The organism is Paenibacillus nanchangensis (assembly GCF_046543445.1).
GTDB lineage: Bacteria > Bacillota > Bacilli > Paenibacillales > Paenibacillaceae > Paenibacillus_AQ > Paenibacillus_AQ nanchangensis.
This window is the reverse complement of the sequence record NZ_JBHOFD010000009.1, coordinates 1-57,671: the sequence shown is the minus strand read 5'-3', so window position 1 is coordinate 57,671 and position 57,671 is coordinate 1. Positions and strand designations below refer to the sequence as shown.

Here is a 57,671-nt window from a genome sequence, read left to right as displayed (position 1 = left end):
ACTCCAGCTTCTTGAAGCTTTCCTCTGCACCGGTATCCTCCTTGTTCCCGCTGAATTTCACCTTATCGCCCAGCTTGTATTCGCCGGACAGCACATCATCGAGTACAATCTCCCCGGATTGTTCCGGCAGACGCCCGTCCAACAAGCGGTACTGATTAAGCGGCTTCTCCGTATTGTAAGAAAAAACCTTAAGAATATCTCCGTTATCCCCGGCAAACACATCCGCGCTGTACCCCGGCTGGACAACATCGGTCTCCGGCACCGTCTTCAGCAGTGCAATATCTTCTTCGGTTAGACCATAGGTACTCTGCACCTTTAGGTCCATCAGCCGGGTATCCTGGTAAAAGCTGCTGGCAGTGTCCAGCATATCCGGTCCGGCCGCCTTGATGCCGGAGAAAAAGCAGACGCCCAGCATAATGATCGCAAATATAGAGATAAAACGGGCTTTGGTATGCCCGATCTCCCGGAAAATATCCTTCCATAATGCCCGTTTATTCATCTCGGCCGCTCCTTACCATTCGATATCGTCAACAGATAGCGGCGAAGGATTGACAACCATCTTCCGTACCTTGCCGTTGTTTATTTCGATCACCCGGTCGGCCATTGGCGCAATCGCCAGATTGTGAGTGATGACGATTACCGTCGTCCCTGTGTTGCGGCACGTATCCTGCAGCAGCTTCAGGACCTGCTTACCGGTATTGTAGTCCAGCGCTCCTGTCGGCTCGTCGCAGAGCAGCAGCTTCGGTTGTTTGGCCAGTGCCCGGGCTATGGCCACCCGCTGCTGTTCCCCGCCTGACAGCTGGGCCGGGAAATTATTCAGCCGTTCCCCCAGGCCCACATCCTCCAGCACTTTGCGCGCATCCAGCGCGCGCGGGGAAATCTGCGAAGCCAGTTCGACATTTTCCAGTGTGGTCAGATTGGGCACCAGGTTGTAGAACTGAAATACGAAACCCACGTCATTACGCCGGTAGCCGGTCAGCTCCTTGCTGTTATATTTGGCGATATCGGTACCATCCACAATCACCTGGCCTTCGTCGGCCGAATCCATGCCGCCCAATATATTCAGCACCGTCGATTTGCCGGCGCCGCTGGGACCCACAATCACCGCAAACTCGCCTTGGTTAATCTCAAAATCAATTCCGTCATTGGCGACGATCACATTGTCGCCCATTTTGTAGCGCTTGTATTCGTTTTTCACCGCAACAAAACTCATTCCTCATCCTCCTGATCCGGTCTGCGCCATGTCCGTCCTGGTGTTGTTGTCCAGTTGGCGCCTGGTTAGTCAGCTGCATATTACAGTCCAGTTTATCACAAAAAAAAGGCTCAAGCCCGCATGGGACTTGAACCTGATGTTTGTTCCGGCGTCATGCCCTCTTTTTTTTGAGCATCCAGCTATTCCAGTATTTCAATATACCCTTCCGTTCCATTCACCCGAATCCGCTGGCCGTCGGTAATCCGTTTAGTGGCGTCATCTACCCCGACAACAGCCGGCAGGCCATATTCGCGCGCAATTACAGCGCCATGGGTCATCAGTCCGCCCACCTCGGTGATCAGGCCGGCTATCGATACGAACAATGGCGTCCAGCTGGGATCGGTAAAAGCCGTGACCAATATATCCCCGCTTTCCAGATCAGCGTCCTCCATATTCAAAATCACACGCGCCCGCCCTTCGATCACTCCGGAAGAAACAGCCAGTCCTGCGATGGCACCCGCGGGAAGACCGTCCCGGTTGTACCGGCCTGTGAGGATTTCGCCATCTGATGTGATGACACGCGGCGGCGTAAGCTTTTCGTATAATTTGTACGCCTCCTGACGTTCGCGGATGATCCGGTGATCCAGCTCATTTGTGCGCACTACTGCTTGCAATTCGTCAAACGTGAGATAATAAATATCTTCTTTATCATGGATCACGCCCGCTTGTACCAGCTGCTCTGCCTCTTTCAATAGTGCCTGCTTGTAGACAAAATAGCGGCTGATCATGCCGTATTTGGGATACTCCCGGTACCCGCTGAAATTCCGGATGATGCTGATCATCCGTTTCGTCTCTTCAGCTTTTTGTGCGCCGTCCGGCAGCTGTTTCAACCTTTCCAACAGTTCCTGTTTCTTGTCTAACGCTTCCTGGCGTCCCTGCTCGAATTTCCGGCTGCTGGCGTGCGGCTCAAAGTTTTTGATATTGCTGAGGATTACAGGGAGCAAAGCGGCCGGCTTTTCACTCCACCGCGGTTTGGTAATATCGATTTCTCCGGCACAGCGCATGCCGTATTTATGGAGATAGCCGCTAATCGCATTATAAGCTTCCTGCCCTCCACTTAACCGGACCAAACCATCCAAAAAATGATCGTCTTTCACATGCTGCAAATAATGAATGACTTCGGGATAGGGGCGGATTACATCCGCAACATCCAGCAGCGCCAGCCCCATTTCCGACGTGATATTGTCCGGCACAGATTGGGCAAGTGTATCTGCGGCGTTTTTTTCGCCAAGCCAAGCATTCATGTTTTCATTAATCCAGGCGGACGCCTGCATGGTGGCCATGATGACTTTCGAACTTTCCGGGGCAAACAAGATTTTCTTTAGCTGCTGCTGGATATCCTCCCGGATAAAATCAAACAATGCCGTTCCCGACACGGACTGGATATCCTGCTTCAGTTGCTCAAGCGATTCTTGACTGCGCTTAATCAGAGCCGGCACAATGGCCGGATCGCTGTTGAACTGTGCCAGGATATCCAGGTTACTGCCTGCGGGTTTGGGAGCAGCATCGCTATCTGGCAGCGATTTTATAAAATTGCCGCGTTCGATGACCGTTGTAAGCGCGTCTTTGATCAGCGGATCGGATTGGCCCAACGTGTTTAACATTCCATGTCTGCCTGCAGGTGTGGCCAATATGGGAGCTACATCGACAAACAACCTTCCGGCTGCTGTCCGCATAGAGGCAGGGGTCGTTAACATATAAAAGGACAACCCTAACGGCTTAATCGGATCGGTCATCATCTGTTGGTGGCCAACGGAGACATAGACGTGATTTTCTTGGTCATTGGCTTCAGGAATGGGGTACAGCGTAGTGATGGGACGGCTCTGGACAATATGGAAGATGCTGCCGGCCAAACACCATTCAATATCCTGGGGCTGCCCGAAATAAGCTTCGATTTGTCTCCCAAGCCGGGCCAACTGCAGAATTTGCTGCTCCGTAAGCGTTTGGTTTTTTTGCTGATCCGCGCCGATCTGCTGCGTTACGGTCCCGCCTTCCTTGCGTCCATAAACTGCCAGTGTTTTTGCCGCTATCCTGGTATCGACGACGGCATCTTCCTGGACTTTATAACAGTCGGCCGAAACCAGGCCGGAAACCAGCGCTTCCCCAAGGCCAAAGCTTGCATCGATCGATAGCAGCTTACGGTTGGAGGTGATGGGATCAGCCGTAAACATAATGCCCGAAGCCTCCGGAAAAACCATTTTTTGTACGACCACAGCTAAACGAACTAGTTTATGATCGAATCCGTTTTGCATCCGGTAAATCACCGCACGGTCTGTAAACAGGGACGCCCAGCATTTGCTGATATGTTTCAGGATGGCTTCTTGGCCAATGATATTTAAAAAGGTGTCTTGTTGACCGGCAAAAGACGCATACGGCAGATCCTCGGCCGTTGCGCTGGAGCGTACGGCGTAGGCCTGTTCCTCGCCATACCGGGAGAGGTAGCGGGTAACGGCTTCCGCCACTTCGGAGGGAATCTTTGCCTTCATAATGAGCTGCCGAATTTTTTGCGACGTCTCGCTAATTTGGTCTCGGTCTTCTACGCTTAGTGCAGTCAAATGGTCCAATAACGCATGATAACTTTCGTTATGTTCGATGGCCTGCTGATAACCCGCAGTGGTCACGCAAAAACCTTCGGGTACATTCAATCCCTTGATTTTTGATAAATCGCCTAAATTGAAACCCTTGCCGCCAACGAGGTAAAACTGCGTTTTTTCGATCTCCTGGAAGCCGAGAACCAAAGCGCTCATTCCAATCTCCCCTAACTCATAAATTTGAAAAAAACATTTGACAACAGATTACGGGCATGATAGTATTAAAGTATAAGATAAGGTAATTCTGTCTTCACCATATGCACAATCATATTTCATTGTATCATTACTTCTTCCTTGTTGCAATCATAAAGAACTTGAATACATATCCCTTGCTCCTCTTCTAAGGTGCAAACCTCAAGAAATATCGACCCTTATAAATGTGGCAGTTGGCTGATTGCAGTCAATTGCCTTTTTTATTATCACAAATTTCTGAAAGATTTTATGGATTGAATGTTCCGCATGCATGCTTTATAATAGCCAAACAAGGAACATATGTTTGTGTATGTGAAAAGTTTATCAAGACGGGCGGGTTACATTTATGGTTGATGTTTATGAAGAATGTCCCTCATACCAAAAAACACGGGTTTCCTTCAAACAAACCCATGAAGAGGATGCGGCTGATTTACTGCTTTGTTATTCGGATTTGAAAGCCGTTCCATTGTTTAACTCCGATAATTGCAACGGGGACAATTTTCATTATGATACGATCGAGAAGATGAAAAAGACGATAAGCTTTTGGAATGACTCCTACATCCTTAAATGCTTTGTAAGATGGACCCTTACTACAAATGAAACGGACGAAAAAATGGGAACTGTTGAAATGTTCCACAGGACAGCAGATGATGAATTTGACCATTATGGGCTTTTAAGAATAGATCTTAGGAGTAAATATGAAGCTCAACCTGTAATAAATGAAATTTTAGATATTGTCGAAGAGAACTTTTTTGAATTGTTTAATGTGGACGCCATTCTTACAAAGTCAATCGCCCACGCTTCCGAACGCATAACTTCATTGCTGCAAAAGGGGTATAGACCGCTAAATCAAAAATTTGTGGTTTACGATGATTATTATGTGAAATATAAATTGTCCTGAACGAAAAAAGTAAGAGAACAAACGTCTAAAACGTCTGTTCTCCCCTCTCCTGCAAGCTATCATAACAGAGGCTGCCGCCCATTCAGATACTAACAATAAAACCAGGTAAATCGCTTAATAAGTCCACCAATTTCCCGACATCACGATCATGGAGAAAAGCTTGATGCTGTCCTCATAATAATCTTCTTTGGGGCTGCCTGCCGTTTTGGTCCAAATATCATTCAGCCAGGTCTGATTGGATGAGCTGGTCATCGCGCTGACCCCAAAAGGAGCGTAAAACGCGCCGCTGTTATAGCTGCCTTTTGTTGTACCTGTTAAGGTATAGCCGTCTTTAATGGAGGAAGGATTGTTGGAGGTTTTGGATTTGATCCAGCTGTTCATTTTGTTTAGCTGGCTCAATGCCCGGTTGTCGCCGCTGATCAAGTAGTCGGTTGTGATCCGCCAAGGCGTCCGGCAGGAGTTGTAGTAGTAGCCCCCATCCAGTTCATTTTCCAGGAATTCAGGATAAGCAGGGACGTAATTCCCGCCGGAATAGAGGACAAAATCGGGCATTAAGCCGGTATTGCTGCTATTGTTGTTAAAGATGGTCTGGATAATCGAATAAGATTGGTTAATCACCTTGTCCCAGCGGGCATCCCCTGTTGCCGACCGGAAGGCCTTCATATGGTTGAGCATAAAATCGGAAGGCCGCGTGGCGGTATCATCTTCACCGCTTGTTGCCCAATCGCCCAGCCTTAATGTCCACTGCGATTGGTTGACATCGCTCTGCATAATGGCGTTAATCATGGATTTTGCTTCACTTAGATAATTGATGCTGCCGCTGCTCCCCCACTGCTTGTCAGCCAAAAGCATAGCATAAGCGATATCCATATCACCGTCTGTAGCAGAGTTCTCGCCTTCAATATTCTGGAAGCTGCTGTTTTGTTTCCATGCCATCAGATACGGGTTGTTTGTGCTTGGATGCGCTTTGTAGTACCGGTACAGGCTGTCAAAATAGGTTTTTGCATTGGAATCCGCACCGGCCATAAGAACCGTCAGAAGCATGCCGTAACCATGGGCTTCGGAGACCGTCTGCCCCTGGTCGTTATATTTCACGTAATATTTTCCGGTCCCCGCGGGCTTAAGATAATTGTTTTTCCAGGTGTTCCATTTGCTCTTTACCGCATTGTCCATCGCGCTTTGGGTAACGTGGTTCGGTTTAATGGTTCCGGATGTGTACGTGGTATGCTGCGGGAAGGGACGATTTTCGCCGGCGCCGAAGGCGGTGCCTACAGGAAGCATAACCAGACAGAGTGTCGCTGCAACGAGCACCTTTGCTTTCTTAAACCATGTCATTTTTTCTCCTCCATTCTTAGCTCTAAAATGACTTGCGCTAAATCCAGAGTTCCTCAAGACAAGGTTAAAAAAAATCTGCAGGTTAAGCCGTCTCACCACCTCCCTTCCTGTCCGGCGTGCCGGGGCAGGAAGTCGACTCACGGATAACCAGCTCCGGAGTCAAAACAAGATCTGCAGGTTCCTCCCCCTCCTTACCGTCAGGCTTCTCAATCCGTTCAAGCAGCAGTTCGACGGCTTTTCTGCCGATCCGCTCAGCCGGCTGGCGAACCGTCGTCAGCTTAGGCCGGAACTGCGATCCAAACAGCTGATCGTCAAAGCCAACAATCGATAAATCCTGAGGGATGCGAATACCTGCAGATTTACAGACATCCATCACGCCCAAAGCCATGTGGTCATCGGCGGCAAACACGCCGGTTGGGATTTTGCCGGCTGCGATCCAGCGGTCCGCCGCGGCTTGTCCCGAAGCAATTTGAAAGTCACCCGGCTCGATCGAGAAAGGGGTTAGGCCTGCCTGCTCCATTGCATCACGGAACCCCCGCTCCCGTTCCCGGCTGCTGAGGAATATTTCAGGACCGCCAATCAAAGAAATCGCTTGATGCCCAAGCTCAATTAAATGGTTTACGGCCATGATGGCGCCTGCATAGTTATCTACCGATATGGTTGGTACGGAAGGTGCGGGAAATTGGTGATCGATCAGCACGTAGGGGATGTTTCGTTCGTTCAGCTGGAGCGTGGTGCTGATTTCATTCATTGGGGATAACAATATGACGCCGTCAACATGGTCTTCATGAAAAAACATGGAGGACCGGTCTTCTTCTTCACCGGAAACAATGGACAACGTCAAATAGTAGCCTCGTTCCGCTAATTGGTGACTGATTTCTTTGGTGACTTCATCGAAAAAGGAATCGTCCAGCGTGGAAATCATCATCCCGACTAATCCGGTTCGGCCTTTGGCAAGACTGCGGGCGGCCGCCTTGGGATGATAAGCGAGCTCTTTCATCGCCTGCAGCACTTTTTGCCTGTTTTTTTCGCGTACAGACGGATCTTTGTTGAGCACCCGGGACACTGTCACGACCGACAAACCCGAACGTTTCGCCACGTCATAAATACTCACTTTCATAAGGTTGGTCCTTTCTTATGAAGGAATAAGGAGAGTACGAAAGTTAAAGCGCTATAACTTTTGGAGCATGTCTAGGAGGGAATTTATGTAAGAGTAGCTTCAGTATAACGGAATCCTATTTTTTGTCAATCCTAGATTGTTCCGGTAAACCGGATTTTGGCAAATTTCTTGCCATTAGTCGCCGCTTAGATATACACGAATCATAATATCCTGGTCGTGATTGCCGAATCCGGCTCCGTAAAGCGTGAGCCCTCCAATGTTAAGGGCCTGCTCGTCTACTGCAAAACGCAGCGTCCAAAACGGTTCATCCAATTGGATATCCGCCAGGCTAACCTCCGACATCCGCTCTCCATCCATAAAAGTGCCCGCCGCTTCAATGCGAATAGTTTTGAGCAATCCATATTGATTGACATTGCGGTGCCACCACTTAGGCGTATATTTGCCGCGTGCTGCCCGGCCGAAATCGGCCGGGCTGGTCCACGTTCCCAGGGAGACGCCGTTCAGCACAAACCGGATATCGGACGGCCAATGGTCTCGTAATCCCGGCGCTTCCGACGCCAGCTCCATCGAGATTTCAACCGCCTCCGCAGTTTGGCCAACATGCATGAAATTAGGAATTTTGTATTCCACATACCCTTTTCCGAACCAGAGGATGGCCGCGTGAACCCGCTCCGGATCCAGAAAGTAACGCGGGTCGTCCCAGACGCCGATTTCTTTTTCACGTGTGCCGAGTCCGCAGGTTGGATACACTTCAAAGGCGGTATAATGACCAACTGAAATGGCCTGCTCTATGACTTTCGCGGGACGGCTGGCAGAAGGCAGTTCAATTTCAATCGTATTTTCTTTGAGAAAACACATTTTGTGTGTCCCTCCGTTCTGCCGGACCCTGCGGCTGCCGACCAGCCCTGCAGTTTCAAGTTTGCGGATATGCATGGTAACGATGGAGGGGCTTAGCTCCAGCTCAGCCGCAATTTCCTTTACGTTTTTTTCGGCGCCTGCGAGAAAACGCATGATTTTCCAGCGGATGTCACTGGCCAGCGCTTCGTACAGCGCCATAAATTGGGCTTCCCCGTTTGCTTTGATCATGCCCTAACCTCCTTGCTCAAGTTGAATTCACATATTTATTAATTTAAAGGATATTTTCTGCAGCCTCAATCCTATTATATTGAAAGCCTCGCAGCACTATAGTTTAATTTTAATAACAGCTGCGCTTGTTGAATTCTTGATTATGTTAATTTAAAGAAGAGGTGGACCAAATGAAATACAACAATCCCGTTATCAAAGGCTTTTACCCTGACCCCAGCGTCTGCAAAGTGAACGAAAGGTATTACCTCGTCTGCAGCTCCTTTCAGTATTTCCCCGGTGTTCCGATTTTCGAGAGCAAAGATCTGATCAATTGGACACAAATCGGCCATTGTCTAACCCGGAAAAGCCAGGTTCAACTGGAGTCCGTAAACAGCTCCGGCGGTGTATTTGCCCCTACGCTGCGTTATGCGAACGGCCGTTTTTATATGACAACGACCAATGATACTTTACGCCAAAATTTTTATGTCTGGACCGACAACATTTACGGGGAGTGGTCTGATCCAATTTTCGTCGACCAAGGGGGAATCGATCCGGACTTGTTTTTTGAAGACGGGAAAACGTATTTTATGAGCAATGGAACTGATGATAACGGCGTTGGCGGCATTGTCCAGTGTGAAATAGACATTGAGACCGGGCGTAAGCTGACGCCCAGTACACCCATCTGGCAAGGAACAGGCGGACGGTACCTGGAAAGCCCTCACCTCTACAAAATAAACGGACGGTATTACCTGCTTGCGGCAGAAGGCGGCACCGAATATGGCCACATGGTTATCTATGCGCGGGGGGACTCCCCTTCCGGCCCGTTTGAAGCTTATCCGCACAACCCTGTACTGACCAATCGCAATTTGGGCGGATATGAGCTGCAGGGAGTTGGGCACAGTGATCTGGTGCAGGATGATGCAGGAAACTGGTGGCTGCTGCATTTAGGGTTCCGGCAGATCGGCCAGTATCTCACCTTTCACCATCTGGGCCGTGAAGTGTTTTTGACTCCGGTTACTTTTGGTGAAGACGGCTGGTTTACGGCTGGACATCGAGGCACCACACTAATGAGCTTCGAAACCGGCCGGATCGCGGAGACGGTGATCCAGCAGGAACAAAAGCTAGTTACGTTTGAGAATACGAACTGGAATTTGGATTGGTGTTACCTCCGTCATCCTGATGAAAAGAACTATCAATTTGATTTTGAATCAATCAAGCTTACAGGGACCGGGGTCACGCTGGATGATCCGGCTTCGCCCACTTTTATCGGCATCCGACAAAGAGATTTTCATGCGGTGATTTCCTGCGAAGTGAGCCTTACCGGAGGGGAAGCAGGGATTACGCTGTATATGGATGAGAACCACCACTATGATTTGGCGATCCGGGCACATGGAGACGGGTACGAGGTCATTGAAAGGCTGAATATCGGCGATATTAAATCCGTCGAAAAAACACTCGGCCTGGGCTCCAGCAATCATGCCGCTTTGGTGATTAAGTCCAGCCCTACGCATTATCATTTTTATGTGCAGACGGAAGGCACCGAGACTATGCTGGGGTCTGCACAAACGCGCTACCTCTCTTCGGAAGTGGCGGGAGGTTTTACTGGTGTAATGATCGGACTGTATGCTACCGGCGACGGTTTGGGCCCCAATGCGGAGTTTACTCGTTTTAGCTGTGAGTATGCTTAAACCAAAACTCATTAGATAGCAACAAATGTGGTGAAAATCAACAGCCTTGGCCCTAAACCGGCCAAGGCTGTTGACGTGTGAACACTGGAGCAGTATTTTTCAGAGAAGCAGCTCAGCCGGCTTGTATTTCTTCAGCTCAGTCTACATAAAATCTGTTTATTTACCGCTAACTTCCCTGACCGCATGCACTTGAAGTGTATGTTTGCTGTCAATAGTCGCTAGAATAACAATGTTTAAAGTATAAGGCTGAATCTGCTCTTTTAGCCATGCCGTGTCCCTGCCGATTTCGTGCAGCATCTTATGATGGATGTGGCCGTCTGTAATGATTGGTCTAGTCAGATTAAACGGAGTGACTGGCACGTCCAGATCTTTACGGGTTGCAGGCCCTTCCGCTGGATGGATGAACACGGACAAATTCCCGCCCGGCTCCCATGCGGAATACGCCACCTTCGTGATATCTTCTACGTTCTGCTTTCGCAGCTCGGAATACAAAAATTCAATGGACAGCTTCGCCTGTTTCAGGTTGCGGTAATTCAGCTTCCCCTCTTTAATAAGGGGGATGGCGTGCGGATCAAATAGCTGTTTAAACAGCGGAATTTTCAAACTAAGCCAGACGGCAGCAGTGTAAAGAAACACAAGGGATGCGGTCGTTATCATGGAGCCTTTCAAACCAAGATGTTCATCCGACAGCGGGTGTGCGATAATGTTGCCGAGCGTCAGCGCGATAATGAAATCAAGAAAGCGCAGCTGAGAGATCGAACGTTGGCCCATCATTTTCGCCGCAATGAGCAAAAACACGAACCCCACGACACTCCTTAAAACCCACTGAAGTACGGTTAACGATTCTTGGCTGTGGAAAAAATCGAATACCTTCATATACTCCCTCCGGTGCCTGCAGTTTCCAGGGACTAGTGTTTCCGAAGGCGGATGAAAGCATTCTTATTCCGCTAATTAACGAAACGCCGAGAATTAGACTGATGTCCTCCAGCAGCTAAATAAAAGAGGAGTGCCAAGCCGATAACGAAAATAAATTTGCAAAACGCCGTAGAATAAACCAGGCATCTGCGCAGCGCCACAGACTAAACAAGCCGACATTCAGGCGGCTTGTTGGAGGTCCAATTTAGAACCCGGCCGTCCAGCCCGCATCAGCGGCAATCACCGCCCCGTTAATAAAGCTTGACTCGTCCGAAGCCAGAAACAACGCTACGTTTGCGATCTCTTCCGCTTGGCCCAGACGCGGGATAACGCTTTGCGTCACCTGCGTCCGGGAAGCGCCAAATTCATTTACATTTTTAATGGTGGATGCTATGTTGGTCGCGGTGGCTCCCGGCGCGATGGCATTGCAGCGGATGCCTTTTTGGGCATACATAAATCCCGTGTTTTTTGTCAGGCCGATCACGGCATGTTTGGAAGCCGTATAAGCCGCACCGGCATGTGCCCCGCTGAAGCCCCCGGTGGACGCGATATTGAGGATCACGCCGCTGCCTTTTTCCAGGAAAATAGGAATTGCTTTGCGGGTTGCGCGCATCACGCCTTTTGTATTGATGTCGAACACTAAGTCCCATCTGTCGTCTTCCACATCGCCTACCGGCGCCATGTTGTCCATAATTCCGGCATTGTTTACGAGAATATCCAGTGTGCCAAAGGTATCGAGGGTTGTCTCAATCATCCGGTGGATGTCGGCAAGTTCTGCGATATTGGCTTTAATAGCCAGTGCAGTGCCCCCGCTGGCGTTAATTTTATCGGCAACCGCCTGCGCCCCCTCCATGTTCACATCCGACACGGTGACTCGGGCGCCTTCTCTGGCAAACGTTTCCGCAATTGCTTTTCCCATTCCCGAAGCAGAGCCGGTGACAATCGCAACTTTGTTCTGCAAACGCATTTTAATTCCTCCTACACCATTATTTCTGATTGACTGCTTATGATTACTCACTTATTGCTCCACTAGTTGTTCCACTAATTGCCCATTAGGCATTCTTCGCTGATCACACGGATTGCTCACCAAAATCATAAGCTACTCAATAATCTCACAACGACGGCAAGTTAACTTGTTGCATATTACGTAAACTAAACAGGAAGCTGAATCGTTCTCTTTCTCTATATGTTTTCCCAAACAGAATCAGGATAATCGTCTGCGCGGCTAGCTGAAAAATTGCAAAAAAAGACCATCCCTGCAGTTCAGGAATGGCCTTTTTTATAGTCTCATTACATATTATTTTACACGTGTTATGCGGTTTGACCTCCGTCAATTGTGTACACCGAACCGTTAATGATCGGAGCGCGGTCGCTAAGCAGGAACAATACGAGTTCGCTGACTTCTTCCGGTTTCGAATACCGGCCCATCGGCACTGCCTGGGAGATCAGCTTTTCGGTCAAGCTCGGATCCTCCGGTGTAAATTCAGCTGCATAACGATCCATCATGGGGGTGTAGACGCAGCCTGGACAAACCACATTGGCCCGAATGCCCTGAGCCGCATATTCGCCAACAACCGACTTTGTTAATCCGATGATCGCATGCTTCGACGCGGAGTAAGGCGATACGCCGGGGTTCCCTTTCAGACCCACTACGGATGAGGTGCACACGATATTCCCCCCGCCGACTTTCAGCATTTCCGGAATGACGTATTTAAGTCCCAGGAAGGTTCCCTTTACGTTTGTATCCATCGTCAAATCATATAATTCTTCGGGGAAATCGACAATTGGAGTCGGTGACGTCATTACACCTGCATTATTAAACAGCAGGTCGATCCGGCCGAAGGTTTCAATTGTTTTTTTGACATAACCTTGCACTTCTTCGCTGTTACGGACATCCGCCTGGATGTAAATGGCTTTGCCGCCGGCTTGTTCGATCATTTGAACCGTTTCAACCCCGCTAGCTTCCGTCCGGCTGACAACGGCTACAACGGCTCCGGCTTTTGCCAGATCTAACGCTACCTGACGGCCAATCCCGCTGCCTCCGCCTGTCACGATGGCAACTTTCCCTTCAAACTGATACACGTACACGAACCCCTCTCCAAATTCAGATGACCAGATAAAGTCTGTTGTGCCTTCTTGAACAGCAAAACAGACCAGTAAGCACGGTGGTAAGTCTGGCATTTAGCCTCGCGCCATAGTTAAAGCGCAACTTACCTGATATACATTTTAACAATGCATATTTTATATCGGCTTCTCTATCTTGATCTTTTACAGATTCGAGATACGTAAAAACATCATTACGACTTAGTATCATCAGGGAAGCCAGGATACTTCACAACAGGCCATTTTTGTTTTCTTAAGGCACCCATCAGTTCGGGACCGGCATGAACATTGGATTCAACCAGCTGCTTAGGCGTCAATGCCATCCACTGATTGAGTGAGACATCCTCAAACCGGTCGCTTTTGAACATTTCAAGGAACCACAAAGAGGTTGTTCCGGTGTTCTGAATGTAATGGCCATAGGCAAAAGGAACATACCCCACGTCCCCGGCGCGGTAATCAAAGGTTCGGGCAACGCCGTTCCCTGCAAACACCGTCATCCGCCCTTGACCGGACAGATAATACTGCCATTCATCATTGTTAGGATGCCAGTGCAGCTCCCGCATCGCTCCGGGTTCAATTTCCACAAGCGCGGCCGCGATGGTTTTTGAGACCGGGAAATTTGTGGAGTCCACAATCCGTACACTTCCGCCAGGTGTTTTTAGAGGAGGCTGAGCTAACAGCCGGTGTTTGAAGCTGAGCGGGACTGTGCCGTAGGGGGAGTCAACCTGCTGGGATGTGATCGGACCGGGAACGGAATCCTGATAAATATAAACTTGCTCGGATGGAATCTGATCAAATGCATCCATAGGCACCCCGAAATTGGCGGAGAGTACGTCTTTGGGCGTATGAGCAAACCAGTCGGAAATAGACAAGGTATTCAAGTCTGAGAAATGACCGTCGTCAAAAACAAGCAAAAACTCGCATCCCTCCTCCAGTCCTTGAATGGAGTGAGGAATGCCCGGCGGGAAATACCATAAATCGCCCGGTCCGACGTCGGCGATAAAGTTACGTCCACTCTGATCCACTGCCGTGATCCGGGCCTGCCCAAGCAGCATGTAAGACCATTCGGCCTGCTGATGCCAATGCAGTTCACGCACTCCCCCGGGCACCAGGCTCATATTGACGCCGGCTAACGTCGTTGCGACCGGCAGATCGCGGACGGTAATTTCCCGGGACCACCCGCCAAAGTTCAGCTGCATATGCGCATCCGAAAAAGAAAAGCGCAGGTTTGGCAGGAGCCCCGCATCCGTCACCGGAGGGACCAGCATGTTAGGGTTTTCTTTGTCTCTCATAATGTCTCTTGGCCCTCTGTCCACACCCCCGGCACCGTCGTAACGGATCGGCTGCGGAATTGAATCCGAAGCTGCCGCAGGCTGTTTTCGGTTATCCATGATCATCCACCTCGCGAAAAAAATATCCATTATATAATGCTTATGTTCTTCATGGGTGGAAAAGACGCTTGTAAGGTTACCTTGCGTCATAATGCTTTTACGGGCGTTTGATACCCTTTTCTTCGCTGGTTATTTAAAGGAAGCACAAAATAAATATTGAAACAAAGTATGACGTTCGTATATAATGCAACAATATAGATGTTCGATAATTATAGAACAATAAATAGGAGGCGGATTTGTATGGACACTACCTGCAAAGTAGAAGTTGATTTTGCGCCAATCTATGAATGTGTTACAAGTTTTACGGCATTTTTGAACACGCAAAATCATAATACGCTGGATATCGGGAAACAGTGGATACGTGAAGTGAAGGATCGGTTCACACCGTCCAAACTTCAACAAATGCGGGATACGATGAAGGCGACAGACGGTTTTGGCCTGTCTCCTTTGATATGGAGTTGTCCCGGTGAACGCTCGGTAAGCGTTTTTTTAGATTGGCTTGATCATCTATCTGCAGGTGACTTATATAAAGTCGCAGCCCGATTTCAGCTGTCTGTCCCCTCCAATCTTCCGGAACTGCGCAGCCGAACCTCCGAGACGTTACGGGAGTGGGACACCAAGTATTTTAGTCAGATTGATCCCGCGATTATAGAAGGTCTGACCCGGGAAGCAGATGCCAGACGTTCCAGTCTTAATGAAACCAACGGCAGCGAGGTGTATGAACAGGCAACAAAAGGCATGCGTCTTTACCCTGCGCCACTTTTAAAACAGGTGATTTTGATCCCTCAATATCATGCGCGCCCTTTGGTTAATCAGGTAATCTTGGATGAAATAGTCTTTGCTCATTACTCTTGTGACATTTTTCCGCCCGAGCAGGGGCGGCCCCCATACGAGCTGCTTCGCATAACGCGTGCTCTGTCGGATGAAACCAGGCTGTATATCCTTCGGCTGCTGTCGAGGAGACAGCTGACCTTTACTGAAATAGCCCGCGAGGTTGGACTGTCAAAAAGTACGGTTCATTACCATTTGATTGCACTTCGTTCAGCCGGTTTGGTCATCGTCCATACAAATCTTAAAAATACGTCGTATAGCTTACGCCAGGACGCTTTAAATGAACTTCCGCTGCAGATTGGATCATACTTGGAAGAATAAGGCCCTTCTTGCCGTCAATTTACTTCCATCAGGAGGGGACACATGTACAAACGCAGTTATTACGGTTTAACAGCAACCATCACGCTGAGTTCATTAGGCGACGTATTTGGCCTTTTAGCATTGGAATGGCTGGTGTATGAATTGACAGCATCTAAGATAACCATGGGGGCTATGGCATTATGTTTCAGTATTCCAGAAATCACACTGCGGCTGCTTGGTTCGCCGCTATCCGATAAACTGAATCGCGGAAGGTTTATGGCGGGCTTGTCTATAGTGAGGTTAACCGCTCTTTTAGTACCGCTGGGTTTTGGCCTGGCCGGCCGGCTGCAGCTTTGGCATCTCTTTGTTGCTGCCGGAATCAGCGGAGCCTGTTCCGCTTTGTTTATGCCGACGGCAATGGCTGTTGTCCCGGCTGTGGCGGACAAACACAAATGGGTACGGGCATTCGCTGTAATTGATGGCTTCCGCAATGGCGCTGCGCTGATTGGACCTGCCTTGGCAGGCGCTCTGACGGCTAATGCCGGAGCTTTGTCCACACTGGGGATTAACGTACTTTGTTATATAATGGCTATTATGCCTTTACGCCTTCTTGTCCCCTCAATGCCGAAACCCGCAAAAATAAACGGTGTCTTTTCTATCAGAAGTTATATGAAAGAAATTGGGGACGGCTTTAGCTTTTACCGGAGGTTCCCTTCCATGTTCTGGATCATGGCGTTAGCTGCGGTCGGCAACATGTCTTCCATAGCCATCTGGACCATGATGGTCCCTTTCGTCCGTGAAGTCCTGCACCGGAATGCAGCGGCAGTTGGCGTTTTGACGACCGCCTCCGCATTGGGCACGTTGGCAGGATTGGCGTGTATCACTTGGATCGGCAATTTTAAAAAAAGCCGAGTGGTAATGCTCTGCAGTTTGGCCGCAACGGGATTGTTCAGCGCCTTGCCAGGACTATATCCGAGCTACCCGTTTGCTATCGCAGCACTGTTTGCCGCTGGCGCGGCAGCACCTTTTTTTAGTTCACTCAGTTCTTCGCTCCATGCCAGGCTTGTGTCCGAACCGCTTCAAGGCCGTGTCAACGCCATAAGGTTTTTAATAGGCGGCGGTCTGCAGCCAATAGGAATTTTTGCCGGCACTGTGGTTGCCGAGCTGTTTGGCTTGCCCTTTTTATTCTTGTCGTTTGGTCTTCTGCCCTTCATCTGTTCCATAATTGCAGCATGTCTTCCAAGCTTAAGCAATCTAGATAGAATTGTACTTGGAGGAAGCAAACAAATCCAATAAATTATTCGTATAACAACCTAATTTGTTCATCTAAATATATTTGAACTCAACTTTCGCAGCTGGAAAAATGGCTTAGACCTTTGAGTGATTAAGAAAAATTCAATAGATTCACTTGTATTAACAAAAAATACCTCACTTGTTTGGTATCATGGTAGTGCGACCAACTACTTTTAGTGGAGCATTTTGAAGTAGCTCTGCCTTGTCCTCACCTATGACTTTCTTGCCGGACTCAGGGGACCCTATTTGCTGATTATTCAGCGTTTTGGCAAAGAGACGGACTCAGATTCCCTTATTTACGAGGAAAATTCATCGTTTGGATGTTTTCGGTACGAATAACGGATCTGGAGTCCGCACGGCAACCGAAAAGCCCAAGAATTTTAGAAATAACGTCCGCTGGGTCCGGAAAAACCTCGGTTTCGCGTTCGGTGGTAATCCGCTGCGGGTGTGTCACAGGAGAGGATTCGTTCCAGTTCGTTCAACGACAACAGCGGCAGTCGAAGACATGGTTTATCAAGTCTTGGTCCGCCGCTGCTTTTATTCACTCAACTTTCGCAGCCTGAGCTCGGCAGATACGCCTTGAATAACAGGGCAAACCGGAGATCCAGTGCTGGAGTTGACTTTGAATTAGGGTGGTGCATTTTTCCCAACCTGAGTCGCAATTTCGTTCAGCCGTTCTATGCGTTGCGTCAAGGCAACTGTCCAATCTAGGGTGCTACCTTCATCGCACAGTAAATAAGATAGTACGCCGAGCGTGCGTTCGCCGCGGGCGAAGCGGCGTTTTTCTATCTTTTCAAGACGATTACTTTATTGCGGTTAAATCCGCGCCTGGACTGGAGCTTAGCTGATTTTTGCTCTGCGAAAGTTGAGTTATTAACTAAAAACTCAGCCGTCCGCCAAACTCCCCGCAGCGGACATGGTATCCCATATCCGCTGGAATTCTTCCAGCAGCCTTTTCCTGTCGATCTGTCCGCCGATATAAGCCTGCATCTGGACGGCCATCTGGGAGGTGGTCGCCTCATAACCGGGATACCGCTGCCAGAGCCAAGGCAGCGTTTTGTCTTCCTGAATATACCGCATGATGTCCGCTGCGAGCGGACCCAAGCGTTGTTCTGTGACCGGAATGCTTTTGAACGCAGGAATCAGTTTGGCTTCATCCACAATAAAACGCCGGCCGTCTTCCGAGCTCACCAGCCAGCGCAAAAAAGCCTTCGCCTCCTCCTCCATCTCCGAATGCTTCAGCACCACCCAGTAATTGGCCACACCAATCTGGAGTTTGTCCATTTGGGCAGCCTCGTCGCTGACCGGCATCGGCAAAAAGCCGATGTCGAGACCCGGAGCCAGCTTGTCCAACTGCAGCTGTGTCCAGCTCCCCTGCTGCATCATCGCCGCCTGGCCGTTCGCGAAATGCATGACCTGGTTGTAGTAATCGGTTTGCAGCGGCGACGGTTGGCCGTACTCCAGCGTCAGGTCGATCAGGTTGATCCAGGAATGGAAAATCCCGTTGTCCGCCAGTTTCACATCTCCGCGGCTGAGCTGTTCAATGTACCCGGCCGGATCGGGCTGCAGGGCAAAAGCAGTGTTCAGCAGATGGTTGCCGAGCACCCACCACTCCGCGTACCCGTTCTCAAACGGCTGGATTCCGGCAGCCTTCAGCCGCTCCGCCGTTTCCCGCAGCCCGCTCAGCGTCGTCGGCAGCGTATCGATGCCCGCCGTTCGGAACAGCTGTTTATTATAAATAAATCCCCAGCCCTCCATGGCCAGCGGCATGCCGTAAATTTTGCCGTCTTTCGTGATGGCGGGTTTGGCCAGCTCCTGCATATCGTCCGCCCACGGTTCGTCCGTCAAGTCCTCCAGATATTCCTGCCACAGGTCCAGATCGGTATAACCGGCCACAAAAAAGAGATCGGGTTTGTCGCCGGAGTTAAACCTCGTCTTCAGCTCCGCACTGTAATCACAGCCGCCGCCGCATGTGTCGAGTTCGATCCGTATCCCCTTCTCCTTCTGGTACCGCTTAGTCAGCGCGTTGAGCTCTTCCGCCATTTCCACTTTGAAATTAAAAATCTTCAGCGCCCTTGCAGAATTTCCGCCAGCAACCCGTTCAGTATTTCCGCCGTCCGATTCATAGACCGTTCCGTTTGTTCCCCCGCAGGCCGCCAGCGCCGAAGCAGTGAGTAGAAGCATAAGTATTGTCCGTATGATCCGCTTGGGCATGATCGCATCGCCTGTCCTTTCGTTATCCAGATGGCTTTACGTTCAGTATAAACGGCTTTCCCTGCGGGAAGGAACGAAGAAAATATTGCCAGCAGGCAGGTCTTCCTGCACTGCTGGTATATATGGCGGCGGTGCGATCGGCTTTTGCTTTTTTGCCCTCTGAATGAACCGCGCAGCATCTGCAAATAGCCCCTGGGTAAAAGCGTGCCGCACAGCGCGTCAGCCTTGGCCGGCCGCTTCAACTCGCTCGACCGTGGTTCACCGCGGCCAGCGTTCCTCCTTCGGCAGCAGCGGGCCAAACGGCTGATGCGGCTCCGTCTGGTACCAATAAGCAACGGTGGCCACGTCGTCCTGACGCTCGAACAGACCTTTTTTATAGACACCGATCTGCTGGATCGTCACCTTGAGGTCCTCATGAAAGCGGATGGGATCAAGGATATGCCAGCGGTAAAACCCTCTCATCGGCGGCGCATCGTCGTTATGGTACAAGTTATGGACAGCTTCATCATGGTTGGAGTAATACGGATACCCCATGTAAGGCGTGCAGTAAGTGTTCTCCACCGTCCTGCCGTCCTTTTGCGTGGCAAAACTCCAGGCGCCGCCAAAATAATCTTCCGTTCCCGTCCCGCAAATCGTCGGATATTCCTTGTCGCCGTCGATGTACATTTTGATTTCGCCTTCCCCCCACCAGTACCTTTCCAGCGTGGTAAGCGCCATGTACGTTCCGACATAATGACCCCGGCCGCGAACGTTGTCCAGAATGACATAATCCTCGGCTTTGCCGGTGATCCGCTGCCGTCTCCACTGCGCGTGAAAATAAGCGGTCTGCTCAGGAAGCTCGTCCTGCAGGCTGTAGTCGATTTGATAAAATAAAGCCGGAATCGCCGCCTCATGCTGGTTTTCGATTTCGATTCGGGCTTTGCGCCGGAATGGCATCGGGAAATAACAGTTAAAGCCCCGCGTCGGATTTACGACGATGGCTTGCGAATTCACGGTGCAGCCCCGCCCGAAACCGCTGCAGAAAAAATCGCCAAGCGGGCTTTCGACCGACGGCGCGGTCTCATCGTCCCAGTACATGCGCAGCACGAGGTCTCTTAACACAAACGTGTCCGCTTCGGTCTGATCGGTTACCGTGATCCAGATGTGTTCGATAATGCCCGGCCCGTCGATGTCCGCCAGCAGAGCAACAGCGCCTGGGGCCACATCCCGGATGCAGGGTGAGCCTTTACGGGAAGGGCCAAGCGGGCTCGCCGCCATGCCGCCTCTGCCTTTTTCCCCTCTTGGATTTTCCGCGTTGACGGCCCGGCTCCGGCCCGGTTTGATCAGGGGGAGAGCAGACAGCCCTCCCAAAAATGGATGTTCTACCATAGTATATTGCTCCTCTCTTTAATCAGCCTTTGACCCCGCCGGCCATGATTCCTTCCATGATCTGTCTCTGGAAGATGGCGACGAAGACAATGATCGGCAAAATAATAATCCAGCCCATGGCGCTTACGAGATCCCACGGTACGGCATACATGTTGTCTCTAAGAGGCAGCTGCGTAATAGCCGTGGACAGCACCGATATTCCGTTAGAGTAAAACAGCGGTGTAAAAAAGTTGTTCAAGCAGGTAATAAAATTGACGATACAGACGGTCGCCAGCGCCGGCCGGAGCAGCGGAATGGTGACATAAACAAGCGACTGGAAAAACCCGCAACCGTCGATAGCTGCTGATTCCTCGATCGATACCGGAATATCGTTTAGATAGTTTTGCAGAATTAGGATGGTAAACGGGAGAATGCCGCTGATATACAAAAGAATCAATCCCGTATGCGTATCGTACAGATGTACGCTGCGCAGAAAATCATACAGCGGCCGCGCGGTCACGACGTCAGGAATCAGCATCGACGCCAGCAGAAAGCCGACGGCGACGGCCAGCCCCCGCGAGCGGAACCGGGCAAAGCTGAAGGCAGCCATAACGGACACGATCATACCGATCAGGATCGACAGTCCGACGATAATCGCCGTATCCCAGATCTTCGGCAGCAGCCCGACATTGTTAATCAGATAACGGTAGCTTTCCAGCGTGGGATGCTCCGGCCAGTAGTTGATCGGTTTTGAGAACAGCTCTCCCGCCGGCGTGATAGAGGAAATAAAAATCCACCAAAGCGGAAACAGGATCAGGAAGGCGACGATTAAGGCCAGCCCCCATCTGAACAGGATGAGCGGCAGCCGTCTGGGATTTTGAGTCGTCATCGTACATCGCTCCTTAGTAGTCTACGCGCTTCGCGGCGGACATGCTGAGCCCGCTGAGCAGCGCCATCACCAGAAACAGCACAACCGCAATCGCGGCGGCATAGCCGGTATTGAGATTGGTAAACGCTTCGGTTGTCACCCGGTAAGCGATCAAGGCGGTACTTTCGCCGGGTCCCCCGCTGGTCATTGCGTACACAACGTCAAAAGACGTAATCCGCCACATCGTGAAGAAAATGCTAAGCACCAATATGTTGCGCGACAGCATCGGCAGTGTAATGCTGAAAAACGAGCGGATAGGTCCGGCGCCGTCGATGGTGGCTGCTTCGTACATTTCCGATGAAATGAACTGGAGTCCCGCCAGCACCAGAATGGCGAAAAACGGCAGGTCCTTCCACAGGTCAACGGCAATGACCGCAAGCCGCGCCGTGTTCGTATGAATCAGCCAGTCGAGCGAAAACGAAGGATTAAACCAGCGCACAAAATCGTTGATCAACCCGTATTCGTTGTTAAACGCCCATTTGGAGGCCATCGCAATCACGACCATAGGCATCGCCCAGGGGAGCAGCACGATCGTCCGGAGCACCTTTTGTCCGCCAAACTTCATGTTCAGAATCAGCGCCAGCACAATGCCCAGCACAATGTGGCCGATCATGGAGCCGACGACAAAAATCAAGGTAAATTCAATGGATTCGATCACTTTGGAGTCCCGGAACAGCGCCGCATAGTTATCCAGGCCCACAAACTCGCGGATTCCCTGCAGCAGCTTGATCTCGTAAAAACTGACGCGGAACGTTTCAATGATCGGATAGATGGTGGTGAATATTCGGATGAGCAGCGCCGGCAGGACAAGCATCCAGGCGACCGCCCAATATTTTCGGCTGGCATACATGAGCAACGCTCCTTTCTTGCGGTTTTGCCGCAGGCCGGCAAGGGACGGGGCTGTTAGCTCCGCCCGCTTTCCGCAGGCGGACAAGATACAGGGCTGTTAGCATCCGTCCGCTTTGCCGCAGGCGGGTAAGGGGCGGGGCTGCCGCTCCCGCCCGTTGTTGCCGCCGCGCCCGGCAATGCCGGTGGATTCAAGGGCAGACGTTACTGGTAACGTTCCACCGCTTCCTGCGCTTTTTCACAGAATTCGTCCAGCGTGATTTTGTCCTGAATATAGTTCTGGAACAGCGTGCCCATCTCGGAGATAAACTCCATCGTCTGCGGCAGCATCGGCCGGCCGTGCACGTTGTTGGTGGACTGGATTTCGGTATAGATTTCCTTAATATCGCCGGACACCGCATCATTTGCCGCGACATCCGCTCTTGCCGGATAACGGTCGAAGTTTTTCCAGCCGTTCAGTTCGCCGTCTTCGCTGGCCGCATACTGCAGGAATTTAATCGCCGCTTCTTTGTTTTTGGAAGCCGAGTTCAACACGTAGCTCCAGGAGTCGGTAAAAATGCTGCGCTGCTCGAACTCCGGCATATTCACCATATGGATTTGATCAGGGCCGTAGCGGTTCGCCTGCTTGTAGTCTGTTCCGGTGCCCCACATGAAGACTGAAGCGTATTTGCCGTCGATAAACTTCTGGTTCATCTGCTCGTATTTGTCGGCAATCTGGTCAACCGGTGTTACCTTCCACGTATTGGCCATGTCGTACATGAACTTGACCGCCTCGCGGCTTTTTTCGTTGTTCCAGTCAAAGTAATCGCCCCCAAACAGGTTGACGAAGGTTGCGATCTCATTAAAAACATAGGTTTTTTCCCAGGATCCACCGTACCCGTATTGTCCGTCCTTCGTTGTTGCCTTCAGGAATTTTACGAAATCCTCTTTATTTTCAATGGAGGTCATTCCGGCCGCATCCAGCTTCTTCTGATCGACCCAAAGCGCAAGATAACCGGTGTAGCTTGGCACCCCGATCACATCGCCTTTGGAGGAGGTCAGCATATCTTTCATATAGCCCTGCGGCAGCTGCTTCATGACGTCTTCGGTCAGCACCTTGTCCTGCAGCGGCTCCAGCCAGCCCGCATTTTTGAATGAAGTCGCCATCTCATCGTTGATTTCGAGAATGTCCACCGAGCTGTCTCCCGACGAAAGAATCGTCGACACTTTCTGCTGCCGGGTATCGGAGTCGGTTGGAGCGGCGACCCAGTTGATTTTGACCCCGCTTTTCTCCTGCGCTTCATCCAGCCAGGCCTGGAAATTGGGATTTGTGGATTGAATGGTATAGAGCGTAATTTCGTCTGCACCGCCTCCGGCTTGCGCCTTGTCCCCGCTGTTAGCCGTATTGCCGGTATTCGGGTCCCCACCTCCGCATCCGGACAACAGCACCGCAAGCGACAGTGAACCTGCCATTAAGTAGGACGACCATTTTTTCATACCCTAACCTCCCTGTGTGTTGTTCTTGTAAGCGCTTCACATGCTCAGTATACTAACTGTACCGGATGCGGGAATACAGCCGGCGTTGACCAAAAATGTGGAACATTGTGACCTTGGGTGCTTTTTTGTGGTTGGAACCGGAATCCTATTGACCCTCTTATAGAGGCGATGCTAGACTGTTAACCAATTCAACCAAGGGAACGGGGGTCCGCCCATGCGATACCGGAGTTTCCGCAGCAGCATACGTTATAAGTTAAGTGTATTTTTGATGGCCGCCATCCTGCTGCCGATCGCAGCCTCTATCCTGATCTCCTACTTTTATACCAAACATTCGTTAAAAGATGACGCCATCCGCGAGAATTCCAACACGGTCCGCCAAGGGACCACCAGCCTCATCAGCCAGCTTAACGGCATAAACAATGTCTCGCTCCATGCCTACAGCAACATCCGGATGACAAGCAGTTTGTACAACATACTGATCCAGGGCCGCAGCGATTTTATGGTTGAAAATAATATTTATTCCGGCCTGCATGCCATCGAGCAATCCGCCAAGGATATTCAGCAGGTCTACCTGTATTCCGACCGGGCGGACCAATCCTGGCTGCTGATTGACGGTTATTTGAAGCGAGAACCGGGCGGCGAAGGCTTGTCCGGCCATTTCGTTCAGCCTGTCGACAAAAACGATCCGTTCCTGGAGCCGCCGCATGCCTCGCATAATTACGGAATGGAGGAATTTCCGTACAGCCCCTCCAATACGGTGCTGACCATCCACCGCCCGGTTTACCGGGCTCCGCTGAAGGAACGGATCGGAGTATTGTCCATCGACTTCAAGCTGGACGGCTTCCGCAACATCATGAGCATGCTGTATGACAAAGGCCAGGAACAAATCTACCTGCTGGACGATACCGGAACCGCCATCTACACCTCCAAGGAAGAGGAAATCGGCGGCAAACCCCACTATGCCTGGCTGCAGCACGCACGCTACAGCTTTGCGCAAGCCGGTCATTTTGAGTGGAACGAGGATGACGGTTTTAGCGGCATCGTTGTTTTTGAGAAATTTGAGCTTATGGGGCGGATCTGGCTTGTCGCAAAGCAGATTCCCTACAGCTACCTGTACAGCAATGCTTCCAGCGTGCTGCGGATCAATCTCGTGGTGCTGCTGACCTTTTTGCTGGTTGCAATCGCGGCTGCGCTCTCCGTCTCGATCTGGGTGACATCCCCAATTAAGCGGCTGACCGAATCCATCCGCCGGATCAAGCTCGGCAAACTTCAGTTCGGCGGCGATCTGGAGCGCAGCGACGAAGTGGGCGTGCTGGGAAGCGCGATCAAAAACATGGTAGAAACGATCGACAACCTCATTATGCGGGAGCTGCGGCTGGAACTGGCGAACAAGGACAATCAATTAAAAGCGCTGCAGGCGCAGATTAATCCGCATTTTATTTTTAATACACTGCAGTCCATCGGAGCTGTCGCGCTGCATAACAAAGTTCCGAAAATTTACGAGCTGACCTCCTCTCTCGGACTAATGATGCGCTACAATATGAACACCGAAGAGTCGGTTGTTCCGCTCTCCAAGGAAATTGCGCATGTGGAAGCCTACCTGGAGCTGCAGAAGCAGCGGTTTAAAGACAAGCTGCATGCAGTTGTGGATCTTGACGGAGACACCGGTCTGGACACCCAGGTACCCAAAATGATTCTCCAGCCGATTGTCGAGAACTGCTTTAAGCACGGGTTCGATTCGGCGCAGCAGGCTGAAATCTCCATACGTGCGGAACGGAGGGATGGCATGCTTTATGTTACGGTTGCAGACAACGGTCCCGGCATGCCGCCGGAACGCCTGCACGAGCTGCAGCGGCGTATTGCCCGCGATGCGCCGGAGGGTACGCAGGGAAACAGCATCGGTTTGATGAATGTCGTCTCCAGGCTGCGTCTCTTTTTTAATGAAGAAGCCGTTGTAACGGTCGGCAATGCCAAGCCGCGGGGCTTCTCTGTGCAAATCGGCATTCCCCTACAGGAAGGAGCTGCAAGTGATGAAAGTGCTGATTGTGGATGATGAGGCCGACGTAAGGGATTCGATCCGGCTGCTTGTGGATTGGGACGATTACGGGGTAACGGAGATTTTTGAGGCGCCGGATGGCGAATCGGCTATGGCGCTGATTCAGCAGGAGCATCCGGAGCTTATTTTTACCGATATGAAAATGCCTAATGTGGACGGCATCGCCTTGCTCCAGTGGATTGAAGACAATGCTCCCGAGGCCAAACGGATCGTCATCAGCGGCTACGACGACTATGCCTATATCCGAAAGACGATCAAACATGGCGGGATGGATTATCTGCTGAAGCCGATTAACCGGAATGAACTGCTGGAGGCGCTCGGCCAGGCTGTTGCCGCTTGGCGTAAGGATGAGGAAACCCGGACGCTGCACATCCGCAAGGATGTCGAAATCAATAAAACGCTGCCCATGTACTGGGACAAAACCTTGTCCGGCGTGGTGATGCAGTCCGGCCTGCCGCCTGGAGCGGCGGATGAGCTGATTGCTGCGTTTGGATGGTCCGGCGTGCGGCAGTGCCGGGTCGTCATGCTTCTGGCAGATCCTCTCCCCCGCTTTGTACTAAACAAGTTTGGGCGCAACCTGGATCTGCTTTATTTTCTGATGTGCAATATCTGCAATGAGGTCATCGGGTCCGTTCAGCGCGGCTACGCCTTTAAACATGCCGATCCCAATTACGGGGTGATCCTGCTGCTGACCGGAGAACCGGAGCACCCGGATACCATGCTGAGAACCCTTAACGACGCCCTGTATAAAGTGCTTGGGGCACGGTTTCATTTTGCCTGCGGCGGGCTGGTTCCTTTTCCCGGGCAGATTCACGCCGGCTTTCAGCAGTCGCTGCAAGCGGCGCGTGGGGTCTCTTTTTTGCAGACAGGGGAGTTCATTCATCATTACGGCGCCCCTCCCTCCTCCGCTGTCCCCCAGCGGATTGTGCTTGCCGATTTTGTCAGCCAGATTACGACCGCCGTTCACCGGGGAGAAGCCGTACAGATCGAGCGCACGGTTTCCAAATGGATCGAGTCGGCTGTACAGCAATCCGCCGCAACCTGGGAGGATTTAAAATATTGGCGTTACGAGTTTGAACTGCTGTACAGCCGCCTGCTCCAGGATAAGGTTCAAGCTGAAGGCTCCGCTTCCCCAGTCGTTCCTCAGGGGCTTGGGATGTTTCCCATCGATCCAAACGGCCGGCTTTCCCTGGAGGAATGGCAGCGGGAATGGACAAAGGCGTTTCTGGAGATTGCGGACATTTTAAAGGAAGCGCGGCTGCAGGAGCACAATGCGATTTATGCGATCAAGCAGTATATTGATTTGCATTATATGGATAATTTGACGCTGCAAAAAATTGCGGACGAGTTTTTCCTGAGCCGCGAGTACGTTTCCCGGCGGTTTAAGCAGGTGTTCGGTGAAAATCTCTCCGAGTACCTCGAACGGGTGCGGATTGAACACGCGAAGCTGCTGCTGGCAAGCGGACAGCATCGGATCGCCTCCGTTGCCGAGATGGTAGGATATCAGGACGGCCGGTATTTTAGCAAAATTTTTGGCAAGCTGACCGGGATGTCGCCGCGGGAATGGCGTAAAGAGGAAAACGGTGCTTGACTCCGCGGCCAGGAGAGCAGACTGATGAGCGGAAGTGGTAAATAAGCTAAGAAAGTGTGTGAAAAAAGACAAGTTGTTCTGCGCGTTCTTGTGATATAATCACGTTGCTTTGTTAAACGGGGTACTATGTCCCGGTCTAGCGCAAAAGACAGAACAAGCAGAAACAGGTGATGAGATGTTTGAATTAAAATGGCTGTGGCAGAACCTGCAGGGCGACAGGACAAGATACATTATTGCGCTCTGCATGTCGGTGGTGGGCTCCTCGCTCACAATCGTGAACCCGTACCTCAGCCAGCGGATTGTCGATACGTTCATAGCCGGGGATCACGCGGTGCAGAACCTCTCCGATAAGCGGGGGCTGCTGATCGCGCTCTGCCTGGGTATGATCGGCTTTTCGCTGCTGCGTACGGGTCTTTCTTACTTTACGATGATGCAGTATGAGCATGCTTCACAGAACATGCTGTACCGTGTCCGTATTTTTTTGTACAACAAAATCCAAGGCCAGGATATGCATTACTACGACCATAACCGCACCGGCGATCTGATGACCAAAATGACCGGCGATCTCGATATGGTCCGGCATACGATGGCCTGGATTGTCAAAACCATTATCGAATCGGTGACGATCTTCGCGGCCGCGGTCGTCTATTTTTTTTCGATTGATGCGGTTTTGACCTGGTGGCTGCTGATTTTGTCGCCGCCGATTTTGATTACCGCGTACCTGTTTGCCAAACGTGTACGCCCGATGTACATCGATTTGCGCGAGCGGCTGTCCCAGCTCAACTCCACGACACAGGAGAACATCTCGGGCAACCGGGTCGTCAAGGCCTTCGCCCGCGAGGAGTTTGAAATCGAGAAATTTACCGATAAAAACGTAAACTACTCCAAGGCTAATAAAGCGGCTGCGCTCGTCTGGCTGGATTATTTCCCTTTCCTGGAGACGTTCGCTCAGGCTTTCTCCGTGATTCTGTTGCTTGTCGGCGGCCTGTTTGTGATGAACGGACGGATTACGTTCGGGGAGTTTACGGCTTTTTCATCGCTGATCTGGGCGATCTCCAACCCGATGCGCAACATCGGCATCATTATTAATGATATTCAGCGTTTCTTCGCCAGCTTGGCCAAAATCGTGGAGGTGTATTACGCGAAGCCGGGTATCGTCAATAAGCAAAAGACGCTGAAGCCCCGCCGGTTTGACGGCGCCATCGAATTCGACCATGTAACGTTCAAATACGACTCCGCCACGGTGCTGGATGATGTCAGCTTCAGGATCGCTCCCGGCGAGACTGTAGCGATTATGGGTTCGACGGGGTCCGGCAAAACAACGGTTGTCAATCTGATCCCCCGCTTTTACGACGTGGCGGAAGGAAGCGTGCGGGTTGACGGTGTAGACGTGCGGGAACTGGAGCTGGATGAGCTGCGGAGCAACATCGGTATTGCCACCCAGGATGTGCTGTTATTTTCGGATACCATCGACGGCAACATTGCTTTTGGTTACCCTGATCTTCCGGAGGAAGATACCGTCCACTATGCGCAGCTTGCCGCGGCGCACAGCTTCATCACGAAAATGCCGGAAGGTTATGACACGATTGTCGGCGAACGCGGGGTCGGTCTGTCCGGCGGCCAGAAGCAGCGGATCGCATTGGCGCGCGCCTTGGCGGTGCGGCGGCCGATTCTGATCCTGGACGACACCACTTCGGCCGTCGACTTGGAGACCGAAGAACATATCCAGCAAAGTCTGCGCGAACTGGAGCATTCCTGCACGAAGATCATTATCGCTCAGCGTGTCTCTACGACCTCCAAGGCTGACCGGATTTTGATTCTGGACAACGGCCGCCTGATCGAAGAAGGTACACATGCCGAGCTGCTGGCCAAACGCGGATATTATTATGAAGTCTTTATGCTGCAAAATGAGGGAATTGCCCGGGAGGTGAGCGTGAATGGCTAGAAATAAATTCGACATCGACGAGAATTTGGAGTCTCCGTTTGACATTAAACACTTTAAACGGGCGATGGTTTACATCCGGAAGCAAAAAAAGCCGATGATCCTGGCTTTCGTGCTTAGCGCCTTATCGGCTGCAATCGCCTTGTCCGCTCCGCTCATTATGCAGCATGTTGTCGACGTGACCATTCCCGCCAAGGCGTCAGGCGCGCTGGTCGGCTGGTCCGCCCTGCTGCTGGCAACCATTGTGGTCAGCGTGGTGCTTGCAACCATCCGGTCGCGGATTATGACGCGGGTCGGACAGGATATCATTTTTGACATCCGGTCGGATTTGTTTAAGCATCTGCAGCAGCTGCCGTTCAAATATTACGACGACCGGCCGCAGGGCAAAATTTTGATCCGGGTCGTCAACTACGTCAACTCTGTATCCGATGTGCTGTCCAACGGGATTATTAACTTTATTCTCGAAATTGTGAACCTGATCTTTATCGCGGCGTTTATGTTTGCCGTCGATGTAAAGCTGTCCTTTATCACCCTAGCAGGCCTGCCGGTTTTCCTCGGCTTTATGATGCTGATCAAAACGCGGCAGCGCCGGTCCTGGCAGGCAGTTTCGAACAAAAGCTCCAACATGAACGCCTACATGCAGGAAAGCATTACGGGCATTGGGGTTACGCAGATTTTCTCCCGGGAGCAGCATAATGCGGGGATTTTCACCCGCCTCGCCGGCAACTTCCGGACCGAATGGATCCGGGCAGTGCGGTATAACGCTATGATCCCGTTTACGGTCGATAACCTGGCGACCATCGTCATGACCCTGATCTACCTGGTTGGCCTGCTTGCGCTGAATCCGGCAGAGGTGACGTTCGGCGTCATTCTCGCCATGAGCAACTACGCCGCCCGCTTCTGGCAGCCGATTCTGAACCTCTCGAACCTGTACAACAGCTTCATTAACGGCGTTGCTTACCTGGAGCGGATTTTCGAGACGCTTGATGAACCTGTGACCGTCACCGACGTTCCGGATGCCAAAGCCCTGCCTGCCGTTCAAGGCCGGGTAACCTTCGACGACGTGACTTTTGCTTACGATCCCGGACAAAGCATTCTGGAGAACCTCTCCTTCGACGTGAAACCGGGCGAAAGCATCGCACTCGTCGGCCCGACAGGAGCCGGTAAAACGACCGTCGTCAATCTGATTTCGCGTTTCTACAATTTGACGGGCGGACGGATTATGATCGACGGCCATGACATCTCCCAGGTGACGCTGCAGTCGCTGCGCAGCCAAATGGGAATCATGCTGCAGGACAGCTTTATTTTCTCGGGTACGATTCTCGACAATATCCGGTACGGCCTGCTTGATGCAACCGAAGAAGAAATTATCGCCGCCGCCAAAACGGTGTGCGCCGATGAGTTTATCCGCGAATTTGAGGAAGGCTATATGACCGAAGTGAATGAACGCGGCTCCAAGCTGTCCCAGGGGCAGCGGCAGCTGATTTCGTTTGCGCGGACGCTGCTTGCCGATCCGCGGATCCTGATCCTGGACGAGGCGACTTCGTCAATTGATGCCAAGACGGAACGGCTGCTGCAGAAAGGCCTGAACGAGCTGCTCAAAGGCCGGACGTCGTTCATCATCGCCCACCGTCTGTCGACGGTCAAGAACTGCGACCGCATCATGTACGTCTCCGACAAAGGTATTGCCGAGTCCGGTTCGCATGACGAGCTGATGGCCCGCAAAGGTCTGTACTACCGCTTGTATACGGCGCAAAAAATGGAGGCAGTGTAAACCTCCTAGACCTTCTCCTTTCTCTCAACAAGAGGATAGAGAGGAAAACCCCTGGACATCAGTCCGGGGGTTTTTATGTAACATAAAGCTGCTTCCCGGTTCCTTGTTCCGCCATCCTTAGAACGGTTACGCCGATGACTCGGTAAATCAGCCGTTACCTTCCCAAGCCGTCCTCATATTGTATGTTGAGATAGGATCAACGATCCTGTAAGGAGAGGATGAAACGATGGGAGGAAGCGGAAAAGGCATATCCGGCAGGCAGGGCGTCACTGTCATTGCTTGTACGAACCGGCGCAGCTATATCCATAACCTGTTCCACAACTTTTTACGGCAAACTTATTCCGTAAAAGAGATGATCGTTGTCGTCAACCATAATGCCATCCCCCTTGCCCCCTACCGGAAAAAGGCGGCACGTCACCCGAACATTCACATCTTTCGTTTGCCGGAACATTTCACCTTGGGCGCCTGCTTAAACTTTGCAGCGCGTAAGGCGAAACACGAGATCATTGCAAAATTCGACGACGATGACTATTATGCTCCCGGTTATCTGGCGAACAGCTTGGCCGCGCTGCGGCGGACAAAAGCGGATGTGCTGGGCAAACGGGCGCATTATATGTATCTGAACGGGTCAAACACGCTCATTCTTCGGTTTCCGAATGCGGAGCTTAGGCCGGCGGCCAAGCTGCCAGGCGCGACGCTGGTTATCAAAAAGAAAGTGTTTGACCATGTGCGTTTTCCGCATCAAAATGTCGGAGAAGACGATCTGTTTTGTGTGAGGAGCAAACGCAAAGGGTTTAAGGTGTATTCCGGGGATAAATACCATTTTGCCGCCGTCCGGAGAAAAAACACTTCCAGCCATACCTGGAAGATCAGCGACCGTGAACTGCTGGCCCACCACAAACGGATTCCAGGCGTGCATAATTACCAAAAATATGTACAGAACAAAAAAGGCGGCGTATGATATGGCAAAGCCGGGCATTACCGTCATAACGTGCACCAAGCGGCCGGAATGCATGACACGTTTGCTGGCTAACTTCAACCGTCAGAAGTATGGCAAAAAAGAGTTAATCCTTATTTTGAATCATGACAGCCTGAAGTTGCCCGCTTACCGGAAAGCGGCAGCGCCATACCGGAATGTTCGTGTCTACCGTTTGCCGGAGCACATAACCTTGGGCAGCTGTTTGAATTTTGGCGTTGAGCGGTCGAAATACGGCTACATCGCCAAATTCGACGATGACGATTATTATGCCCCAGGTTATCTTGCGGAAGCCATGCGGGCGATGCTAAAGACTGGTGCGGATATAGTCGGCAAACGTGCGCATTTTATGCATCTTCTCGGGCGCAAGGCCCTGCTCTACCGTTATGAAAACAAAGCCAACCGGAAAGTACGGCTGGTACAAGGGGCGACGCTTCTGGTGAACCGGCGGGTGTTCGGGCAAGTCCGGTTCCCGGACCGGAACCGCGGCGAATGCGTCCAATTTTGCGCAGACAGTATTGCAAAAGGGTACCGGATCTACTCAACGAGTCCCTATCATTTCCTGGCGCGGCGGCGGCAGGACTCCAGGAATCATACCTGGATGATAAGTGACCGGGAACTGTTATCCCGTAGTGCCAGACTTCTCAAAGTAAAGCGGATTTATGCTTATGTAAGACGAGCTGCAGGCGGGTGAAGTGAGAATTTGCAGCTATCGACTCTGCCGAACAGAAAATGACCCACAAGAGGGTCACTTGATGAAAAAGTGTCCTTCTTATGGGTCACCGTTCCAAATCCGACAGTCCTGCTTGTCTTACAATGTAGTATGCTCCTCATCATATTCGCCGGATAACTCTTTAAGCGATTTGATCTTACCATGGGGATGCTGTTCCTGCTTCCGTGACTTCCAGGCAGCTTCTTTACGTCTCTTCTGGTGAGTCATGACAGTGAACCTCCTCTGGATTCGAGTTGTATACCACCTTGTTAGGATGCCGCTTTAGAAAGATGCTCATTCATTTGAACCGGTATGTCCAATACTGCTCTGTACCGTACCGGGCACGAAGCTCCTCGCTGGTTAATTCCACGTTTCCAAGCAGCTCTGCCGCCTGAAACTGCGAGCGGTGCGCCTTCATTGACGCCAGCTTTTTGTCCAGATACGCCGTCACATCGACAGTCACATCGGCACGGCCGATCGCCTGTTCATGATCCTTTGAAAAGGCAATACAGTGCACCAAAGGCCGCTGGTCTGCGGGCAGCCGGCTGATTGTCCGGATGACCGCCTCGCCGGTTGCGTCATGGTCCGGGTGGACGCTGTATCCGGGGTAGAAGGTAATAACCAGCGACGGGTCCAGCTCCTGAATGAGTTCCAGAATGCGTTGATCCAGCAGCTGCGGATCCTCAAACTCAATCATTTTATCGTGGAAACCCAGCATTCGCAGATCTTGTATTCCTATCGCATGACAGGATTCCAGAAGTTCTTCCTTGCGGATGGCCGGCAGGGTCACACGGTTGGCAAATGGCGGAATCCCCATGTTCCGGCCCATTTCCCCCAGGGTTAAACAGGCATAAGTGACCTGCGCGCCGCCGTCTATGTACCGTGCAATCGTCCCGGAAGCTCCAAACGATTCGTCATCGGGGTGGGGAAAGATGACCAAAATTCGTTGATGTTCGGCTGGTTTTGATGTCATAGCTGTCTCCTCTTCCCTCTCGTCAAAATCTCTCCGGGCTCAGCTGCAGGGCCACAACCAACTTTCCTTGGCTGTCGTGGCCTGCCAGTATCAGCCGCTGCGTCTCCTGTTCATCTACATGCGTTAAACCTTCGGCATACACCCAGCCTTGCTCTGTTTTTAAGCCTATCCGATACGGATTTGTGCCGGCGATAGAACCTTGGGTATACCGAATGGAAGCATTGGAGATAAATGCCGACGCCGGATGCCGGGTGCTGTCCAGGTGACTGGCGTAAGCGCCTGTCGTAAGTTCAAGATGCAGGAAGAGATTCAGACCGCAGAGACGGTCGAGTCTGTTTTGAATGTCTTGTGGTTGTATGAGCTGCAAGTTGGCCTCCTTGTTTTCGTTCAGAGATGTACTATGTCATTTTAGCACAAGTCGTGAAACGATCAACCCGAGTGGACAAGCTTGTGATGGCTCACAGCAGGCCTTCAGCGTTCAAAACCGTTGAACCGCCGGAGCATTCCGATAAAATCATGCAAGTCGGTATCGGACCAGTCCGTGAGCCGCTCATAAAAAACAGACGATTTCTCCTTAAGTGCTTCTATGATTTTGTGCTGCCCCTGCTCGGTCAGGGATAATACGACTCCTCTGCCGTCATTCGGCGACGTTTCCCGGTTTACATACCCCAGTGCTTGAAGCTGTTTGATAAGCCGGCTGACAGAACTTTTGTCCATTGCAGTTGCTTCTGCTAAAGCGGCCGCATTCGCAGGACCATATGAATACAGCCACCGGACGATATGAAAGGCGGCAGGCTGCAGAGAAGAATCAAATTTCGCCGCGGCTCTCACACTCAATGCATGTGCGGAGCTCAAAAGCGCATTAAGCTGCCCCCCTAACTCAATCTCCAGTTGGTCTCTTGGCTCCCGAGGCTTGTTATCAGGTTCCTTCATTTTGCAAACACCTTTCTGCATCCAATATCCCGAATTCATCCGCCTAAATGATTGACATATATCAATTAAATAATTATAGTTGATATATATCAACTAAACGCTTAGACTTCAGTTTCGGCTTTACAACTAATTTGTAAAAAATTATATCACATGAGGAGAGCAGATCATGCCGGAAAAAGATACAGTGGTCATAACGGGGGCCACGAGCGGCCTGGGGAGGCTGGTGGCGTTAGAATTAGCCAAACGGGGATTTCATCTCGTATTGACCGCAAGGAGTAAGGAACGGGCCCAAGCAACGCGATCCGAAATCGAAGCAATTGCCCCATCGGCAAATGTAGAGTTTTTTTACGGCAATTTAGCTGAATTAAAGAATGTGAGCCGGCTGGGCAGTGAAATCGCCGCCGCTTATCCGGCAATCGATGTTCTGGTCAATAATGCGGGAATTCACGCGTTCGAGTCCCGCATTACTTCCGAGGGATTGCCGGAAATGATGACAGTCAACTATTTAGCTCCCTGGCTGTTGACTCATATCCTCCGCCCCTCTTTGCAAAAGGCGAAGCAGGCCGGCGTAATCAATGTTGCATCGGAAGCTTCGCGCCGGCATGGGGGGCTAAAGCTTCCTGATGATCTCACGGAAACTTCTCCGTTTACCGCCCGCGGGTCTTCACTGGTCTATGGAAAAACCAAACTGCTGAACATCATGTTCACCGCGGAGTTCTCGCGGCGTTGGTCGCAAGCGGGAATCCGTGCTAACGCCCTTAATCCGGGATTCAATGTGACCGGACTTGGACGGGAGCTTGGTTTTGCTTCCGTGCTAGAGCGGTTGTTAACCGCTTTTCGGATCGGCGACCCGCGAAGAGGAGCGGAGATCATTACCCGTCTGATTGTGGATCCTGTTTATCAGCGGCAGACCGGGGGTTATTTTAATGTGGGTACAGGAAAATCCATTGTACCGGCTGCGCCTGGCGGGGACCCGCTTGTGCAAAAGCAGTTATGGGAGGCCACGGAAGACCTGCTTGCCCGTCGCGGTTTTCTTTAGCATCCTGAATTTATGAGGCTGGCATCCGATACAACAAAGCGTGCAGTTGGAATCCCTTATCTGTAATTCACACTTAAACGAATCGGGCCGCGTGAGACCAGATAAAGTCCATAGCCAACAACGTTAGTTAGCAAAAACAGGGCAATCCAGCCAATGTTGCCTTTTCCCTCATAATAAGCTTTCATTCCCGCCCAAACGGTAAACAGCAGCCAATAGCCGCCCAGTAGAAATAATCCCAAACTGTAGAAAAAGGTGTAGTTGAAATAGGTTAGTGCCACGCTGACAATAAAATGGTCATTGATCTCTTCCGTCTGATCCGTGGTTGTGTAGCTGAACACTTCACGGATCGTCGTTTTGACCAAAAAATTGGTATCCGGCTTGGGGCGTTCCGCCCCCTTCTCTATCATATACAACGAACCGAAATTGAACCATTGCTCTGTTTTTGAATCAGCCGCATACATAAACAGCCGCGAAGGTGCGGGCGGATAAGGACGCTCAACCTGAATTCCTTTGACGCCCCAGGAATGATCCACCCAATCCTTCAGCTTCTCCTGAAGAGGTTCGGACAGTGCAGCGGTACCGGGATTTCCCGCTTCTTGCTCCACCAGCTTATAAGCCTCGTCGGCAAGCTTGGCAACCATTCGTTCATTCCATAATCCGATAATTAATCCCAAACAAATAGCGGATAAAGCCAGCAGGGTAAAGGCGCCACGGAGAACACCGGCAGCAAAACGTCTTTTCATCGCGTATACCTTCTCCAGCTCGCGCTTAACTTCTTTCGCCTCGCCAAACTGGGTTAAAGCTATCGTTACCGCCTCCTCTTCTCCCATACCAGTCTGCATATGTTCTATGGCTCCCGAGACCAGGTTAGCCGTCATTTCTTCCCGGAAATCACGAATCTCCTGTTCAGATTCTTTCATCTGTCTGCACAGCCGGTCAACGTAATCTGTGATCCGGCGAGCAGATTCGGGGCTCAAGCCAATGATTTTCATGATGGATTCCCTCCCAGTAAACGATCTATAATGCCGCGGAACACGGACCAGCTTCGACGGCTATCTTGAAGACGGGTATGCCCTTCCTGCAGCACCCTGTAATATTTGCGGCGGCCGCCGCCGGTTGACGCCTCTTCTTCCCCCCAGAAGGCTTCCAGCAGTCCCTGTTTCTCCAGCCGTTTCAGAGCCATGTACAAGGTGGCCTCTTTAAGGTTCATCGCTCCGCCGCTTATCTCCCGTACTTTTTTGGCGATTTCATACCCATACATCGGTTGCTCCTGCAGCAGACTTAAAAGAATAACATCGATATACCCCTTCAGCATTTCTTTATCAAAATCCAAGCAGTTTTGCTCCTCCTTCCGAATACCTCGTATTATGAAGTACATCGTATTATACTTTCAAATAAATTACAACCCAGTGTTATTATTGATTGTCAAAATAACCGGCCAGTCACGGTGGAAATCCGTGACTAACCGGTTAATAGATATCCTGCATGGAGCTCAAGGACTTTGTTATCTTTGTTGGACATAGAAAAAGAGCCTTTATCTTTAAAGGCCCTTAGCCATATCATTGCAGTCCGGCATCCGATACAACAAAACTTTTATCCCCGCCTACAGACTTGGAGATCTTGCTGCCCTGCTTGATTGCTTCAAGTGTCTCCTCATACATGCGAACCGTCTCGTCCACTTTGTCTTCCGTCCATGTAAACCAGCCGGTGGAAGGCGTCCAGGAGCGGGCTCCCGAGCCGATCAGCGACTTCAGATTCTGTTTCTCCTGATCCAGCCATGCCTCATACTCCTCTAGTGTCCACCATTCAATCGCCGGCACGAAATCGATACGTATTCCCATCAGCATGTCAAAAACGGCTTTTTGTATGCTGCATAGAATCGGTCAAAAGAGCCCTCAATTCTAGCCCTTTCGTGTCTGGTAAAGTGACATTATTGGTCAATTATGAAAACCAGCCGTTTCTTTCATTTCATAACGCATGACTATGCCAGTCCTCTGAGTTTTACAATAACCTGCATCTTCCTGCTGGTTTCGCTGTTTTTTCGGTGCAAATAAAAAAAGATTTAATTTTAATTAACGCTGTGCTATATTATTGTTACGTAACAATACGTTATGTATTTAATGTTACATAAGTTAATCCATCGATGGGAGGTTGTTAACATGTATGGGATTGGACGAAAATTAGGTTTGTCGGTGATAACGGGGGCTATGCTGCTTTTAGCCGCTTGCGGCGGCAATGACGCTTCTACGACAGCCAAAGGGGATTCCGCGGATAAGGTCACGACGATCAAGTTTTTTCACCGCTGGCCGAATGAGCCGAGAAATTCGTATTTTAATTACATTAAGGAAGAGTTTGAAAAACAGAATCCCCAAGTCAAAATTGAGATGGAGTCCGTCCTGAACGACAATTACAAGGAAAAAATCAGAGTCCTTGTGTCCTCAGGCGACATCCCCGACGTGTTCTCCTCTTGGTCCGACAGTTTTGCCGAAAGCCTGGTTTCCTCCGGCAGAGTAAAAGACCTCACCTCCATGTACGAATCCGATGCCGATTGGACAGGCACGCTGGTCCAGAACCAGCTCAAATCCTTTACTTTTGACGACAAAGTGTATGGCGTACCATTTACGATGGACGGCAAAGTGTTTTTTTACAACAAAAAAATCTTCAACGAACTCAAACTGGAAGAACCCAAAACCTGGGATGAATTCATAACGGTACTCGATAAATTGAAAGCCGGCGGATACGACACGCCAATCATTGAAGGACTGCAGGATGCCTGGGCGGTAGGCCATTATCTGGGCACCATGAACCAGCGGATGCTGGATCCAAAAGTGCTGGCTTCCGACTACAAAGCCGCAACCGGCGAGTTCACTGATCCGGGGTACGTAAAAGTGCTGGAATACTGGAAGCAGCTTACCTCATATATGGGACCCAACGCTACCTCTATAAATCACGAAGCCACCCGGAATATGTTTATGGCCGGAGAAGTCCCGATCCACTATCTGCAGTTCGCAGAGCTTGGTTATTTAAAGGATAAGCCGGGCCTGGAGTTCGACTACTTCAACTTCCCTGAGCTGCCTGGAGGAAAAGGAAACCCCGAAGGTCTGACCGGCGCCCCTGAAGGATTTATGATCAGCAACGAAAGCGAGCATCAGGAAATCGCCGAGCAGTTCGTCAAATTTATTGTGTCGCCGGAAAATGCGGCAAAGTTCCAGCAGGATGTTGGTTCGATGACAACCGTGATCGGCGCGGCTACCGAAGATAACTCGCCCCCAGGCACCTTGGAAGCCATTGATGTCATCCAGAATGCGGGCGAAACCACCCCATGGCTGGATAATGCGGTTGATGCCAATGTAGCCGACGCCTTTATGCGCGGAGGGCAAGCTATGGCCGCCGATATTCAAACCCCTGAAGGAGTTATAAAGGAAGTGCAGGCCGCTGCGGCCAAGCTGCATACCGCAGGAAAATAATCCGGTACCACTTGTAACATGTTCGGGAGAGGGGGCCCTTCCCCTCTCTTTCGCGTAAACACAGAAAGTATGCTCTACGCGCTTGCCCGTTAATCTCCAGGATCGAAACAGGGGGAAAGTGATGAAAACAAAAAAAACGTTAACACCTTATTTGTTTGTCTTCCCATGTGTCCTCATGCTGGCTGTATTTGTTTATATGCCGCTCATTCAGAACTTCTTCTACAGCTTTCAAAATGTATCCCTGCTATCCGGTAAAAGCTCATTTGCCGGGCTGGACAATTACAAAAGCCTCTTTTCCGACCCGATTGTCAGCCAAGGACTGATCAACAACATCAAATATGCGGTCATTTCCCTGATCTTCCAGGTCGGTTTTGGACTGGTGCTTGCGGCCATTCTGGAGCAGGAGTTTCTGAGAAAAATTGCGGCGGTATTCCGGACCATCTTTTTTATCCCGGTCATTATTTCGATTACGGTCATCTGCCTCCTGTTTTCCTTCATTTACAATCCGACAGACGGACTGCTGAACATGTTCCTGCAGGGCGTGGGTCTTGAGGAGTGGGCCAAACCTTGGCTCGGTTCCGGCACCACGGCCATTTATGCGGTCATCGCGGTCTCCCAATGGCAAAGCATCGGTTACTGTATGATGCTGTTTATCGTAGCGATTCAGAAAATCCCGCGGGATTTGTATGAAGCGGCAAAAATTGACGGAGCGGGCAGCCTGAAAACCTTTTTCAGCGTCACCCTGCCTCAGGTCAAAGAGATGATTTTTGTGAATTCGCTGCTGACGGTAACCGGAGCGTTTATGGTGTTTAACGAACCCTTTATCTTGACCCGAGGCGGCGGTCCGGGAACCAGCTCGATAACGATCGCAGTGCTGATGTACCAGTCGGGTTTTGTTAAAGACAGCATGGGTTATGCCGCCACCATCTCGCTGCTGATTTTCGTCATTACCGCCGTGCTTGCGCTTATCCAAACCTTCACCTTTAGAACCGGAAAGGGGGATTAATTTATTATGGCCATCAAATTCAGCGTATCCCGGCTTATCGTGCTTCTCCCCCTGCTTGTGGGTGTAGTGCTTGTTGTCTACCCGTTGTTCTGGATGATCTCCTCTTCGTTCAAAAGTTATGACGAGATTTTCGGGGCGGTGTGGAACCTGCCCAGCAAATGGCTGTTTTCCAACTACACGACGGCCTGGACCAAAGGGATCGGCAATTATTTTATGAACAGCGTGATTGTCACGGTCAGCACCATTGCGGGTGTTGTGATCATCTCCTCCTTGTGCGCGTATGGCCTCAGCCGCTTCCGCTTCCGGTACGGTAAAACGCTGTTTCTGTTTGTGCTCGGCGGCATGATGCTGGACCCGCAGGTCTGCCTGGTGCCTCTTTATAAACTTTTGCAAAACTTAAATATTCACAATACGTATTTTGCTTTGATCCTGCCTTATATTGCTTTCCGTTTATCGATTGCCGTGCTGCTTGTCCGCTCTTATTTTCTGGGGATTCCCAAAGAAATCGAAGAATCGGCTACCATCGACGGTTGTTCCGCCTTTCGCACCTATCGCAGCATTTTTTTGCCGATGTCCCTCCCCATTTTGATGACGACGATTATTTTGACATCCTATTACGCCTGGAACGAATTTTTGTTTTCAATTATTTTTATCGACTCCGATAAATACCGGACCATTCCTGCCGGTCTGATGAATTTCAAAGACGCACTTTCCACGGATTGGGGCGTACTGCTGGCGGGACTGGTAATCTCTTCGCTTCCGCTTATAATCTTATTTATTTTTATGCAAAAATACTTTATTCAGGGCATGTCCGACGGTTCGGTAAAAGGATAAGTCCGCCTGCTGTAAACCCTGCTTATATCACCGTCTGCTTACTAAAAATGGCCTGCTGTGCCGGTATCTCCCGGTACGGCCGGTTTACTTGATTTGAAACTAAGGAGGGTCCACCATGAAACTGATTGCCATAGGAGATAATGTAGCGGATTGTTACCTGGACCAAGGATTGTATTACCCCGGAGGCAATGCGGTGAATGTGGCCGTGAACTGCAAGCGCAATGGCTGGGAAGAGGTTGCTTACATCGGCGTATTCGGAGACGATTCCAAAGCGGAACATATCCAGTATGCGCTCGGCCAGGAGGGCATTACCTACGGTTATTCCCGAAAAGTCTACGCACCAAGCGGTTCGCCCGGCGTCAAGCTGGTGGACAATGACCGTGTGTTTGTGCGCGGGGCCCAAAATACGGCGCAGCATGTGCTCCGCCTAAGGCTTATGCCAGCGGATCTGGATTATATCTCCACGTTTGATTTGTGCCATACGAGCTGCTATTCGAGCATCGAAAGCGAACTGGAAACAATCAAGGCGCACTGCGCCATCTCGTTTGATTTTTCTACCCGGCGGGATACAGCGTATCTGGAGCGGGTTTGTCCGCATATTCGATATGCGTTTTTTTCGGGCGCGGATTTGGAGACTTCCGAGCTGGATGATCTAATCGCCGCATGCCACAGGCTTGGGACAGAGATTGTAGGAGTGACACGGGGCAGCAGCGGTGCGGTATTTTCCCGTAACGGGGAACGGTTTGAACAGGGGATTACCCCCGCAACAATCGTCGATACAATGGGGGCGGGCGACAGCTTTATCGCCGGTTTCTTGACTTCCTATACTTCGGTTGGAGAGATGCAGAAGGCGCTGCAGTACGGAGCGGACCGTGCCGCTTATACCTGTACGTATTATGGGGGATTTGGATATCCGCAGAAGATGGAGGATTAACTGCTCCGTATAAGGCCGCAAGCTGTTCAGAATTGAACAGCTTTTTGGTCTGCACGGCGATAAGGTTCCCTAGACATAAAGCACAAATTTATCACCGACAATATGCTGCTCTCCGTAATGAACCGTTTCCATGGTGGAAGATACCACATTGCCTTGGGACAGCAGCAGCGGGTAACCGACGGGAATGTTCAGGTAACCGGCTTGAACCGCGTCGGCGAATACCGTCTGAATGCTTTTGCGCTGCCGGATGAAAGCGACGTCGCGTTTGGCTTTGATGACGGCATACAGCGACTTGTTATGTAAATCTTCCTCCAGCAGAAAATGGTATTCAGGCGGAAATACCGCGTAGTCCATCATGACCGGGATGTTGTCGGCCAGCATAATGCGCCGGATCGCAATCAGGTCGGTCTGTTCAGGCACATTCATCGTTTCGGCCAGCTTGGGTGTAGCGCTGATTTGGCGCTGCTCCACCAGTTTGGAAGAGGGCTTCAGGTTATTCAGTTTACAGATCTCGCTAAATCCCAATACGGAAGGCCCGAGTTTGGCTTGAATCTTGGGTGTGCTGATGAAGGTCCCCTTCCCCTGCTTACGGTCCAGCAGGCCTTCTTCAATTAGCTCGCTGACCGCTGTTCTGACCGTTCGGCGGCTGATCGAATACATTTCACAGAGCTCAAATTCGGTGGGGATTTTCTGTCCCGGCTTAAGTGTGCCGGTTTCGATATCCTGTTTGATGATTTCTTTCAGTTGAACGTATAGCGGAACGATACTATCCGGCTGTAATTGTCTCATTGCAGCTCCTTTAGGTCACGTAATAAGGATGTATTAGTGCTTGGTACTCCATCTCACACAAAACATACAAATGACCAGTTATTATATCCTGTGGCGGCGTTGATGTCAAAGGTAATCACACGTACTATATAATATTTTTTTTCCAAAGTAAATACTTCTGCCATATCGTTCGGACAGGAAATAAAAACGGATTTCTTTTATGACGAAAGGGTTGATTTCAGCGGAGGAGCATAGTAACATATAGATACATTACGTTACATAACGTAACAAAATGATCTTCTGTTTCCTTCCGCAGCGGATCAATAACCAAAGGAGGAGTTCATTAATGGATCAGGAACATGTGGCACAACTGGAGGCGGCAATTCAAGCGGTTGCTCAGAGGGATGTAAAACAATTTTATTTTGTTGCTTGCGGCGGCTCGCTGGCCAACGTAACCCCGGCGCAGTATATTCTCGACCGTGAAATTGACATCCCTTCCGCCGCCTATTCTTCCAACGAATTCATTCACCGGGGACCTAAGGCATTAGGCAAGCATTCCGTGGTGGTCACCTGCTCCCACTCCGGGAATACGCCCGAAACCGTGGAAGCAACCACATTTGCCCGCAACAAAGGCGCGTTGACCATCTGCTTGACCAACCTGAAGGACTCGCCGCTGTGGGAGGCTGCCGAGTATAAGCTGCATTACAACTACGCTACTTACGGAGAAGAACTGCGTGCAGAAGAGACAAATATGGCGATTCTGTACCGGCTGATCTTTGGCGTGCTGAATACCCTGTTCCCGAACGAAAAATATGCCAATGCCCTCCACTCGATCGAAACCGGACTCCATGGAGTGTACGAACGGAACAAAGCAAGCCAGCTGGAAGCCGCCAAGGAATTCGGCCGGGCTTACAAACGGGAAAAGCTGATTTACACGATGGCCAGCGGCATCAATTATTCCGTCGCCTACTCCTTTGCGATCTGCCTGCTGCAAGAAATGCAGTGGATCCACTCCAGCGCGATCCATTCCGGCGAATACTTCCACGGTCCGTTTGAAATCACGGACTTTGATGTGCCGTTTATCCTGATTAAAGGACTGGGCGAAACACGCCCGCTGGATGACCGGGCGCATGACTTTGTCCGCAAATATTCCGAACGAGTGGTGCTGATCGATGCTGAAACGTTTGATCTGGAGGGGATTTCGGCGGATGTCCGGAATTACTTCACGAACCTGGTAGCCGGCGTGCTGCTCAGACAATACGCGCAGCATCTGTCCGAAGAAACCGGCCACGCCCTTTCCGTCCGCCGCTATATGTGGAAAATGGAGTATTAAGCAGCGGGCCCACCGGGCCGGGGTGCCATTAGCTTCATCCATTCCAATCAGGCAGCACAACTAACTTAACGCACTAAACATACGCCGTACAAAAAATTTTATCAAACAAGCCGGAAATTCCTTACGCCAAGGAATCCCGGCTTGTTTTGTTGTTATATAACTCATCGGCCAGCTTCTTTATTATTAACTTACGTGCAGCACGGCTTTGCCGGAGAATTTCCGCTCCAGCAGATGACGGGCGACGGTGTCGATTTCGGTCCACGGTGCCTCCACTTCGATCCGTGGCGTTAACTTTCTGTCAGCAGTCAGCTGGGCCAACAAGCTTAGATCGTCCGCGGCGGATTGACGGGTAAGCTCGTCTCCCAGGAAGAAGCCGTACAAACTCCTCCCTCCGCTGGTCACCAGATTTCTCATATCGATCATTGCAGAGTTTGAAGAGGAAAACCCTACCGCCACACAAATGCCTTGAGGGGCAAGCATCGGCAGCAATGCCGCCAGTGTCTCGCCGCCTACCGAATCGATAATCAAATCGTATGGCCCGAATTTACGCGCCGATGAGATGCCTGAATATCCAATGACCACCTGATCGGCACCTGCCTCCCGTACAAGCAAGGCCTTCTCTTCTGTGCTGGCTAAACCTGCGGTGAATGCTCCGGATAAGGCCGCAAGCTGATGGGTGATCAACCCGACTCCGCCGGTAGAGCCTGTTATGAAAATACGTTTGCCGAGCAGCATGCCGCCTTTGCGGAGCGCATTAAGCGCCGTTAGCCCGGCAACGGGTAAGGTTGCCGCCTCTGTATAGATAAGCTTGTCCGGGATTTCAGTCAGCATGGTTACAGGAGCGGCAACCTGCTCGCTCCAGGCGCCCCTCTGTAGCAATCCGGCAACCCGTGCCCCTTTTTGCGGGCCTGCGCCGTTTTGGGCCGGCTCAATGACAATACCGGCGAAATCCCAGCCGGGCCGGCTTGATGCTTCCTGATCTTTGGCGTCGGACACTTCACCGCGATTGAGAGAGACGGCTTTCACCTGTACGAGCGCTTCCCAAGGCTGAGCTTGGGGTGCGTCAACTTCCTTAATCGCCAAATGGGACGGAACAAGCGGATCAACTACGATGGCACGAATCATTTTGTACCTCCTCCATGAATGGGCTTCTGTGTCATATTGGTTTCTGTGTCATTTGATGACTTTCGATTTCAATGAGGAGTATACTTTAGATCAAGGAGCGGCCCAAGTGCAGAACTACACTTCGCCATAAAGAAAGGAAAAAAGAAAGATGGACATTCATATAGAGAATTCCAGGCTCAAAATCGTATTGGGTGAGATTGAAGCGCTGCGGACGAAACGGCAGCGTGAGTTTGCCGACCGGCTATCCCCGTCCTTAAAACGGTTTACCCAACAAGAGCTGAACGACGAGGCTTTTGCTTCATACAAAAATCTTCTTGTTGGGCGTTCCCGCCGCATCCCGGATCGCCAGACGATCCTTAAGATTGCTGAATACCTTGAATGTACTTTCGATGAGCGCAACGATCTGCTGTTGGCAGCCGGATACCTTCCGATCCAGCCGGAATTGGAGGGCCAGGCGCTGGAACGCGCATTGGAGTGGGCGCATCAAACGATGGGAGAGATTGCTTTTCCCGCCATGATCATAACCCATACGCAGGACATCCATGGAGTTAACGAGCGGTTCCGCCGATTGTTCGATATCCCGTTCGACCGTTCGTACGATGGCCAAATGAACAGAGTCGATTTGCATTTTAATTCCGCTTTCCCTGTCCGGACCCGCTCCACTTTCGACAAAACGTCATTTGAGCAATGGGAAGCGCACGCCATTTATGGGATACATTCGTTTAAGCGGGAGCACATATTGTCCCGTTATGATGTGTGGTACCAACAATTGCTTCATAGATTTCAGAAATACAACGCGGATGAATATCTGAATGTGCTGGATCCAGGAGAAAAAGCTGATCATACGCAAACCATTTTAGCTAGAGTGGAAAACTCCGGTGAACTTGTTCCCATCCGCTACAGACAAGTTTCGATTTCCGCAGGCGGCCGATTATATCCGCAAATTGTGGTTTTCCTGCCGGTCGATGCTGCCGCGCGAACAGTATTCATAGACCTGGGATGTCCTGCTGACTGCGCTTGGATTCCCCGGGATAACGGCAAAGGACCTTTGTCTCCAAAGGCCCCGCTTCCTTTTAAAAATTCAGCTCAAAATTCGAAATGTTCAACGTACCGGCCCGGACGTGTTCTCCGGACCCCAGATACACTTTAAAGGCAATGGCCCGAATGTCCGTGAGGCTGGAAACCGCTGCGTTATTTTTCCATTGGGATGCTGCCGATTTCCACACTGGAGCATAAAAAGCATAAGTGACTTCGGCTGATTCACCCGGGCCGATCACCCGTTCGACCGCCGAGTCAGAAGCCGTCTGTCCTCCAGTCTCCTCCCAAATCCAGTTGCTGCCGTTCCGCAGCACCAGCGATACATGAATGGGGTCGGACCCTGTATTCGTCAAAGTACAGGTAATGCTGGAGTAAGCGGACCAATCCTCGCCTGCCCCCATCCCCGGTTTGGTTTCGGTGGCAGCGCCGGCCGATACCGAGTCGCTGAGCGTGCTGCTGTAATTCACATACACCGTGTCATTGTCTAGACCGGCAGATACATTTCCGGTAAAAGACGACTCCTTGAAGTCCCACGGATAATAGCTGGCAGATTTGGGCCGGTTCAGCTCGGCTATCGTTGAGGCATATGCATCGGCAGGAAGATCAAAATCAACAGCATGCAGCTGCACGCTGCCCTTGAATCCGCTGCCGCCGCTTTGCACCCGGAAGATCAGCCGGTTCACGTCCTGATTGGCAAGGCTGGCTAACGGGACGGAAGCCAGGATCGTTTTTTTGGCGGGGACTTTAATATAGGTTCCAAGCTCCACCCACTTCCATGCCCTGTCTTTTACAATCGGTTGGATTTGAATTTCCGCCGCATTAGGATTGGTAATCACAAGGTTCATCATTTCATGCGAACTCCAGTTGGCCGCCGGGCTGGGGTCCACTTGAATAGATGGGTAATTTTCGCTGAGAAGATCAAACGACATATTGAGTCCGCCGCTGTCTAAAGCCGAAAGCTTCGCCGTTGTTCCAGAGGCCGGTTTGTCCGCGCCATTAATGCCTACATACCAAGTGCCGTAGTCGTCAAGCAGTCCCGGGTTAATCGTGCCCGGCTGATTGGAATCGCCTGTCTTAACGGTAACGGCGTTGCTGGCTGCCGATAGATTATTGGCGTCGTCAAATGCTTTGACGGTGAAGGTATAAGCGGTGTCCCCCTGCAGGCCGGAAACTGTATACCGCGGGGCCATGCTGGTCCCCGCCAGAACTCCATCCTTGTAAATGTTATATCCTGCAACGCCGATATTGTCCGTGGATTCGGTCCAGCTTAACGCCGCGGTAGTGACGGATGGAACCGCTTGCAGTCCGGACGGTGCCGAAGGCGGGGTTATGTCGCCGCTTGGCAGGGTTTTGACCTGGATGGTGCTGCTGGAAGCTGACAGATTGCCTGCTTTATCGATTGCTTTTACCGCGAATTGGTAGGAAGTGGCGGCTTTGAGTCCGGTGACAGTATAGCTTGTTGACGGGCTGACTGCGACCAGTGATCCATCCCGGTACACATTGTAGCCTGTGACAGCCACGTTGTCCGAGGAGGCTTGCCAATCTAATTTCACCGTTGAAAATGTTGGCGATCCCCCCGTCAGATGGGCAGGTGCGGTCGGCGGCTCATTGTCGGCGGCTCCCCCGTAAACGGTACTTAGCTTTGAAGTCGCCCGGATTCCGTAAGGCCCTTCTATAATGGCGCGGCCTTGCTCGGTATAGCTGGTGCCCGCCCAGTCGGTAGACATATCGAGATATTCAAGTCCCGAGCCGTTTCCTTTCCAGGACCAGCCTAAATAACCTACACCTTTTTGCTCGGCATAACTCATAATGGTTGCTTCGTCCACATCTCCGTTGGTATGTCTAATCCCGAATTCTCCGATGACCAGCGCCAGGTTTTTATTCAGCACCTGATCCATGTTGTTTTTCACAGTGGCAGCGTTTCCTCCGGCATATTCGTACATATGGATGGAAAACATCGTGTTTTTAAGCGGGTCCGCATTAAACACCTGGGTGCCATAGTCAAAAATCGACTGCGGATATTGGCCCCATCCGGCGCCGTCTACCATAATGGTATTTTGGATGCCTGCATTCCGCAGCTTCGGAATTACGGTTTTGTAGCCCTGCGCCCAACCTGCTCCATCCCAGGAGCCAAACCATTCGTTGGCTATATTCAGAATAACCGTGCTTTCTTTCCCGATCAGCGCGCTTTTCATTTCGATCCAGTAATCCGCAATCCGGTTCAAGACAGCCGCGTTGTCCGACCCGGTCCCGTCATGGACTTCAAGCACAACAACCAATTTATTGCGTTCCGCCAGCGTAATCAATGCCTGAATGGAGGACAAATCATCTTTTGTCCACTGCTGTCCGTCCGACAGCACAATCCGGACCGTGTTCGCCCCGGTTCGGGCGATGGCCGGAATCGCAGCGGTTTCCTGCCCTTTGTACCAGGTATAAGCATGATTGATCCCCCGCATGACAAACGGGCTGCCGTTTGCGTCATACAGTGTTGTCCCTTCGATATAAAAACCCGGTTTGGCTGCTGCGGGTTCCGTCGTTACTTGAAGTTCGGCGCTTGAATCCGATACATTTCCAGCGGCATCCTTGGCGCTCACCCGGAAGGTATAGGTGGTATTAGGGGTAAGATCGGTTGCGGTATAGTTTGGGGTCGTGGCCGATCCGATCCGGTTCGTTCCGCTGTACACATCATAGCCGGTCACCCCTACATTGTCGGTTGAAGGGGTCCATGTCAGCGTCACCGATGAACTCGTTTTGGAGGGGCTTTGCAGGTTTGCGGGCGCGGTTGGCGGCTCGGTGTCGGCAGCCGTTTCCACCGGCGTGAACTTCCATTTTTGCTGAGGGTTACCGTTGTCGGTCCACTGCTGGACGTCTGCTCCGTCATGCGTATAGCCTCCGATGACATCCAGCGCTTTGCCGCTGGACTGGGCGAGCAGCTTATAATATCCCCCGCCTGCTTCCGCCAGCTTCCACTTCTGATTGGGTAAACCGCCGTTTGTCCACTGCTGTACGGGAGCGCCGTCGGAGGAATCGCCTTGAGCCACGGTTAAGGCTTTCCCGCTGGATGCCGCGGTCAGTGTGTAATACCCGTCACCGGCAGCTTCAACTTTCCACTTTTGTTTAGCGCTGTCGTCGTTTGACTGCTGTCTGACCCGCGTGCCGTCGGCGGAACCGTCACCGGCATCCAGGTTTTTGCCGCTATGCCTTGCCGTTAGTTTGTAGGTTTTTCCTGATTCGAGCACCGGGCCGGGAGTGTTGGAATGCACTTCAAATTCCCAGAGGGAATATCCGTACTGTGTGCCCCTTTGGGTTCCGTTCATTTTTACGTACCTGGCGTTTGCTGCTTCAAAAGACACCTCATCGATTCCCCCGTCACCGTTTGCGGTGGAATAAACCGTCGTCCAGTTCGACTGGTCGGCTGACGTCTGGATCTGGTACGCCTTGGCATAAGCGGCTTCCCAATGCAGTGTTACACCACTGATCTGAGCCGGACTGCCCAGGTCCACAACCAGCCACTGCGGATCCGAATACTGTGAAGACCACCTCGTTGACTGATCGCCGTCTATGGCGAATTGAGCCGCTTTATTCGCGTCCTCCTCGGAGCTGGCCGAGGCTGAAGCCAGCTGTGCGACGCTTTCGGAAGCGCTTGCAGGGAACGCCGGAAACAAACTGAAGAGCAGCGCAAACAGGACAAGGAACGTTACGTTGTTTTTTTTCAAATGAGAACCTCCCAGTAATAAGATGAACTAGCGGGTACCCATATGTTGTTCTTGAAGTAGCGTACGAATCTGATCCCCAGTTTCGCCTGCGGGCCTGAGCATGTGCAGGGTGATGCCTCCTCCTTTCCGCCCGGTATCCAAAAAAAACAGGGATCAGATTATGCTAAATTTACTGATTTAGGCTAACAAAGTCATTGGATTCAATTATGCTTTTTTTCGGCCATCAACGTCCGCAGCTTGCCTTCCGTGCTGGTATCGGCGGCCGGGGTATAAATGCTGCATCTGAGGTCATCAGGTCCATATACCTTCAGCGAAGTCAGCTCGTACACCATTTTGCCGGCTTTGGCATGCCGAAACTCCAGACGGACCTCCGGTGCGTTGCTGACCTGGCTCTGCTCCCACATCCGGTTGAACTCCGGGTGGCCTGCGGCCATTTCATCCAGGAACCGGTCATACCACTCGTCTTCGACATATTGACCGTAGTAGGATCGGAGAATCGACAAAAATCCGCCAGAAAACTGCTCCCAATTCACAGCGAGCCGGCGGAATTCTCTGCGGGCGAACAGCAGCCGGATCATGTTCCGTTCTTCTGCCGGAATACGGTCGAAATCCAGAAACACATAAGCCGCGGCCCGGTTCCAGCCGACGATATTGCATTTGCGGTCCGACACAATCACCGGACAGTAGGTCAAATCCGTGATGATTCTCTGCAAAGACGGACTGATTAACACCGTTTCCTCTTTACCTGAGTAGGTCTCCCCCGTTCCTTCAGACGCAAGCGAATATAAATACCGCCGTTCGTCCCCATTTAGCTGCAGCGCATTGGCTACACATTCAAGCACGGAGTGTGACACTTGAATGTCTCTCCCCTGCTCCAGCCAGGTGTACCAGGTGGTGCTCACTCCCGCCAGCTGGGCGACCTCCTCCCGCCGCAAGCCGGGTGTCCGTCTTCGTGTGCCGTATGGGAAGCCGGCGGATTCGGGGGATAGTTTGGCGCGCTGTTTTTTGAGAAAAGCCGATAATTCCTGAAGTCTGGCCTGGGAGTTCATGAGGGGTACGCTCCTTTTTCGCTAGAGTAGCAGTCTTTATACCAGGATAAACGCTAACTTGTAATAGGATAGAACAAATGACATTATAACCTTACAAACACAGAATGAAAAGCTTTCTAGGGAGGCATGAAGGTAATGGAGAGAGTCGTAATTACGGGTATGGGAGTTATCTCGCCGCTCGGTAACGATGTGGAGCAGTTTTGGTCGAAGCTGGTCCGCGGAGAATCGGGGATCGGTTATATTGAGGCATTTGATACAACCGGACAAAAAGTGAAGATCGCCGGCAGCGTCAAAGACTTTGATCCGGCTGCGCGGTTTGGGACGAAGGAAGCCCGCCGGATGGACCGTTTTTGCCAGTTCGCGCTTGCGGCAGCGGAGCAGGCGGTAGCGCAGTCCGGGCTGCCTCTTGACCGGATGGACCGTGAACGGCTGGGCGTATATGTGGGTTCAGGGATTGGCGGGATTCAAACCATGATTCAGCAAAATGCCGTGCTCGCTTCCCGCGGACCTGAACGCGTAAGCCCGACACTGGTGCCTTTGATGTTACCCAATATGGCGGCTGCCATGATTAGTATAAAATACGGCGCACTCGGCTCCACGCTTGCGCCGGTGACCGCTTGCTCGATCGGCAATACGGCGATTGGCGAGGCGATGTTTAGCATCCAGGCCGGACGGCAGGATTGTATCATTGCCGGTGGCTCGGAAGCCGCAATTACGGACCTGTCGCTGGCCAGCTTCTCGAACGCCACGGCTTTATCCACCCGCAACGACGATCCGGAGCGGGCAAGCCGCCCATTTGATGCGGACCGGGACGGTTTTGTTATGGGAGAAGGCGCGGGTATCGTTATTCTGGAGTCTCTCAGCCATGCGCTGCGCAGAGGCGCACCGATTATAGGCGAGGTTGTGGGATACGGCGCAAGTTCGGATGCTTACCATATGGTTGCGACGCCAGAGGATGGGAACGGCGCGGCTAGAGCGATGAAGCTGGCTTTATCCAATGCGCAGCTGAAGCCGGGTGATATGGATGTGATCAGCGCTCACGCAACAAGCACGGTCATTGGCGACCGGTCGGAAACCGCCGCCATCAAGCAGGTATTCGGGGAAGCGGCTTACCGGATTCCGGTAACGGCCAATAAATCCATGACAGGACATATGTTAGGCGCATCCGGCGGCGTCGAGATGATCGCCCTGCTGAAATCGCTGGAAGAAGGCATCATTCCGCCTACGATTAACCTGCATCATCCCGATCCCGTATGCGACTTGGATTATGTGCCTAACCATGCGCGAACCGCTCCGCTGCGGATTGGAATTTCGAACTCTTTTGGCTTTGGGGGACATAATTCGGCGGTTATCGTTAAAAAATACGAAGCTTAAATAACAACGGACAGCACCTAAAAAGCATCCGCAAGCCGGCGTGAAGGCCGTTTGTGGATGCTTATTATTTCTCTTGCATTCTGCGGCTTGATGAGATATACGCCGCAGATATGATGAACACCGCTGATGAAATGAACACTCCAGATAAAATGAACACCACGAATGAAACGAACACCCGAATGAAACGAACACCACGAATGAAATGGACACCGCCTCGGGATCAAACAGGACGTGCCGCCTGCATAAATTTCGCCATCCGCTCCAGCGCTTTTTCCAAATTGCAACGTGATGCCGCATAGGAACAGCGGATATACCCTTCCCCGCCCGATCCAAAGACATGCCCGGGCACGACCGCGACTTCCGCCTCTTTCAGCAGCCGGAGCGCAAACACTTCGGAGGACAGGCCGCTGGAAGCTACGGACGGGAAGGCGTAAAAAGCCCCCTCCGGTTCATGGCAGGACAGTCCAATGGCTTGGAGTCCGTCTACAAACAATTTGCGCCGCTCGTTATAGCTCGCCATCATCTCCTCTTTGGCGGACATGCCATAACGTAAAGATTCAAGTGCGGCGATTTGCGCCAGGGTTGGGGCGCACATCACGGTATACTGGTGTATTTTCAGCATCCCGGCAATCAGCTCACGCGGGCCGCAGGCATAACCTACCCGCCAGCCTGTCATGGCAAACGCTTTGGAAAAACCGCTGATAACAATCGTCCGCTCCTTCATCCCTGGCAGGGACGCGATACTGACGTGCTTGCTTCCATAGGTGAGTTCGGCATACACTTCATCCGAAATCACAACCAGATTATGCCTGATGACAACATCGATAATCGGCAGCCAGTCCTGTCTGGTCATGACCGTCCCTGTCGGATTACAGGGGAAATTAATCATTAAAGCTTTGGTGCGGGGCGTGATTTTGGCTTCCAGCGCTTCCGCGGTCAGCTTGAACTGTGTTTCCGGCGAAGCTTCTACTTCCACAATGGTGCCGCCGTGCAGGTGAGTGATCGGCTCGTAGGCAATATAACTTGGAGCGGGAATCAGCACCTCGTCTCCCGGATCAATCACCGCCCGCAGCGCCAAATCCACAGCCTCGCTGCTACCCACGGTGATCATGATTTCGTGTTTCGGGTCATAATTCAGATCAAAGCTTCCGGATAAATAGGCGGACAGCTCTTCCCGCAGCTCCATTATACCGGCGTTGGAAGTATATTGGGTCCGGCCCTCGCGCAGCGCCTGGATGCAGGCTTCACGCACCCTCGCTGGTGTGGCGAAATCCGGCTCCCCAACTCCTAGCGCGATAACGTCTCCGCCGGCTGCATTCAGATCAAAAAAAGCGCGGATTCCCGATGGCCGAATCTCCCGCACGCGCGAGGAGAGCAAGGGTTTGGAAGTTGCTGATGGATTGGTGTCTACTTCTGAATTCGGGTTTACTGATAGTTTTGAGCTCATCAATGGACTAGTATGATTTGCTGGTCTTCTGCTTACCGTTGGTCCTGCACTTGGCAACTGCCTTATCCCCACTTCGCTATACATTCTGCATCATCCCCTGTGTCTGATTCCGTTCCTGAATCGAACCATAAATAATCCGGTCAAGCAGCTGCGTAAAGGTGATTCCTGCGGCCGCCGCGCTTTTTGGCAGCAGGCTGTTTGCAGTCATCCCCGGCAGGGTGTTCACTTCCAACACATACGGGACATCCTCGCAAAGGATCATGTCAATTCTGGCGTAAACCCTGCACTGCAGCAGCCGATAGCTGGCAAGCGCTGCCTCTCGGACCCGTTTTTCCACATGAGGAGGGAGCAAAATCACCTTCTCCTCTGCCCCGCCGGTTTCATATTTGGCTTGGTAGTCAAACCATTCCGATTGCGCGGGACGGATGCCTAGAATCGGGAGGACTTCGCCGTTTAAAATCGAACAGGTAATCTCTGTCCCGCTGATGTAACGCTCGATCACCATATTCGGGTCCAAATCCATAGCTTTCCGGACCGCCGGCAGCAGCTCCTGCTCCCCCCGCACCATTCCGATCCCGATGCTGGACCCGCCGTTGTTTGGCTTCACGACCACCGGATAACCCAGTTTTTCCACCGCCTTGGGGTCATAGTCGTCCATTCCCTGCCAATTGAGACCAAGGGGCGTCTTTATTCCGCCAGCGGTTAACAGCATTTTGGACAGCTGCTTATTCATGCATAAGCTGCTTGCCAGCACCCCGCTGCCTGTATAGGGAATGCCAAGTGTCTCCAGGGTACCCTGCACCGTACCGTCTTCGCCGAATTCGCCGTGCAGCGCAATCAGCGCCAGATCAATATTTTCCCGCCGTACCAGGTCGATGAGATCGGACGGCCGGTCAATCCGGATGGGAACCGCCTCATACTGGTCCGGATCCAAATGCTGGAGCATTTCCCGGCCTGTTTGCAGCGACACCTCCCGCTCGGATGAAATTCCGCCCATAATTACGCCAATTTTCATGATGACACCCCTCTTTTTCTCAAAATCACGTTTTGACAATCATCTCGCTTGCTTTACAGAAACCGGCGCGCTTCACGGCCGATGATTTCAATTCCGCGTTTGATCTTTTCGTCCGTCACGCGGGAGAACCCAAGCCGCAGGGTATTTGCCCCTTCTCCTTCTTGGATAAAAAACTTGTCGCCCGGCGTAAAAATAACACCCTTCTCCAAGCAGGCTTCCAGCAGCCGGCGCGTCTGAAATCCGGGCGGGAAGGTAAGAAACAAATGCAGCCCCCCGTCGCCGGTTAACCGCGCCTCGGGGAGACAGACTTCGCAGCAGGTTTTGGTCAGCTCGTATTTACGTTTGTACTCCAGCCGCGCTTTTTTTACATATTTATCGAAGTTGCCGTTCAGCAAATATTGATACAGTATCGATTGATCAATCGTCGAGGTATGGATGGAGCGGGCGCGTTTAATGCTTTCGAGCGCAGCGATCAGCTTCCGGTCCCCAAGCACCCAGCCTACCCGCAGTCCGGGGAACAGCACTTTGCTGAAGCTGCCGATGTAAATCACGCCGTTGCCCCGCCCCGCAGAAGAGATTAAGGGCGCCACGTGGGCTCCCGAATAACGCAGCTCTTCATTAAAGCCGTCTTCGATTACCGGGATCTGGTAACGGCTCATGATCTTCATCACGGCATTCCGCTTCGCCGGAGACATGACAATCCCCGTAGGATTATGATAAGAAGGGGTCAAATAAGCCAGGTCAAAACGCTGTGTCCGGCTCTGCAGCACCGCCTCCAGCTGCTCCACATCCATCCCGTCCGGCTCCATCGGAATGCCGGTAAGTTCGAAGCCGTGCAGCTTCAAGTTTTTGATGGCCGTATGATGCGTGGGATTTTCGCAGATCGCCGCACCTGGGCGTCCGGACGGCCGCAGTGCCGACAGCATAATGTCAAAGCCTTCGGTAAATCCGCTGGTGATCAGCATATCTTTGCCGGAGCAGTCGACCCCTTTGTTCTCCATATAATGCATCAAATATTCGATTAAGGGCTTATAACCCTTGGCATAGCCGTAATTAAGCAGCACATGCCCTTCAATGGCCATCCGGTCCAAAAAAGCCCGTTTGACTTCCCCCACATTAAACAGCTGTTCATCCGGCGCAATGCTTGTAAATGAAATGACCTCTTTTCCCGCACGGATGCCCTGCTTCATCAAGTCGAGTTCAACGGCCGAGACCGCGTAGTGGTTCATTTTTGCCTGCCAGTCGATCTGCAAGGCAGCGGGATCGTCCGTGCCTTCAAATTCGGCGGTGTTATGGCCCGAGATGGCGGCAACGTAGCTGCCTTTGCCCGGAACCGCATACGCAAATCCGTCATCCTCCAAACCGGCGTAGGCGGCAATCACCGTATTTCGGCTCACATTCAGCAGTTCTTTCATTTCGCGTGTGGAAGGCAGCTTCTGGTCCGCGTGGAGGGCGCCTTTTACTATTAAGCGCTTGATGTATTCTTTAATTTGTATTGGTGCCGGACGGTCGCCGGCGAGCTTGAAATCCTGGAACATCCTCCATCGCCTCCCTTTGTAATGATGGCATAGTCAAGGTAAGAAAAAAAGAACCACCGCACGGGATTTTTTTTCCTGCGATGGTTCCTCTGTATGAACTTTCTCTTTTTACCAGCCGGGCAGCTTGCAGGCCCATTCGGCTGTTGCAGCCGGAGAACGCGTGCTGCTAAGCGCCTTGCTTGCACTCAACGGGCTTTTGTTTATACTTTTCGAGTTGCGTCTGCTGCGGTTCAGAAGTCAAAATTGTCCGGGTCGGGCCCCACCCGCCGGTTCTGGTTAAGCGCGTCAATCCGCTCCATTTCCGCGGAGCTTAATTCAAAGTCAAAGATTGCGGCATTTTCGATAATCCGGTGCTCTTTAATGGACTTGGGGATGGTGATTACCCCGTTCTGAAGGTCCCAACGCAAAATAATCTGCGCAACGGTTTTGCCGTGAGCTGCTGCGATTTCTGTGAGTACCGGTTGGTCCAGCAGCCCGCCCTGCATCAGCGGAGACCAGGCTTCCAGCTGGATGCCGTGTTCCCGGGTGAAGTGAAGCAGCTCTTTTTGCGTCAGATAGGGGTGAAATTCCACTTGATTGATCATCGGTTGGATTGCAGCATCCGCCATCAAATCTTCCAGGTGGTGAATTTGAAAATTGCTTACGCCAATGGCGCGGACCCGTCCATCCTGATACAGCTTCTCCAACGCCCGCCACGCATCCTTGTATTTACCCGCCACCGGCCAGTGGATCAGGTACAAATCCAGGTAGTCGAGACCAAGACGGCTGAGGCTTGTCTCATAGGCGGCAAGCGTTTCGTCATAACCCAAATCGGCATTCCATACTTTGGAGGTGACAAACAGTTCTTTCCGGTCCAGGCCGTTTTGCGCGAGCGCTTCTCTGATCCCCTGGCCTACTCCGGCTTCGTTTTCATAGATTGCGGCGGTGTCTATGCTTCTGTAACCGGCTTTTACCGCGGATTTTACCGCTTCTACCAGGTCCCGGCCCTCTTTTACCTGAAACACGCCTAGGCCCACCCATGGCATCTGGACTCCGTTTGCTAATGCTGCTGTTGATTTTAAGTTCATCATTGTAGTTCCTCCTGTTTGTTTAGACTGACCTGAAGGCACACAAGTAGAGCAGGGTTGCCTTTGCGGCGAATTTGGGACTTCCGGCCACCTGTAATTTTTGGTGTTCAACGGTGCTCTATATAGACTGAGCGAATGACACACAGGTAGGGCGGGGCTGTCACTGCGGCGAATTT

Annotated in this window: 48 protein-coding genes and 1 pseudogene (1 of these 49 running past the window's edge); 18 read left to right on the top strand and 31 right to left on the bottom strand. The window is 51.5% G+C overall.

Annotated elements, in window-relative coordinates; genetic code table 11:
- The 3 genes from ACE6ED_RS08790 to ppsA form a co-directional block, all read right to left on the bottom strand.
- Positions 1-499 carry the 5' end (the start) of an FtsX-like permease family protein gene (locus tag ACE6ED_RS08790; RefSeq protein ID WP_410826742.1) on the bottom strand. It extends 2,183 nt beyond the left edge of the window, so the window shows 499 of its 2,682 coding nt (coding positions 1-499); it begins with the start codon at positions 497-499; the stop codon falls past the left edge of the window.
- A gap of 12 nt (positions 500-511) precedes the next feature.
- Positions 512-1,213, bottom strand: a complete 702-nt coding sequence (locus tag ACE6ED_RS08785) for an ABC transporter ATP-binding protein (RefSeq protein ID WP_410826741.1) — start codon at positions 1,211-1,213, stop codon at positions 512-514.
- A 179-nt stretch (positions 1,214-1,392) separates the two neighbouring features.
- Positions 1,393-3,999 (bottom strand): phosphoenolpyruvate synthase, encoded by a 2,607-nt coding sequence (ppsA, locus tag ACE6ED_RS08780; RefSeq protein WP_410826740.1) that lies wholly within the window; start codon positions 3,997-3,999, stop codon positions 1,393-1,395.
- 382 nt (positions 4,000-4,381) lie between these two features.
- Between ppsA and ACE6ED_RS08775 the strand changes: the two genes are divergently transcribed.
- Entirely contained in the window at positions 4,382-4,936 is a 555-nt protein-coding gene (locus ACE6ED_RS08775) for an N-acetyltransferase (RefSeq protein ID WP_410826739.1), read from the top strand.
- A gap of 114 nt (positions 4,937-5,050) precedes the next feature.
- Here ACE6ED_RS08775 and ACE6ED_RS08770 read toward each other — a convergent pair whose 3' ends face one another.
- The 3 genes from ACE6ED_RS08770 to ACE6ED_RS08760 form a co-directional block, all read right to left on the bottom strand.
- Positions 5,051-6,271 carry a glycosyl hydrolase family 8 gene (locus tag ACE6ED_RS08770; RefSeq protein ID WP_410826738.1) on the bottom strand — a complete coding sequence of 407 codons (1,221 nt, stop codon included), beginning with the start codon at positions 6,269-6,271 and terminating at the stop codon, positions 5,051-5,053.
- 82 nt (positions 6,272-6,353) lie between these two features.
- Entirely contained in the window at positions 6,354-7,391 is a 1,038-nt protein-coding gene (locus ACE6ED_RS08765; RefSeq protein WP_410826737.1) for a LacI family DNA-binding transcriptional regulator, read from the bottom strand.
- A gap of 174 nt (positions 7,392-7,565) precedes the next feature.
- Positions 7,566-8,477 carry an ArsR/SmtB family transcription factor gene (locus tag ACE6ED_RS08760; RefSeq protein ID WP_410826736.1) on the bottom strand — a complete coding sequence of 304 codons (912 nt, stop codon included), beginning with the start codon at positions 8,475-8,477 and terminating at the stop codon, positions 7,566-7,568.
- A 170-nt stretch (positions 8,478-8,647) separates the two neighbouring features.
- Here ACE6ED_RS08760 and ACE6ED_RS08755 point away from each other — a divergent pair, with 170 nt between their 5' ends.
- The gene (locus ACE6ED_RS08755; RefSeq protein WP_410826735.1) at positions 8,648-10,144 is read left to right on the top strand and encodes a glycoside hydrolase family 43 protein; all 1,497 of its coding nucleotides are present in this window, start codon (positions 8,648-8,650) and stop codon (positions 10,142-10,144) included.
- Between the two features lie 156 nt (positions 10,145-10,300).
- Here ACE6ED_RS08755 and ACE6ED_RS08750 read toward each other — a convergent pair whose 3' ends face one another.
- The 4 genes from ACE6ED_RS08750 to ACE6ED_RS08735 all read right to left on the bottom strand — a co-directional run bounded on the left by ACE6ED_RS08750 (position 10,301) and on the right by ACE6ED_RS08735 (position 14,553).
- A complete protein-coding gene (locus ACE6ED_RS08750; protein WP_410826734.1) occupies positions 10,301-11,020 on the bottom strand; it encodes a DUF421 domain-containing protein in 720 nt (239 codons plus the stop codon).
- A gap of 244 nt (positions 11,021-11,264) precedes the next feature.
- The gene (locus ACE6ED_RS08745) at positions 11,265-12,026 is read right to left on the bottom strand and encodes an SDR family oxidoreductase (protein WP_410826733.1); all 762 of its coding nucleotides are present in this window, start codon (positions 12,024-12,026) and stop codon (positions 11,265-11,267) included.
- Positions 12,027-12,370: 344 nt separating this feature from the next.
- A complete protein-coding gene (locus ACE6ED_RS08740) occupies positions 12,371-13,141 on the bottom strand; it encodes an SDR family NAD(P)-dependent oxidoreductase (RefSeq protein ID WP_410826732.1) in 771 nt (256 codons plus the stop codon).
- Positions 13,142-13,356: 215 nt separating this feature from the next.
- A complete protein-coding gene (locus tag ACE6ED_RS08735) occupies positions 13,357-14,553 on the bottom strand; it encodes an oxalate decarboxylase family bicupin (RefSeq protein WP_410826731.1) in 1,197 nt (398 codons plus the stop codon).
- A 240-nt stretch (positions 14,554-14,793) separates the two neighbouring features.
- On the opposite strand from ACE6ED_RS08735, the gene ACE6ED_RS08730 reads away from it, so the two are divergent.
- The gene (locus ACE6ED_RS08730) at positions 14,794-15,705 is read left to right on the top strand and encodes an ArsR/SmtB family transcription factor (RefSeq protein WP_410826730.1); all 912 of its coding nucleotides are present in this window, start codon (positions 14,794-14,796) and stop codon (positions 15,703-15,705) included.
- A 42-nt stretch (positions 15,706-15,747) separates the two neighbouring features.
- The gene (locus tag ACE6ED_RS08725) at positions 15,748-16,980 is read left to right on the top strand and encodes an MFS transporter (protein WP_410826729.1); all 1,233 of its coding nucleotides are present in this window, start codon (positions 15,748-15,750) and stop codon (positions 16,978-16,980) included.
- 882 nt (positions 16,981-17,862) lie between these two features.
- Here the strand turns inward: ACE6ED_RS08725 and ACE6ED_RS08720 are convergent.
- The 5 genes from ACE6ED_RS08720 to ACE6ED_RS08700 form a co-directional block, all read right to left on the bottom strand.
- Positions 17,863-19,161: an ABC transporter substrate-binding protein gene (locus tag ACE6ED_RS08720; protein ID WP_410826728.1), complete on the bottom strand. Its 1,299-nt coding sequence runs from the start codon at positions 19,159-19,161 to the stop codon at positions 17,863-17,865.
- A 288-nt stretch (positions 19,162-19,449) separates the two neighbouring features.
- Positions 19,450-20,559, bottom strand: a complete 1,110-nt coding sequence (locus ACE6ED_RS08715; protein WP_410826727.1) for a glycoside hydrolase family 172 protein — start codon at positions 20,557-20,559, stop codon at positions 19,450-19,452.
- A gap of 22 nt (positions 20,560-20,581) precedes the next feature.
- Entirely contained in the window at positions 20,582-21,427 is an 846-nt protein-coding gene (locus tag ACE6ED_RS08710) for a carbohydrate ABC transporter permease (protein ID WP_410826726.1), read from the bottom strand.
- A 13-nt stretch (positions 21,428-21,440) separates the two neighbouring features.
- Positions 21,441-22,316: a carbohydrate ABC transporter permease gene (locus ACE6ED_RS08705; RefSeq protein ID WP_410826725.1), complete on the bottom strand. Its 876-nt coding sequence runs from the start codon at positions 22,314-22,316 to the stop codon at positions 21,441-21,443.
- A 200-nt stretch (positions 22,317-22,516) separates the two neighbouring features.
- Entirely contained in the window at positions 22,517-23,788 is a 1,272-nt protein-coding gene (locus ACE6ED_RS08700; RefSeq protein WP_410826724.1) for a sugar ABC transporter substrate-binding protein, read from the bottom strand.
- Positions 23,789-24,002: 214 nt separating this feature from the next.
- Here ACE6ED_RS08700 and ACE6ED_RS08695 point away from each other — a divergent pair, with 214 nt between their 5' ends.
- From ACE6ED_RS08695 to ACE6ED_RS08670, 6 genes are all read left to right on the top strand, one after another.
- Complete coding sequence (locus tag ACE6ED_RS08695) at positions 24,003-25,841, top strand: cache domain-containing sensor histidine kinase (protein ID WP_410826723.1); 1,839 nt, start codon at positions 24,003-24,005, stop codon at positions 25,839-25,841.
- Complete coding sequence (locus tag ACE6ED_RS08690) at positions 25,819-27,435, top strand: response regulator transcription factor (RefSeq protein ID WP_410826722.1); 1,617 nt, start codon at positions 25,819-25,821, stop codon at positions 27,433-27,435. The genes ACE6ED_RS08695 and ACE6ED_RS08690 overlap by 23 nt, the downstream gene beginning before the upstream one ends.
- Before the next feature lie 175 nt (positions 27,436-27,610).
- Entirely contained in the window at positions 27,611-29,380 is a 1,770-nt protein-coding gene (locus ACE6ED_RS08685) for an ABC transporter ATP-binding protein (RefSeq protein WP_410826721.1), read from the top strand.
- Positions 29,373-31,151, top strand: a complete 1,779-nt coding sequence (locus tag ACE6ED_RS08680; protein WP_410826720.1) for an ABC transporter ATP-binding protein — start codon at positions 29,373-29,375, stop codon at positions 31,149-31,151. The genes ACE6ED_RS08685 and ACE6ED_RS08680 overlap by 8 nt, the downstream gene beginning before the upstream one ends.
- A gap of 226 nt (positions 31,152-31,377) precedes the next feature.
- A complete protein-coding gene (locus tag ACE6ED_RS08675; RefSeq protein ID WP_410826719.1) occupies positions 31,378-32,112 on the top strand; it encodes a glycosyltransferase family 2 protein in 735 nt (244 codons plus the stop codon).
- A 1-nt stretch (position 32,113) separates the two neighbouring features.
- Positions 32,114-32,821, top strand: coding sequence for a glycosyltransferase family 2 protein (locus tag ACE6ED_RS08670; RefSeq protein WP_410826718.1), 708 nt, complete (start codon positions 32,114-32,116; stop codon positions 32,819-32,821).
- Positions 32,822-32,938: 117 nt separating this feature from the next.
- Here ACE6ED_RS08670 and ACE6ED_RS08665 read toward each other — a convergent pair whose 3' ends face one another.
- The 4 genes from ACE6ED_RS08665 to ACE6ED_RS08650 form a co-directional block, all read right to left on the bottom strand.
- The gene (locus ACE6ED_RS08665) at positions 32,939-33,067 is read right to left on the bottom strand and encodes a DUF6254 family protein (protein ID WP_410826717.1); all 129 of its coding nucleotides are present in this window, start codon (positions 33,065-33,067) and stop codon (positions 32,939-32,941) included.
- A 70-nt stretch (positions 33,068-33,137) separates the two neighbouring features.
- Entirely contained in the window at positions 33,138-33,812 is a 675-nt protein-coding gene (bshB2, locus tag ACE6ED_RS08660; RefSeq protein WP_410826716.1) for a bacillithiol biosynthesis deacetylase BshB2, read from the bottom strand.
- Positions 33,813-33,834: 22 nt separating this feature from the next.
- Entirely contained in the window at positions 33,835-34,179 is a 345-nt protein-coding gene (locus tag ACE6ED_RS08655) for a YojF family protein (protein WP_410826715.1), read from the bottom strand.
- 104 nt (positions 34,180-34,283) lie between these two features.
- Positions 34,284-34,745, bottom strand: a complete 462-nt coding sequence (locus tag ACE6ED_RS08650) for a MarR family winged helix-turn-helix transcriptional regulator (protein WP_410826714.1) — start codon at positions 34,743-34,745, stop codon at positions 34,284-34,286.
- A gap of 166 nt (positions 34,746-34,911) precedes the next feature.
- Here ACE6ED_RS08650 and ACE6ED_RS08645 point away from each other — a divergent pair, with 166 nt between their 5' ends.
- Positions 34,912-35,784 (top strand): SDR family NAD(P)-dependent oxidoreductase, encoded by an 873-nt coding sequence (locus ACE6ED_RS08645; protein WP_410826713.1) that lies wholly within the window; start codon positions 34,912-34,914, stop codon positions 35,782-35,784.
- Positions 35,785-35,840: 56 nt separating this feature from the next.
- On the opposite strand, the gene ACE6ED_RS08640 is transcribed toward ACE6ED_RS08645, so the two are convergent.
- From ACE6ED_RS08640 to ACE6ED_RS08630, 3 genes are all read right to left on the bottom strand, one after another.
- Entirely contained in the window at positions 35,841-36,776 is a 936-nt protein-coding gene (locus tag ACE6ED_RS08640; RefSeq protein WP_410826712.1) for a permease prefix domain 1-containing protein, read from the bottom strand.
- The gene (locus tag ACE6ED_RS08635) at positions 36,773-37,117 is read right to left on the bottom strand and encodes a PadR family transcriptional regulator (RefSeq protein WP_410826711.1); all 345 of its coding nucleotides are present in this window, start codon (positions 37,115-37,117) and stop codon (positions 36,773-36,775) included. Before ACE6ED_RS08635 ends, ACE6ED_RS08640 begins: the two co-directional genes overlap by 4 nt.
- A 226-nt stretch (positions 37,118-37,343) precedes the next feature.
- Positions 37,344-37,631, bottom strand: coding sequence for a hypothetical protein (locus tag ACE6ED_RS08630; RefSeq protein ID WP_410826710.1), 288 nt, complete (start codon positions 37,629-37,631; stop codon positions 37,344-37,346).
- Between the two features lie 312 nt (positions 37,632-37,943).
- On the opposite strand from ACE6ED_RS08630, the gene ACE6ED_RS08625 reads away from it, so the two are divergent.
- From ACE6ED_RS08625 to ACE6ED_RS08610, 4 genes are all read left to right on the top strand, one after another.
- Positions 37,944-39,251, top strand: a complete 1,308-nt coding sequence (locus tag ACE6ED_RS08625; RefSeq protein ID WP_410826709.1) for an ABC transporter substrate-binding protein — start codon at positions 37,944-37,946, stop codon at positions 39,249-39,251.
- Between the two features lie 121 nt (positions 39,252-39,372).
- Positions 39,373-40,257, top strand: a complete 885-nt coding sequence (locus tag ACE6ED_RS08620) for a carbohydrate ABC transporter permease (protein WP_410826708.1) — start codon at positions 39,373-39,375, stop codon at positions 40,255-40,257.
- 6 nt (positions 40,258-40,263) lie between these two features.
- Positions 40,264-41,091 (top strand): carbohydrate ABC transporter permease, encoded by an 828-nt coding sequence (locus tag ACE6ED_RS08615; protein ID WP_410826707.1) that lies wholly within the window; start codon positions 40,264-40,266, stop codon positions 41,089-41,091.
- Between the two features lie 115 nt (positions 41,092-41,206).
- On the top strand, positions 41,207-42,025 hold the full coding sequence (locus ACE6ED_RS08610; protein WP_410826706.1) for a PfkB family carbohydrate kinase: 819 nt from the start codon (positions 41,207-41,209) through the stop codon (positions 42,023-42,025).
- 69 nt (positions 42,026-42,094) lie between these two features.
- Here ACE6ED_RS08610 and ACE6ED_RS08605 read toward each other — a convergent pair whose 3' ends face one another.
- The gene (locus tag ACE6ED_RS08605) at positions 42,095-42,814 is read right to left on the bottom strand and encodes a GntR family transcriptional regulator (RefSeq protein WP_410826705.1); all 720 of its coding nucleotides are present in this window, start codon (positions 42,812-42,814) and stop codon (positions 42,095-42,097) included.
- Between the two features lie 325 nt (positions 42,815-43,139).
- Here ACE6ED_RS08605 and ACE6ED_RS08600 point away from each other — a divergent pair, with 325 nt between their 5' ends.
- The gene (locus ACE6ED_RS08600) at positions 43,140-44,126 is read left to right on the top strand and encodes an SIS domain-containing protein (RefSeq protein ID WP_410826704.1); all 987 of its coding nucleotides are present in this window, start codon (positions 43,140-43,142) and stop codon (positions 44,124-44,126) included.
- Between the two features lie 183 nt (positions 44,127-44,309).
- On the opposite strand, the gene ACE6ED_RS08595 is transcribed toward ACE6ED_RS08600, so the two are convergent.
- Entirely contained in the window at positions 44,310-45,251 is a 942-nt protein-coding gene (locus tag ACE6ED_RS08595) for a zinc-binding dehydrogenase (protein WP_410826703.1), read from the bottom strand.
- Positions 45,252-45,399: 148 nt separating this feature from the next.
- On the opposite strand from ACE6ED_RS08595, the gene ACE6ED_RS08590 reads away from it, so the two are divergent.
- Positions 45,400-46,401 (top strand): hypothetical protein, encoded by a 1,002-nt coding sequence (locus ACE6ED_RS08590; RefSeq protein WP_410826702.1) that lies wholly within the window; start codon positions 45,400-45,402, stop codon positions 46,399-46,401.
- Here ACE6ED_RS08590 and ACE6ED_RS29260 read toward each other — a convergent pair.
- The 3 genes and pseudogenes from ACE6ED_RS29260 to ACE6ED_RS08580 form a co-directional block, all read right to left on the bottom strand.
- On the bottom strand, positions 46,325-47,872 hold the full coding sequence (locus tag ACE6ED_RS29260) for a fibronectin type III domain-containing protein (protein ID WP_458782626.1): 1,548 nt from the start codon (positions 47,870-47,872) through the stop codon (positions 46,325-46,327). The two genes, ACE6ED_RS08590 and ACE6ED_RS29260, sit on opposite strands and share 77 nt — an antisense overlap.
- 27 nt (positions 47,873-47,899) lie before the next feature.
- Positions 47,900-50,005 (bottom strand): annotated as a pseudogene (locus tag ACE6ED_RS29255) (cellulase family glycosylhydrolase); the annotation flags it as partial.
- A gap of 200 nt (positions 50,006-50,205) precedes the next feature.
- Positions 50,206-51,054 (bottom strand): helix-turn-helix transcriptional regulator, encoded by an 849-nt coding sequence (locus ACE6ED_RS08580; RefSeq protein WP_410826700.1) that lies wholly within the window; start codon positions 51,052-51,054, stop codon positions 50,206-50,208.
- A gap of 135 nt (positions 51,055-51,189) precedes the next feature.
- Between ACE6ED_RS08580 and fabF the strand changes: the two genes are divergently transcribed.
- Positions 51,190-52,428: a beta-ketoacyl-ACP synthase II gene (gene fabF / locus ACE6ED_RS08575; RefSeq protein ID WP_410826699.1), complete on the top strand. Its 1,239-nt coding sequence runs from the start codon at positions 51,190-51,192 to the stop codon at positions 52,426-52,428.
- Positions 52,429-52,648: 220 nt separating this feature from the next.
- Here the strand turns inward: fabF and ACE6ED_RS08570 are convergent, their stop codons facing one another.
- The 4 genes from ACE6ED_RS08570 to ACE6ED_RS08555 form a co-directional block, all read right to left on the bottom strand.
- The gene (locus ACE6ED_RS08570; protein ID WP_410826698.1) at positions 52,649-53,875 is read right to left on the bottom strand and encodes an aminotransferase class I/II-fold pyridoxal phosphate-dependent enzyme; all 1,227 of its coding nucleotides are present in this window, start codon (positions 53,873-53,875) and stop codon (positions 52,649-52,651) included.
- 76 nt (positions 53,876-53,951) lie between these two features.
- The gene (locus tag ACE6ED_RS08565; protein WP_410826697.1) at positions 53,952-54,890 is read right to left on the bottom strand and encodes a D-alanine--D-alanine ligase; all 939 of its coding nucleotides are present in this window, start codon (positions 54,888-54,890) and stop codon (positions 53,952-53,954) included.
- A gap of 53 nt (positions 54,891-54,943) precedes the next feature.
- On the bottom strand, positions 54,944-56,428 hold the full coding sequence (locus tag ACE6ED_RS08560) for an aminotransferase-like domain-containing protein (RefSeq protein WP_410826696.1): 1,485 nt from the start codon (positions 56,426-56,428) through the stop codon (positions 54,944-54,946).
- A 230-nt stretch (positions 56,429-56,658) separates the two neighbouring features.
- A complete protein-coding gene (locus tag ACE6ED_RS08555) occupies positions 56,659-57,498 on the bottom strand; it encodes an aldo/keto reductase (RefSeq protein WP_410826695.1) in 840 nt (279 codons plus the stop codon).
- Positions 57,499-57,671 lie beyond the last annotated feature (173 nt).

Excerpts from the sequence above, each read along its gene's own strand:
- ACE6ED_RS08785 (WP_410826741.1), bottom strand. The coding sequence starts at position 1,213 with ATGAGTTTTGTTGCGGTGAAAAACGAATACAAGCGCTACAAAATGGGC.
- ppsA (WP_410826740.1), bottom strand. The coding sequence starts at position 3,999 with ATGAGCGCTTTGGTTCTCGGCTTCCAGGAGATCGAAAAAACGCAGTTT.
- ACE6ED_RS08775 (WP_410826739.1), top strand. The coding sequence starts at position 4,382 with ATGGTTGATGTTTATGAAGAATGTCCCTCATACCAAAAAACACGGGTT.
- ACE6ED_RS08770 (WP_410826738.1), bottom strand. The coding sequence starts at position 6,271 with ATGACATGGTTTAAGAAAGCAAAGGTGCTCGTTGCAGCGACACTCTGT.
- ACE6ED_RS08765 (WP_410826737.1), bottom strand. The coding sequence starts at position 7,391 with ATGAAAGTGAGTATTTATGACGTGGCGAAACGTTCGGGTTTGTCGGTC.
- ACE6ED_RS08760 (WP_410826736.1), bottom strand. The coding sequence starts at position 8,477 with ATGATCAAAGCAAACGGGGAAGCCCAATTTATGGCGCTGTACGAAGCG.
- ACE6ED_RS08755 (WP_410826735.1), top strand. The coding sequence starts at position 8,648 with ATGAAATACAACAATCCCGTTATCAAAGGCTTTTACCCTGACCCCAGC.
- ACE6ED_RS08750 (WP_410826734.1), bottom strand. The coding sequence starts at position 11,020 with ATGAAGGTATTCGATTTTTTCCACAGCCAAGAATCGTTAACCGTACTT.
- ACE6ED_RS08745 (WP_410826733.1), bottom strand. The coding sequence starts at position 12,026 with ATGCGTTTGCAGAACAAAGTTGCGATTGTCACCGGCTCTGCTTCGGGA.
- ACE6ED_RS08735 (WP_410826731.1), bottom strand. The coding sequence starts at position 14,553 with ATGGATAACCGAAAACAGCCTGCGGCAGCTTCGGATTCAATTCCGCAG.
- ACE6ED_RS08730 (WP_410826730.1), top strand. The coding sequence starts at position 14,794 with ATGGACACTACCTGCAAAGTAGAAGTTGATTTTGCGCCAATCTATGAA.
- ACE6ED_RS08725 (WP_410826729.1), top strand. The coding sequence starts at position 15,748 with ATGTACAAACGCAGTTATTACGGTTTAACAGCAACCATCACGCTGAGT.
- ACE6ED_RS08720 (WP_410826728.1), bottom strand. The coding sequence starts at position 19,161 with ATGCTTCTACTCACTGCTTCGGCGCTGGCGGCCTGCGGGGGAACAAAC.
- ACE6ED_RS08715 (WP_410826727.1), bottom strand. The coding sequence starts at position 20,559 with ATGGTAGAACATCCATTTTTGGGAGGGCTGTCTGCTCTCCCCCTGATC.
- ACE6ED_RS08710 (WP_410826726.1), bottom strand. The coding sequence starts at position 21,427 with ATGACGACTCAAAATCCCAGACGGCTGCCGCTCATCCTGTTCAGATGG.
- ACE6ED_RS08705 (WP_410826725.1), bottom strand. The coding sequence starts at position 22,316 with ATGTATGCCAGCCGAAAATATTGGGCGGTCGCCTGGATGCTTGTCCTG.
- ACE6ED_RS08700 (WP_410826724.1), bottom strand. The coding sequence starts at position 23,788 with ATGAAAAAATGGTCGTCCTACTTAATGGCAGGTTCACTGTCGCTTGCG.
- ACE6ED_RS08695 (WP_410826723.1), top strand. The coding sequence starts at position 24,003 with ATGCGATACCGGAGTTTCCGCAGCAGCATACGTTATAAGTTAAGTGTA.
- ACE6ED_RS08690 (WP_410826722.1), top strand. The coding sequence starts at position 25,819 with ATGAAAGTGCTGATTGTGGATGATGAGGCCGACGTAAGGGATTCGATC.
- ACE6ED_RS08685 (WP_410826721.1), top strand. The coding sequence starts at position 27,611 with ATGTTTGAATTAAAATGGCTGTGGCAGAACCTGCAGGGCGACAGGACA.
- ACE6ED_RS08680 (WP_410826720.1), top strand. The coding sequence starts at position 29,373 with ATGGCTAGAAATAAATTCGACATCGACGAGAATTTGGAGTCTCCGTTT.
- ACE6ED_RS08675 (WP_410826719.1), top strand. The coding sequence starts at position 31,378 with ATGGGAGGAAGCGGAAAAGGCATATCCGGCAGGCAGGGCGTCACTGTC.
- ACE6ED_RS08670 (WP_410826718.1), top strand. The coding sequence starts at position 32,114 with ATGGCAAAGCCGGGCATTACCGTCATAACGTGCACCAAGCGGCCGGAA.
- ACE6ED_RS08665 (WP_410826717.1), bottom strand. The coding sequence starts at position 33,067 with ATGACTCACCAGAAGAGACGTAAAGAAGCTGCCTGGAAGTCACGGAAG.
- bshB2 (WP_410826716.1), bottom strand. The coding sequence starts at position 33,812 with ATGACATCAAAACCAGCCGAACATCAACGAATTTTGGTCATCTTTCCC.
- ACE6ED_RS08650 (WP_410826714.1), bottom strand. The coding sequence starts at position 34,745 with ATGAAGGAACCTGATAACAAGCCTCGGGAGCCAAGAGACCAACTGGAG.
- ACE6ED_RS08645 (WP_410826713.1), top strand. The coding sequence starts at position 34,912 with ATGCCGGAAAAAGATACAGTGGTCATAACGGGGGCCACGAGCGGCCTG.
- ACE6ED_RS08640 (WP_410826712.1), bottom strand. The coding sequence starts at position 36,776 with ATGAAAATCATTGGCTTGAGCCCCGAATCTGCTCGCCGGATCACAGAT.
- ACE6ED_RS08630 (WP_410826710.1), bottom strand. The coding sequence starts at position 37,631 with ATGCTGATGGGAATACGTATCGATTTCGTGCCGGCGATTGAATGGTGG.
- ACE6ED_RS08625 (WP_410826709.1), top strand. The coding sequence starts at position 37,944 with ATGTATGGGATTGGACGAAAATTAGGTTTGTCGGTGATAACGGGGGCT.
- ACE6ED_RS08620 (WP_410826708.1), top strand. The coding sequence starts at position 39,373 with ATGAAAACAAAAAAAACGTTAACACCTTATTTGTTTGTCTTCCCATGT.
- ACE6ED_RS08615 (WP_410826707.1), top strand. The coding sequence starts at position 40,264 with ATGGCCATCAAATTCAGCGTATCCCGGCTTATCGTGCTTCTCCCCCTG.
- ACE6ED_RS08610 (WP_410826706.1), top strand. The coding sequence starts at position 41,207 with ATGAAACTGATTGCCATAGGAGATAATGTAGCGGATTGTTACCTGGAC.
- ACE6ED_RS08605 (WP_410826705.1), bottom strand. The coding sequence starts at position 42,814 with ATGAGACAATTACAGCCGGATAGTATCGTTCCGCTATACGTTCAACTG.
- ACE6ED_RS08600 (WP_410826704.1), top strand. The coding sequence starts at position 43,140 with ATGGATCAGGAACATGTGGCACAACTGGAGGCGGCAATTCAAGCGGTT.
- ACE6ED_RS08595 (WP_410826703.1), bottom strand. The coding sequence starts at position 45,251 with ATGATTCGTGCCATCGTAGTTGATCCGCTTGTTCCGTCCCATTTGGCG.
- ACE6ED_RS08590 (WP_410826702.1), top strand. The coding sequence starts at position 45,400 with ATGGACATTCATATAGAGAATTCCAGGCTCAAAATCGTATTGGGTGAG.
- ACE6ED_RS08580 (WP_410826700.1), bottom strand. The coding sequence starts at position 51,054 with ATGAACTCCCAGGCCAGACTTCAGGAATTATCGGCTTTTCTCAAAAAA.
- fabF (WP_410826699.1), top strand. The coding sequence starts at position 51,190 with ATGGAGAGAGTCGTAATTACGGGTATGGGAGTTATCTCGCCGCTCGGT.
- ACE6ED_RS08570 (WP_410826698.1), bottom strand. The coding sequence starts at position 53,875 with ATGAGCTCAAAACTATCAGTAAACCCGAATTCAGAAGTAGACACCAAT.
- ACE6ED_RS08565 (WP_410826697.1), bottom strand. The coding sequence starts at position 54,890 with ATGAAAATTGGCGTAATTATGGGCGGAATTTCATCCGAGCGGGAGGTG.
- ACE6ED_RS08560 (WP_410826696.1), bottom strand. The coding sequence starts at position 56,428 with ATGTTCCAGGATTTCAAGCTCGCCGGCGACCGTCCGGCACCAATACAA.
- ACE6ED_RS08555 (WP_410826695.1), bottom strand. The coding sequence starts at position 57,498 with ATGATGAACTTAAAATCAACAGCAGCATTAGCAAACGGAGTCCAGATG.